The 54,952-nt window shown below is 70.2% G+C and carries 54 protein-coding genes and 1 CRISPR repeat array (2 of these 55 running past the window's edge); of the genes, 19 read left to right on the top strand and 35 right to left on the bottom strand.

What is annotated here, in order from left to right; all coding sequences use genetic code 11:
- Positions 1–4,667 carry the 5' portion of a HAMP domain-containing protein gene (locus tag D7X30_RS01745; protein ID WP_120561076.1) on the bottom strand. 2,764 nt of this gene lie to the left of the window's left edge, so the window shows 4,667 of its 7,431 coding nt (coding positions 1–4,667); the start codon lies at positions 4,665–4,667; its stop codon lies beyond the left edge, outside the window.
- 227 nt (positions 4,668–4,894) lie between these two features.
- Entirely contained in the window at positions 4,895–5,794 is a 900-nt protein-coding gene (locus tag D7X30_RS01740; protein ID WP_120561075.1) for a hypothetical protein, read from the bottom strand.
- Between the two features lie 273 nt (positions 5,795–6,067).
- On the opposite strand from D7X30_RS01740, the gene D7X30_RS01730 reads away from it, so the two are divergent.
- Positions 6,068–6,820: a hypothetical protein gene (locus tag D7X30_RS01730; RefSeq protein ID WP_158619180.1), complete on the top strand. Its 753-nt coding sequence runs from the start codon at positions 6,068–6,070 to the stop codon at positions 6,818–6,820.
- A 67-nt stretch (positions 6,821–6,887) separates the two neighbouring features.
- Here D7X30_RS01730 and D7X30_RS01725 read toward each other — a convergent pair whose 3' ends face one another.
- Positions 6,888–7,625 carry a MerR family transcriptional regulator gene (locus tag D7X30_RS01725; protein WP_120561072.1) on the bottom strand — a complete coding sequence of 246 codons (738 nt, stop codon included), beginning with the start codon at positions 7,623–7,625 and terminating at the stop codon, positions 6,888–6,890.
- Between the two features lie 357 nt (positions 7,626–7,982).
- On the opposite strand from D7X30_RS01725, the gene rsgA reads away from it, so the two are divergent.
- On the top strand, positions 7,983–9,080 hold the full coding sequence (rsgA, locus tag D7X30_RS01720; protein ID WP_120561071.1) for a ribosome small subunit-dependent GTPase A: 1,098 nt from the start codon (positions 7,983–7,985) through the stop codon (positions 9,078–9,080).
- Positions 9,081–9,135: 55 nt separating this feature from the next.
- Here the strand turns inward: rsgA and D7X30_RS01715 are convergent, their stop codons facing one another.
- On the bottom strand, positions 9,136–9,696 hold the full coding sequence (locus D7X30_RS01715; protein ID WP_147443066.1) for a hypothetical protein: 561 nt from the start codon (positions 9,694–9,696) through the stop codon (positions 9,136–9,138).
- 90 nt (positions 9,697–9,786) lie between these two features.
- Entirely contained in the window at positions 9,787–10,392 is a 606-nt protein-coding gene (locus D7X30_RS01710; RefSeq protein WP_233591313.1) for a TetR/AcrR family transcriptional regulator, read from the bottom strand.
- An 82-nt stretch (positions 10,393–10,474) separates the two neighbouring features.
- Between D7X30_RS01710 and D7X30_RS01705 the strand changes: the two genes are divergently transcribed.
- Positions 10,475–11,224 (top strand): SDR family NAD(P)-dependent oxidoreductase, encoded by a 750-nt coding sequence (locus D7X30_RS01705; protein ID WP_120561068.1) that lies wholly within the window; start codon positions 10,475–10,477, stop codon positions 11,222–11,224.
- A gap of 22 nt (positions 11,225–11,246) precedes the next feature.
- Here D7X30_RS01705 and D7X30_RS01700 read toward each other — a convergent pair whose 3' ends face one another.
- Positions 11,247–11,477 carry a hypothetical protein gene (locus D7X30_RS01700; RefSeq protein ID WP_120561067.1) on the bottom strand — a complete coding sequence of 77 codons (231 nt, stop codon included), beginning with the start codon at positions 11,475–11,477 and terminating at the stop codon, positions 11,247–11,249.
- Positions 11,478–11,506: 29 nt separating this feature from the next.
- Complete coding sequence (locus D7X30_RS01695) at positions 11,507–12,349, bottom strand: 2-oxo acid dehydrogenase subunit E2 (protein ID WP_120561066.1); 843 nt, start codon at positions 12,347–12,349, stop codon at positions 11,507–11,509.
- Positions 12,350–12,466: 117 nt separating this feature from the next.
- Between D7X30_RS01695 and D7X30_RS01690 the strand changes: the two genes are divergently transcribed.
- Complete coding sequence (locus tag D7X30_RS01690; protein WP_120561065.1) at positions 12,467–13,390, top strand: DUF1684 domain-containing protein; 924 nt, start codon at positions 12,467–12,469, stop codon at positions 13,388–13,390.
- A gap of 73 nt (positions 13,391–13,463) precedes the next feature.
- Here D7X30_RS01690 and D7X30_RS42555 read toward each other — a convergent pair whose 3' ends face one another.
- Positions 13,464–14,360: a hypothetical protein gene (locus D7X30_RS42555; protein ID WP_120561700.1), complete on the bottom strand. Its 897-nt coding sequence runs from the start codon at positions 14,358–14,360 to the stop codon at positions 13,464–13,466.
- 409 nt (positions 14,361–14,769) lie between these two features.
- Positions 14,770–15,348, bottom strand: a complete 579-nt coding sequence (locus D7X30_RS01680) for a type 1 glutamine amidotransferase domain-containing protein (RefSeq protein WP_120561064.1) — start codon at positions 15,346–15,348, stop codon at positions 14,770–14,772.
- Between the two features lie 166 nt (positions 15,349–15,514).
- Here D7X30_RS01680 and D7X30_RS01675 point away from each other — a divergent pair, with 166 nt between their 5' ends.
- Complete coding sequence (locus D7X30_RS01675; RefSeq protein ID WP_120561063.1) at positions 15,515–16,687, top strand: sorbosone dehydrogenase family protein; 1,173 nt, start codon at positions 15,515–15,517, stop codon at positions 16,685–16,687.
- On the opposite strand, the gene D7X30_RS01670 is transcribed toward D7X30_RS01675, so the two are convergent.
- Together D7X30_RS01670 and D7X30_RS01665 are read right to left on the bottom strand one after the other, a co-directional pair.
- Positions 16,684–17,487, bottom strand: coding sequence for an ABC transporter permease (locus D7X30_RS01670; protein ID WP_120561062.1), 804 nt, complete (start codon positions 17,485–17,487; stop codon positions 16,684–16,686). The two genes, D7X30_RS01675 and D7X30_RS01670, sit on opposite strands and share 4 nt — an antisense overlap.
- Positions 17,484–18,281 carry an ABC transporter ATP-binding protein gene (locus D7X30_RS01665; RefSeq protein WP_233591312.1) on the bottom strand — a complete coding sequence of 266 codons (798 nt, stop codon included), beginning with the start codon at positions 18,279–18,281 and terminating at the stop codon, positions 17,484–17,486. The genes D7X30_RS01670 and D7X30_RS01665 overlap by 4 nt, the downstream gene beginning before the upstream one ends.
- 176 nt (positions 18,282–18,457) lie before the next feature.
- Between D7X30_RS01665 and D7X30_RS01660 the strand changes: the two genes are divergently transcribed.
- Entirely contained in the window at positions 18,458–20,014 is a 1,557-nt protein-coding gene (locus D7X30_RS01660) for a cation:proton antiporter (RefSeq protein ID WP_233591311.1), read from the top strand.
- Complete coding sequence (locus D7X30_RS01655) at positions 20,011–21,147, top strand: cyclic nucleotide-binding domain-containing protein (RefSeq protein WP_120561061.1); 1,137 nt, start codon at positions 20,011–20,013, stop codon at positions 21,145–21,147. Before D7X30_RS01660 ends, D7X30_RS01655 begins: the two co-directional genes overlap by 4 nt.
- Before the next feature lie 52 nt (positions 21,148–21,199).
- On the opposite strand, the gene D7X30_RS01650 is transcribed toward D7X30_RS01655, so the two are convergent.
- The 9 genes from D7X30_RS01650 to D7X30_RS01610 form a co-directional block, all read right to left on the bottom strand.
- Positions 21,200–21,595 (bottom strand): hypothetical protein, encoded by a 396-nt coding sequence (locus tag D7X30_RS01650; RefSeq protein WP_120561060.1) that lies wholly within the window; start codon positions 21,593–21,595, stop codon positions 21,200–21,202.
- An 8-nt stretch (positions 21,596–21,603) separates the two neighbouring features.
- Positions 21,604–22,014: a hypothetical protein gene (locus D7X30_RS01645; RefSeq protein ID WP_147443065.1), complete on the bottom strand. Its 411-nt coding sequence runs from the start codon at positions 22,012–22,014 to the stop codon at positions 21,604–21,606.
- 52 nt (positions 22,015–22,066) lie between these two features.
- Positions 22,067–22,486, bottom strand: a complete 420-nt coding sequence (locus tag D7X30_RS01640; protein ID WP_120561058.1) for a hypothetical protein — start codon at positions 22,484–22,486, stop codon at positions 22,067–22,069.
- Positions 22,487–22,493: 7 nt separating this feature from the next.
- Positions 22,494–22,889, bottom strand: a complete 396-nt coding sequence (locus tag D7X30_RS01635; protein WP_120561057.1) for a hypothetical protein — start codon at positions 22,887–22,889, stop codon at positions 22,494–22,496.
- Between the two features lie 142 nt (positions 22,890–23,031).
- Positions 23,032–23,583: a hypothetical protein gene (locus D7X30_RS01630; protein ID WP_120561056.1), complete on the bottom strand. Its 552-nt coding sequence runs from the start codon at positions 23,581–23,583 to the stop codon at positions 23,032–23,034.
- A gap of 73 nt (positions 23,584–23,656) precedes the next feature.
- Entirely contained in the window at positions 23,657–24,832 is a 1,176-nt protein-coding gene (locus D7X30_RS01625) for a tetratricopeptide repeat protein (protein ID WP_120561055.1), read from the bottom strand.
- Positions 24,833–24,884: 52 nt separating this feature from the next.
- Entirely contained in the window at positions 24,885–26,600 is a 1,716-nt protein-coding gene (locus D7X30_RS01620; protein ID WP_120561054.1) for an aldehyde dehydrogenase, read from the bottom strand.
- An 86-nt stretch (positions 26,601–26,686) separates the two neighbouring features.
- Positions 26,687–28,957, bottom strand: a complete 2,271-nt coding sequence (locus D7X30_RS01615) for a M56 family metallopeptidase (protein WP_233591310.1) — start codon at positions 28,955–28,957, stop codon at positions 26,687–26,689.
- A gap of 8 nt (positions 28,958–28,965) precedes the next feature.
- Positions 28,966–29,346, bottom strand: coding sequence for a BlaI/MecI/CopY family transcriptional regulator (locus tag D7X30_RS01610; RefSeq protein WP_120561052.1), 381 nt, complete (start codon positions 29,344–29,346; stop codon positions 28,966–28,968).
- A gap of 243 nt (positions 29,347–29,589) precedes the next feature.
- Here D7X30_RS01610 and D7X30_RS01605 point away from each other — a divergent pair, with 243 nt between their 5' ends.
- From D7X30_RS01605 to D7X30_RS01595, 3 genes are all read left to right on the top strand, one after another.
- Entirely contained in the window at positions 29,590–30,558 is a 969-nt protein-coding gene (locus D7X30_RS01605) for a hypothetical protein (protein WP_120561051.1), read from the top strand.
- A 149-nt stretch (positions 30,559–30,707) separates the two neighbouring features.
- On the top strand, positions 30,708–31,298 hold the full coding sequence (locus D7X30_RS01600) for a hypothetical protein (protein WP_120561050.1): 591 nt from the start codon (positions 30,708–30,710) through the stop codon (positions 31,296–31,298).
- A 104-nt stretch (positions 31,299–31,402) separates the two neighbouring features.
- Complete coding sequence (locus D7X30_RS01595) at positions 31,403–32,773, top strand: hypothetical protein (RefSeq protein WP_120561049.1); 1,371 nt, start codon at positions 31,403–31,405, stop codon at positions 32,771–32,773.
- Here D7X30_RS01595 and D7X30_RS01590 read toward each other — a convergent pair.
- The 10 genes from D7X30_RS01590 to D7X30_RS01540 form a co-directional block, all read right to left on the bottom strand.
- Positions 32,770–34,383: a phospholipase D-like domain-containing protein gene (locus tag D7X30_RS01590; protein WP_233591309.1), complete on the bottom strand. Its 1,614-nt coding sequence runs from the start codon at positions 34,381–34,383 to the stop codon at positions 32,770–32,772. The genes D7X30_RS01595 and D7X30_RS01590 overlap by 4 nt on opposite strands.
- A 62-nt stretch (positions 34,384–34,445) precedes the next feature.
- Entirely contained in the window at positions 34,446–34,682 is a 237-nt protein-coding gene (locus D7X30_RS01585) for a chaperonin (protein WP_120561048.1), read from the bottom strand.
- A gap of 555 nt (positions 34,683–35,237) precedes the next feature.
- Positions 35,238–35,690, bottom strand: a complete 453-nt coding sequence (locus D7X30_RS01575; protein ID WP_120561047.1) for a hypothetical protein — start codon at positions 35,688–35,690, stop codon at positions 35,238–35,240.
- The gene (locus tag D7X30_RS01570; RefSeq protein WP_120561046.1) at positions 35,687–36,334 is read right to left on the bottom strand and encodes an anti-sigma factor; all 648 of its coding nucleotides are present in this window, start codon (positions 36,332–36,334) and stop codon (positions 35,687–35,689) included. The genes D7X30_RS01575 and D7X30_RS01570 overlap by 4 nt, the downstream gene beginning before the upstream one ends.
- An 84-nt stretch (positions 36,335–36,418) precedes the next feature.
- Complete coding sequence (locus tag D7X30_RS01565; protein WP_120561696.1) at positions 36,419–37,033, bottom strand: RNA polymerase sigma factor; 615 nt, start codon at positions 37,031–37,033, stop codon at positions 36,419–36,421.
- A 61-nt stretch (positions 37,034–37,094) separates the two neighbouring features.
- The gene (locus tag D7X30_RS41860; protein WP_158619179.1) at positions 37,095–38,249 is read right to left on the bottom strand and encodes an Immediate early protein ICP0; all 1,155 of its coding nucleotides are present in this window, start codon (positions 38,247–38,249) and stop codon (positions 37,095–37,097) included.
- Between the two features lie 174 nt (positions 38,250–38,423).
- A complete protein-coding gene (locus D7X30_RS01555) occupies positions 38,424–38,936 on the bottom strand; it encodes a hypothetical protein (RefSeq protein ID WP_120561695.1) in 513 nt (170 codons plus the stop codon).
- Complete coding sequence (gene hemF, locus D7X30_RS01550; RefSeq protein ID WP_120561045.1) at positions 38,936–39,835, bottom strand: oxygen-dependent coproporphyrinogen oxidase; 900 nt, start codon at positions 39,833–39,835, stop codon at positions 38,936–38,938. Before hemF ends, D7X30_RS01555 begins: the two co-directional genes overlap by 1 nt.
- Positions 39,836–39,878: 43 nt before the next feature.
- The gene (locus D7X30_RS01545; RefSeq protein ID WP_370039721.1) at positions 39,879–40,631 is read right to left on the bottom strand and encodes a hypothetical protein; all 753 of its coding nucleotides are present in this window, start codon (positions 40,629–40,631) and stop codon (positions 39,879–39,881) included.
- A 57-nt stretch (positions 40,632–40,688) separates the two neighbouring features.
- Positions 40,689–40,982 (bottom strand): DUF3467 domain-containing protein, encoded by a 294-nt coding sequence (locus D7X30_RS01540; protein WP_120561043.1) that lies wholly within the window; start codon positions 40,980–40,982, stop codon positions 40,689–40,691.
- Positions 40,983–41,052: 70 nt separating this feature from the next.
- Here D7X30_RS01540 and D7X30_RS01535 point away from each other — a divergent pair, with 70 nt between their 5' ends.
- Positions 41,053–41,877, top strand: a complete 825-nt coding sequence (locus D7X30_RS01535) for a carboxylesterase (RefSeq protein ID WP_233591393.1) — start codon at positions 41,053–41,055, stop codon at positions 41,875–41,877.
- Here the strand turns inward: D7X30_RS01535 and D7X30_RS01530 are convergent.
- A complete protein-coding gene (locus D7X30_RS01530) occupies positions 41,828–43,948 on the bottom strand; it encodes an ATP-binding protein (RefSeq protein WP_120561041.1) in 2,121 nt (706 codons plus the stop codon). The two genes, D7X30_RS01535 and D7X30_RS01530, sit on opposite strands and share 50 nt — an antisense overlap.
- A 223-nt stretch (positions 43,949–44,171) precedes the next feature.
- Here D7X30_RS01530 and D7X30_RS01525 point away from each other — a divergent pair, with 223 nt between their 5' ends.
- The 3 genes from D7X30_RS01525 to D7X30_RS01515 are packed head-to-tail and all read left to right on the top strand — an operon-like array spanning position 44,172 to position 48,640.
- On the top strand, positions 44,172–44,900 hold the full coding sequence (locus D7X30_RS01525) for an ABC transporter ATP-binding protein (protein ID WP_120561694.1): 729 nt from the start codon (positions 44,172–44,174) through the stop codon (positions 44,898–44,900).
- Complete coding sequence (locus tag D7X30_RS01520) at positions 44,897–47,437, top strand: FtsX-like permease family protein (protein ID WP_120561040.1); 2,541 nt, start codon at positions 44,897–44,899, stop codon at positions 47,435–47,437. Before D7X30_RS01525 ends, D7X30_RS01520 begins: the two co-directional genes overlap by 4 nt.
- A 3-nt stretch (positions 47,438–47,440) precedes the next feature.
- Positions 47,441–48,640 (top strand): lipocalin-like domain-containing protein, encoded by a 1,200-nt coding sequence (locus tag D7X30_RS01515; protein WP_120561039.1) that lies wholly within the window; start codon positions 47,441–47,443, stop codon positions 48,638–48,640.
- A gap of 1 nt (position 48,641) precedes the next feature.
- On the opposite strand, the gene D7X30_RS01510 is transcribed toward D7X30_RS01515, so the two are convergent.
- The 3 genes from D7X30_RS01510 to D7X30_RS01500 all read right to left on the bottom strand — a co-directional run bounded on the left by D7X30_RS01510 (position 48,642) and on the right by D7X30_RS01500 (position 50,146).
- Positions 48,642–49,055 carry a DUF6194 family protein gene (locus D7X30_RS01510; RefSeq protein ID WP_120561038.1) on the bottom strand — a complete coding sequence of 138 codons (414 nt, stop codon included), beginning with the start codon at positions 49,053–49,055 and terminating at the stop codon, positions 48,642–48,644.
- An 82-nt stretch (positions 49,056–49,137) separates the two neighbouring features.
- Positions 49,138–49,542, bottom strand: coding sequence for a hypothetical protein (locus D7X30_RS01505; protein ID WP_233591307.1), 405 nt, complete (start codon positions 49,540–49,542; stop codon positions 49,138–49,140).
- A 202-nt stretch (positions 49,543–49,744) separates the two neighbouring features.
- On the bottom strand, positions 49,745–50,146 hold the full coding sequence (locus D7X30_RS01500; RefSeq protein ID WP_120561036.1) for a Dabb family protein: 402 nt from the start codon (positions 50,144–50,146) through the stop codon (positions 49,745–49,747).
- A gap of 93 nt (positions 50,147–50,239) precedes the next feature.
- Here D7X30_RS01500 and D7X30_RS01495 point away from each other — a divergent pair, with 93 nt between their 5' ends.
- Positions 50,240–50,653 (top strand): helix-turn-helix domain-containing protein, encoded by a 414-nt coding sequence (locus D7X30_RS01495; RefSeq protein WP_233591392.1) that lies wholly within the window; start codon positions 50,240–50,242, stop codon positions 50,651–50,653.
- On the opposite strand, the gene D7X30_RS01490 is transcribed toward D7X30_RS01495, so the two are convergent.
- The gene (locus D7X30_RS01490) at positions 50,589–51,482 is read right to left on the bottom strand and encodes an NmrA/HSCARG family protein (protein WP_120561035.1); all 894 of its coding nucleotides are present in this window, start codon (positions 51,480–51,482) and stop codon (positions 50,589–50,591) included. The genes D7X30_RS01495 and D7X30_RS01490 overlap by 65 nt on opposite strands.
- Positions 51,483–51,559: 77 nt before the next feature.
- Between D7X30_RS01490 and D7X30_RS01485 the strand changes: the two genes are divergently transcribed.
- From D7X30_RS01485 to glpK, 4 genes are all read left to right on the top strand, one after another.
- Entirely contained in the window at positions 51,560–52,171 is a 612-nt protein-coding gene (locus D7X30_RS01485; protein WP_120561034.1) for a TetR/AcrR family transcriptional regulator, read from the top strand.
- 83 nt (positions 52,172–52,254) lie between these two features.
- A CRISPR array of direct repeats spans positions 52,255–52,627; the repeat unit is 26 nt; unit sequence AAACCTGTCCGACTGTCCGACAGGTT.
- 141 nt (positions 52,628–52,768) lie between these two features.
- Positions 52,769–53,752 (top strand): SDR family NAD(P)-dependent oxidoreductase, encoded by a 984-nt coding sequence (locus tag D7X30_RS01480; protein ID WP_120561033.1) that lies wholly within the window; start codon positions 52,769–52,771, stop codon positions 53,750–53,752.
- Between the two features lie 520 nt (positions 53,753–54,272).
- Positions 54,273–54,509 carry a hypothetical protein gene (locus tag D7X30_RS01475; RefSeq protein ID WP_120561032.1) on the top strand — a complete coding sequence of 79 codons (237 nt, stop codon included), beginning with the start codon at positions 54,273–54,275 and terminating at the stop codon, positions 54,507–54,509.
- A 212-nt stretch (positions 54,510–54,721) separates the two neighbouring features.
- Positions 54,722–54,952: the 5' portion of a glycerol kinase GlpK gene (glpK, locus tag D7X30_RS01470; RefSeq protein WP_120561031.1), read on the top strand. 1,254 nt of this gene lie beyond the right edge of the window; 231 of the gene's 1,485 nt are visible here — the first part of the coding sequence; its start codon is at positions 54,722–54,724; its stop codon lies beyond the right edge, outside the window.

The following is a 54,952-nucleotide window of genomic DNA, read 5'->3' as shown; positions in this document are numbered from 1 at the left end:
GTCAGCTCGCTCATGATGAGGCGGCTGACGGCGTCCAGGGACTTCTGGCCCTGCATCATGCCGCTGAACTTCGCCAGGTTCGTCTTGAGCCAGTCCTGCTCCTGGTTCTTCTGCGTCGTCTCACGCAGGTTGACGATCATCTGGTTGATGTTGTCCTTCAGCGCCGCGACCTCGCCTTCGGCGACGACCGTGATGCTGCGGGTCAGGTCGCCCTTGGTCACGGCGGTGGCCACGTCGGAGATGGCGCGCAGCTGGCTGGTGAGCGTTCCGGCCAGCTGGTTCACGTTGTCCGTCAGCTGCCGCCACGTGCCGCGCGCGCCGGGCACGCGGGCCTGGCCGCCCAGCTTTCCTTCGATACCCACCTCGCGGGCCACCGTGGAGACCTGCTCCGCGAAGGTGCCCAGCGTGTCGGTCATGTTGTTGATGGTGTCCGCGAGCGCCGCGACTTCACCCTTCGCGTCCACGATGAGCTTCTGGGTCAGGTCGCCGTTGGCCACCGCCGTCACCACGCGCACGATGCCGCGCACCTGGGTGGTGAGGTTGGACGCCATGAAGTTCACGTTGTCCGTGAGGTCCTTCCACGTGCCGGCCACACCGGGCACGCGGGCCTGACCGCCCAGCTTCCCTTCCACGCCCACCTCGCGGGCCACGGAGGACACCTGCTCCGCGAAGATGCCCAGCGTGTCGGTCATGTTGTTGATGGTCTCCGCGAGCGCGGCCACTTCGCCCTTCGCGTCCACCACCAGCTTCTGCTTGAGGTCACCATTCGCGACCGCGGTCACCACCTTCACGATGCCGCGCACCTGGGTGGTGAGGTTGCGGGCCATGAAGTTCACGTTGTCCGTGAGGTCCTTCCACGTGCCGGACACGCCCTTCACTTCCGCCTGACCGCCCAGCTTGCCTTCCGCGCCCACTTCACGCGCCACGCGGGTCACTTCGGAGGCGAAGCTGTTGAGCTGGTCCACCATCGTGTTGATGGTGTTCTTCAGCTCCAGGATTTCGCCCTTCGCATCGACGGTGATCTTCTTGGACAGGTCGCCGTTCGCGACGGCCGTCGTCACCAGCGCGATGTTTCGCACCTGGCTGGTGAGGTTGGACGCCATGCTGTTCACGTTGTCCGTGAGGTCCTTCCACGTGCCGGCGACGCCGGGCACCGCGGCCTGACCACCCAGCTTGCCGTCCGTACCCACTTCCTTCGCGACGCGGGTCACTTCCGAAGCGAAGGCGCGGAGCTGGTCCACCATCGTGTTGATGGTGCTCTTGAGCTCCAGGATTTCGCCCTTCGCCTCCACGGAGATCTTCTGTGACAGGTCACCGTAGGCCACCGCCGTGGTCACCTTGGCGATGTTGCGCACCTGGTCCGTGAGGTTCGCGGCGAGGACGTTCACGTTGTCCGTGAGGTCCTTCCACACGCCCGCGACGCCGGGCACCGCGGCCTGACCACCCAGCTTGCCCTCCGTACCCACTTCCTTGCCGACGCGCGTGACCTCCGAAGCGAACGCGCGGAGCTGGTCCACCATCGTGTTGATGGTGTTCTTCAGCTCCAGCACCTCGCCCTTCACGCTCACGGTGATCTTCTGGGACAGGTCGCCGTTGGCCACCGCCGTGGTCACCTTGGCGATGTTTCGCACCTGGTCCGTGAGGTTTCCGGCGAGGACGTTCACGTTGTCCGTGAGGTCCTTCCACACGCCGGACACGCCCTTCACGTCGGCCTGACCGCCCAGCTTGCCTTCCGTACCCACTTCCTTCGCGACGCGCGTCACTTCCGCGGCGAACGCGCGGAGCTGGTCCACCATCGTGTTGATGGTGCTCTTGAGTTCCAGCACCTCGCCCTTCGCGTCCACGGTGATCTTCTTGGACAGGTCGCCGTTCGCGACCGCCGTCGTGACCTCCGCGATGTTTCGCACCTGGGCCGTGAGGTTGTTGGCCAGCAGGTTCACGTTGTTCGTGAGATCCTTCCACGTACCGGCGACGCCCGGCACTTCGGCCTGGGCGCCCAGCTTGCCTTCCACGCCCACCGTGCGCGCGACGTCCGTCACCTGCTGCGCGAAGACGGAGAGCGTCTGGGTCATCGCGTTGATGGTGTCCGCGAGCGCGGCGATTTCGCCCTTGGCTTCCATCACCAGCTTCTGGGACAGGTCGCCGTCGGCCACCGCCGTCACCACCTTGACGATGCCGCGCACCTGGGTGGTGAGGTTGAAGGCCATGCTGTTCACGTTGTCCGTGAGGTCCTTCCACACGCCGGACACGCCCTTCACGTCGGCCTGACCGCCCAGCTTGCCGTCCGTGCCCACTTCCTTCGCGACGCGCGTCACTTCCGCGGCGAACGCGCGGAGCTGGTCCACCATCGTGTTGATGGTGCTCTTGAGCTCCAGAACTTCGCCCTTCGCGTCCACGGTGATCTTGCGGGAGAGGTCACCCTTCGCGACCGCCGTCGTCACCTCGGCGATGTTACGGACTTGATCGGTGAGGTTGTTCGCCAACAGGTTCACGTTGTTGGTGAGGTCCTTCCACGTGCCCGCGACGCCCGGCACCACGGCCTGGGCGCCCAGCTTGCCTTCCACGCCCACCGTGCGCGCGACGTCCGTCACCTGCTGCGCGAAGATGGAGAGCGTCTGGGTCATCGCGTTGATGGTGTCCGCGAGCTCCGCCACCTCGCCCTTGGCCTCCATCTTCAGGCGCTGGGTGAGGTCGCCGTTCGCGACCGCGGTCACCACCTTGGCGATGCCTCGCACCTGCGTGGTGAGGTTGGACGCCATGAAGTTCACGTTGTCCGTGAGGTCCTTCCACGTGCCGGACACGCCCTTCACTTCCGCCTGACCGCCCAGCTTGCCGTGCGTGCCCACCTCGCGGGCCACGCGGGTCACTTCCGAGGCGAAGCTGTTCAGCTGGTCCACCATCGTGTTGATGGTGTTCTTCAGCTCCAGGATTTCGCCGCGCGCGTCGACGGTGATCTTCTTGGACAGGTCACCGGTGGCCACCGCCGTCGTCACCAGGGCGATGTTGCGCACCTGCGTGGTGAGGTTGGAGGCCATGCTGTTCACGTTGTCCGTGAGGTCCTTCCACGTGCCGCCGACACCCGGCACCGCGGCCTGACCGCCCAGCTTGCCGTCCGTACCCACTTCCTTCGCGACGCGCGTCACTTCGGCGGCGAACGCGCGGAGCTGGTCCACCATCGTGTTGATGGTGCTCTTGAGCTCCAGCACCTCGCCCTTCACGTCCACCGTGATCTTGCGCGACAGGTCGCCATTGGCGACGGCGGTGGAGACCTCCGCGATGTTGCGCACCTGGCTGGTGAGGTTGGACGCCATCAGGTTCACGTTGTCCGTGAGGTCCTTCCACGTCCCCGCGGCGCCGGGCACCTGCGCCTGGGCGCCCAGCTTGCCCTCCACGCCCACCGTGCGCGCGACGCTGGTCACCTGCTGCGCGAACACGTTGAGCGTGTCCGTCATGTTGTTCAGCGTGGCGCCCAGCGCGGCGATCTCACCCTGCGACGGCACCATCAGCTTCTGGGTGAGGTCGCCGTTGGCGACCGCCGTCACCACCTTCACGATGCCGCGCACCTGCGTCGTGAGGTTGGACGCCATGAAGTTCACGTTGTCCGTGAGGTCCTTCCACGTGCCGGACACGCCGGACACCGCGGCCTGACCGCCCAGCTTTCCTTCCGTACCCACTTCGCGCGCGACGCGCGTCACTTCGGAGGCGAAGCTGTTGAGCTGATCCACCATCGTGTTGATGGTGCTCTTGAGCTCCAGAACTTCGCCCTTCACGTCCACGGTGATCTTGCGGGACAGGTCGCCGCGGGCCACCGCCGTCGTCACTTCCGCGATGTTTCGCACCTGCGCGGTGAGGTTGCCGGCGAGGACGTTCACGTTGTCCGTGAGGTCCTTCCACACGCCGGACACACCCTTCACGTCGGCCTGGCCACCCAGCTTGCCTTCGGTGCCCACCTCCTTCGCGACGCGCGTCACTTCGGCGGCGAAGCTGTTGAGCTGATCCACCATCGCGTTCACGGTGGTGCCGATGCGGAGGAACTCGCCCTTCACGGGCTGGCCGTCGATCTCCAGCGCCATCTTCTGGGTGAGGTCGCCTTCGGCCACCGCCACCAGCACGCGGGCGACTTCCGTGGTGGGCTGCACCAGGTCGCCGATGAGGGCGTTGATGGACTGGACGCTGGTGGCCCAGTCGCCGCGCACGTCGCCCAGGCCCACGCGCTCGCCCATGCGGCCCTCGCGGCCGACGACGCGCTCCACGCGGACGATCTCGTGGGTGAGCGTGGAGTTGAGCGTCACCACCGCGTTGAACGCGCGGGCGATCTCATCCATCACCACGTCCTGCGCGCCGGACGGCAGCCGCACGGAGAAGTCACCGCCCTGCACGGCCCGGAGCGCCGCCAACAGCTGCTGGAGCGGAGGAGGGCCGCCGGGGCGCAGGCCGTCATCAGCGGCCGGGCGGCTGTTGCCGTTGCGGCTTCGCGCGGGAGCGCGGCGAGCAGGCGCGGACTCAGCGCGCGTCGCCTCCACGTTGCTCAGCCGGTTGGCCGCGACGTTGCCCTGCGAGCGGGCGCCTGGAGGGCCAGCGTCCTGGCTCGCGGCGGTGGCGGCTGTCTTTCGGCCGTTGGCGCGCTTGCGGGGAGCGGAGGAGCTGGAAGCCTTGGTGTCGTCCACGAGTGAAACCCCTGATCGGCGGAAGCGTTGCGACCGGTACTGCGAAACCGGCCCGCGATCCCAGGAACGTCCAATGAGTTCGCGGGTTTGTCGAATGTAAAGCCGGGGTCGAAAGGACCTGTGTGTCAGGCACTGAACGCCGTGCCTGGACACGGGTCCCACGAACCCCGAAAGCCCCGGGTCAGCGTGGTGTCACTGGCCCGGAACGGAACCTCCCAATAACAGCTTCAGGGAGGCGAGGCGGTGCACGGGAAGCCATCGCACCCCTGCACATACAGCGCTCGCCCCGAGAGCCTTCGGGCAGGCGCGCGCGTGCGTGCGGGCACCGATTCACGTGCTCCGGTGCGGACGTCGAAGCGGAGTGAGCCCGGCCCTGGTGCATCCGGGGAGGCGGGGGCGCCACAGGCCAGCAGGACCTGATCCGCGGTGTCGAGCCACCACAAGAACTCCACGGGGCATGGGGCTTCCGCCCGCACCAACTCCAGGGTGCGGGCGTCGTAGACGATGACGCCGCCGCCCCACTCCACCGCCGCCAGCACGCCGCCAGGGCCAATGGACAGACGGCCTCCCGGACCCGGCACCTGCGCCTGCCCCAGCACCTTGCCGTCCGGCGCCACGGAGACGAGCTGCCCGGTGGCATCCAGCGCGACGACTCCATCCGCGTGACCGCTCAGCCATTCCGGTGGAGTGATGTCGCCCACCGGCAGGAGCGCGCCGTCCCGCTCCCGAAGCAGGTGGCCTCCGGCGGCGGCCCACAGGCGGCGCTCGCCATCGAAGGCGAGCGCGGTGGCGCCAGGGATCTCCAAGCGCGAGTGCGAGCCATCCTCGCCGCAGACCGCGACGACACGGGGCCCGAACACCGCCGCGCGCGACGCGTCCGGCGCCACGGCCCAGCCCAGCCGCGTGGCACCGTCGAGCTGCCGCGCCAGACAGTCATTGAGCGCGCCCAGGTGCGCGTCCCCGGCGGGTGAGGCGATGAGGTACGGCAGGCTGGTGGTGGAGACGTAGAGCAGCAGGCCCAGGCCCGCGGCGATGACGAGCGTGAGCGGCCATGCACGGGCGCTCACGCTTCGCGCGAGGCGCGCGCTCTTGCGACCCGCCGCCAGATGCCCTTCCCGTCCGCTCACGCACGCTCCTTCCTGGACCGGAGGACAGCACAGAAACGAGGCGAAGACTGCTCGCAGCGATACGGAATCGCGGGTGTTGGACACCCGGAGTGCTCCGTCCCCGCCTGTTTCACCGTGTCGGGCGCGCGTGCGTGCAAGCCCTGTCCCGCGTGCTTCGTCCCATGAGTGACCTGCGAGCTGGCGGCCTGCCATGTGCCGGCTGATCCTGAAGGGTTGCCCTGTCCGGTGAAGCACACACCTTTACGCCTCAAGCGAGGGGAAAGGATTCCTGACATGCGACGCTCCATTGGCACCGCGGCACTGGCTTTCAGTTTCTTGCTCTCCACCAGTGCGCTCGCCCAGCAGGTAGGCGACGGTTCGAGCCCCGGGACGACTCCTGGCTCCTCCGGCGCTTCGCCGGAGATGATCAACAGCGGGCAGACGGGCACCGCCGGCTCCTCGGGCACGGTCACGCCCGGCACCACCAACTCCACGGGCGTGGAGACGGGCAACACCGCCACCGGCACGGGCGGCTCTGGCACCCGCGTGAACCCGACCCCGGGCACCACCGGCACCGGCACCACGGGCGGCAGCACTTCTGGCACCGGCGGCACCGGGACCAGCGGCATCGGCACGGGCACCGGCACCACCGGCTCCAGCACGGACACCTACGGCACCGGGAGCACCGCGCCCTCCACGGGCACGGGCTCGTACAGGCCGCCCTCCACGAGCACCGGTACCTACGGCGGCGCGGGCACCAGCACCACCGGCGTCGGCAGCACCGGCAACACCGGCACCGTTGGCGGCTCCGGTAGCACCGGCACCATTGGCGGCACGGGCACCGGCACCACCGGCGCCACCGAACCCGGCACCGAGTCCAACGGCTCGACCGTCATCAACCCGGGCGGCACCGGTACGGGCGGCACCAGCGGCACGAATGGCACGGGCGGAGTCGGCGGCACCGGCACCAGCGGCTCCGGCGGCACCATGGGTGGCGTGGGCGGCACCGGCACCAGCGGCTCCAATGGCACCATCGGCGGCCAGTAAGTCTTGAGGCCTTGCGATGACGGCACGGCCGCCAGCCCTTCGCTGGCGGCCGTCGCCGTGTCTGGCTTTACTTCGTCGCGTCCAGACAGGCCATGGCCCGGCCCACGTACTCCATGAGCTTCGGGTCGCGGCCCTGACGCTGGGCCATCTGCGGCTCCTGCTGGTGCATCGTCTGGAGCGACTTCTCGATGCCGGGGTTGCCGCCCGTGAAGGCGCGGACGAGCTCGCGCCAGCGCGTGGCCAGGGCTCGCACCGGCTCGGACGCGGGGTCGGCGCCCTGCTCCATCTGCTCGCGCATGCTCGCGATGAGGCGGGGCCACTCGGCCTCCACCTGCTTGATGGCGTCGTCGCCCATCGCCTGGCGACGGGCCTCCAGCTCCTTCAACTGCTCCGGGGTGTAGTACTTCTCGAACATGGTCATGGCCTCGATGGTCTGTAGGAAGTCGTCGGCGGAGACGGGCTCCGCCGCGCGCAGCTGCCGTGCGAGGGAATCCAGGCGGTCGCAGAGCTGACGCTGTTCCGCCAGCTGCTCCCGGGCCCGCTGGAGCCGCAGCTCCACCACGCGCAGGGCGGAGAAGTCCGCCCGGCCCAGCGTCTCGGCAATCTCCTCCAGCGAGAACCCGAGCTGCTTGAGCGACAGGATGTGACTCAGGCGGGCGATGTCCGCCGCCGTATAGAGACGATGCCCCGACGCCGTGTGCGCCGAGGGCTTGAGCAAACCAATCTCGTCGTAGTGGTGCAGCGCGCGGATGGACAGCCCCGTGCGCCGGGCCAGCTCCCCTACCTTCAGCTCCGTGTGCTGCATGCCTCACCCCTTTCCAGCCACGGCCTTCGCGTGACTGGATGTCATGGGTACAACCTCACGTCGCGTGAGGTTCAAGAGGGAAAACGCAGGGGGTGGCCAGCGGACGACAGGAATTGCTAGGGTCCCCGCTCGGAACGGCGATGACCGCCGGTGGTTCCACGAACCCTTGAGGTGACCTGTCCTGATGACTCCGCCCCTTGTCGTCGTCGCGGCCCTGTCCGCCACGCGGGCGCTCATCCGCTGAGCCGGTCGCAGCACCGTCTTCCGTCGCAGCGCGAGCCCCCCGCTTCCTTCACGCCCGGCGCCCCGGAGTCCTCTCCTCGCGTCCGTGGCATCGCTCTGTCCGGAGTTCCTCAAGTGTCACTCGAAACCCTCGGCTGGGGTCCCGACCTCGACCTCGCGCTGTCCAACACCGTCTCGCAGTCGTCTTCCTCCACCTCCCTCGTTCCCGGGCGCGTCGTGCGCCAGCAGCGGGGACTGCTCACCGTGCAGACCGCCGGCGCGGCCTTCCTCGCGCGCGCCGCCGGACGCCTCCTCCATCAGGCCCAGGGCGTGGAGGCCCTGCCCACCGTGGGCGACTGGGTCCTCCTGCAACCACCCGCGTCCGGTGACGGCGAGGCGCTGATGCACGCCGTGCTGTCCCGCCGCAGCCTCCTGAAGCGGCGCGAGGCGGGCAGCGAACACGACGGCCAGCTCATCGCCGCCAACGTGGACGTGGTGTTCCTCGTCGTGGGGTTGGACGGCAACTTCAACGCCCGCCGCATCGAACGCTCCCTCACGGTCGCCTGGAACAGCGGCGCCACGCCCGTCGTGCTCCTCAGCAAGGCGGACCTCGCGGACGACGCGGCGGAGCGCGTCCTGGAGGTGGAGGCCCTGTCCCCCGGCGTGGACGTGCTCGCGGTGAGCGCGCGAACGGGCCTGGGCGTGGAGGACGTGCGCGCCCGGCTTCCTCCCGGCAGGACGGGCGTGCTGCTGGGCTCGTCCGGCGTGGGCAAGTCCACGCTCGCCAACCGGCTGCTGGACGCCGCGCGCCTCGTCACCCAGCCCGTGCGGCCGGAGGACGACAAGGGCCGGCACACCACCACGCACCGCGAGCTGTTCGTGCTGGAGCACGGCGGCCTCATCATCGACGGGCCCGGCATGCGCGAGCTGGGCCTGTGGGGCGACGACGAGGAGGGTCTGGCCAACGCCTTCGCGGACGTGCTCGCGCTGGCCACCGGCTGCCGCTTCAGCGACTGCGGCCACCAGGGCGAACCAGGCTGCGCGGTGAGGGCGGCGGTGGAGAACGGCACGCTCCCCGAGGAGCGGCGCGCGAGCTTCGAGAAGCTCCAGCGCGAGCAGGCCTTCCAGCACCGTCAGACGGACGCCACCGCGCAGCGCGAGCACAAGCGGGTGCAGCGCAACCAGTCCAACGAGGGCTGGGCCCGGACGCGCTCGAAGCGGCGCGGCGAATAGACAGACACCTTCGGGCGCGGCGCGGACACCTTCGCGCGCCGCGTCCGGACGTGTCTCAGAGCCCGGGGCTCGAATCCGGCACGGAGCCGGGCGGCGGCAGCGGCGGCGGAGTCGGGGCCTCGAGCACCGGGACCTCGCCTTCCTCCGGCGCGTTCGCGGCGTCCGGGGCACGGACCGGCGTCTCAAGGCCCGTGCCCAGGTCGTGCCGCGGATTGGCGTTCTGGTCCTCCGACGCGCAGGCGTAGGCCACGGTGCGCGAGCCGACCAGGAGCGTGGGCACCAGCAGGCCAATGGCGGCGCAGTTGGCCTGTTGCTCTTCGGTCCGGTCGCCGCCAGCGCACACCGCCGACCCGATGAACGCGCCCGCCACCGCCAGGCCCGCCTGGATGAGGAAATCGCTGGGGGTCGCGCGGCTCTGCGCCCACGCGATGCCGTTCTTGCACTCGCTGCCAGGGGGACTGGACACGGGCAGCAGGCCCACCGCCGTGAACCACTGCCGGTCCTGGTGGACCTTGGGCTCCGGCCGCAGGTTCGTGACGATGCTCGTCCGATAGCAGCCCGTCTGCCCCAACATCAGCGCCACCATCGACGCCGCCACCGCATGTGCCTTCCGCATCAATGCCCCAATCCCGGTGAGTGACCGCTCGCACCCGCGTTCAGGCCCTGTGCCTAGCCTGAACGCGGGGGTCACCGGAAGAGGGCGGCGCTAACGGCGGCGCTTCGCCGCGACGGGCAGTCCTTCGAACGCCGTCTCCACCATGCCGCGCAGGCTGGCCTCGTCCATGCCCGCCTTGCCCACGGCCTCCAGTCCCCGGAAGACCGCGAGCAGCATGGCGCCCAGCTTCCGGGGGTCCGCGTGGGCCGCGAGGTCCCCGTGCTCCCGGGCCTGTTCCAGGCAGCGCACGAACGCGGCCTCCAGCCCCCGGAAGGTCTCCAGCGCCCGGTCCGCTACCTGCGCGTCCTGCGCCGCCAGCTCCGACGTGCCGCGTGCCAGCAGGCACCCGCGCCGGTTCGCGGGCGCAGCCGACGCGGTGGCCACCCCCAGCATGTACTGGCGCAGCCGCTCCAGCGCCCCGGCGTCCGGCCCCTCCAGCGTCTTCTTCACCGACTCCAGGGAGCTCACGCAGTACGTGTCGAACACCTTCAGGAAGAGCTGATGCTTGTCGCCGAAGGCCCCGTAGAGGCTGCCCTTGCCCAGCCCCGTGGCCTGCATCAGGTCGTCCATGGACGTCGCCGCGTAGCCCTTGTTCCAGAACTGGTCGCGCACCGCCCGCAGCACCTGCGCTTCATCGAATGTCCGAGGCCGAGCCATGCCCGGAAAATAAAAGTTATTGACCGCTCGGTCCACCATTCTTAGATATGGACCACAAAGTCCATAACCAAGGAGCGGGACGATGGGCAGGCTCGACGGGAAGGTGGCAGTCGTCACGGGTGGAACCACGGGCATCGGCTTCGCGTCCGCGAAGCGCTTCGCGCAGGAGGGGGCGAAGGTGTTCCTCACCGGCCGCCGGCAGGCGGAGGTGGACCGGGCGGTGCAGGAGATTGGCCACGGCGCGGTGGGCGTGCGCGGAGACGTGTCCGTGATGGCGGACCTGGACCGGCTCTACGCGCGGGTGAAGGAGGAGGCGGGCCATATCGACGTCGTGTTCGCCAACGCGGGCGGCGGCGAGTTCGCGGCGCTGGGCTCCATCACGGAGGCGCACTTCGACCAGACGTTCAACGTCAACGTGAAGGGCACGCTGTTCACGGTGCAGAAGGCGCTGCCGCTCCTGAAGGACGCCGGCTCCGTCATCCTGACGGGCTCCACCGCGGGCTCGGACGGCTCGGCGGCGTTCAGCGTCTACGCGGCGACGAAGGCGGCGGTCCGCTCGTTCGCGCGCACCTGGGCGACGGACCTGAAGGGGCGGCGCATCCGGGTGAACACGCTCAGCCCGGGCCCCATCGACACGCCGGGACTCAACGGGCTGGTGCCCGACGCGGCGGGGGCGAAGCAGATCAAGGAGTACCTCACCAGCCTCATCCCGCTGGGCCGCATGGGGCAGCCAGACGAGGTGGCGAAGGCGGCGCTGTTCCTCGCGTCGGACGACAGCAGCTTCGTCAACGGCGCGGAGCTCTTCGTGGACGGCGGCGCCGGGCAGGTCTGAAGCCTGGCCCAGAAGGACAGCGTCAGTCCTCCTTGCCGTCCGGGTTCGACGCGCCCAGCTTGCGCAGCCGGGCGGCGAAGGGGCTCTCGCCGTTCACCGGCAGCGGGCCGCCGGCCATGCGCTGGCGGCGGTCCATGGCGAGGGGTCCTTCGGGAGGGCCTTCCAGGGCTTCCTTCTCGAAGCGGTCCTGGCCGCCCAGCACCCGTCCCACGGGACGGGACGAACCGACGCGACGAAAGGGATCCACGGACATGGTGCCGACCTCCGGATGACACCCCTGTTCTACCGCGCTTCGGTCCCCGGTGCATCCCACCCCCGGGGATCCTCCAGCGCGCCTCCGATGTGCCGGAGCACCCGCGCGACCAGGTCCACGTCGATGAGGCGCGCATCCCAGGTGCAGGTGAGCGTCATCGCCTTGCCGGGCACCAGGGCTCCGTCCTCCACCACGGGCACGTCCCGCACGAGCCCGGGCGCCAGCAGGAGCGGCACGCGGGTGTAGGGCACCATCGCGACGAAGCCCCGCTCCAGCCCCAGCGAGCCCAGGTTCGTCACCGCCACGGAGCCGAACGGGTCGAACGGCATTCCCACGCGGCGCAGGTTCACGTTCAGGCCGTACCAGACAAAGGACAACAGCCGCAGCGCGGGGGCCATCAGCCAGCCGGGCAACAGCGACGAGCGGCGCTTGCCCCGCTCAATCTCCACGTCCTCGCGCGCGCGGACCCGCGACACCCGCGCCTCCATGGCGTCCGCCAGCGCCTCCAGCGACTTCTGGTCCGCGCGGTGCACGGTGGCGGTGGTCAGGTCCACGCGCGACGCGCCGCTCGCGGGCTGCACCACCAGCACGCAGACACCCACGTCTTCGCGCAGCCACGGGCGCTGGCCCCGGAGCACGACGTTGGCCTCCGGGTAGCGGCGCAGCGCGTCCGCCGCGGCCTTCGCCACCAGGTGCGTCACCGTCAGCCGGCGGCCGGTGCGCGTGCGGTGCGTGGCCATGAACTCGAGCGCCGGCTCCATGCGGACCTCCAGCGCCGCGTAGGCCGTGGGGTCTCGGGGCGCGCGCCACGTCCCCAGCGCGAGCTTGCGCAGGGCACTGGCCGGGGGCGAGGGATTGAGGTCCAGGTTCATGGAAGGTTTCTCAAGCCTTTGCACGGCGGGAGGACCGCGCGCAACCGGGACGGGCACCTGTTAGACATTGGCCCCAGCGCCCCTGCCCTTCCCTCCCGCGCTCCGAGGCCCATCCGCATGAGCACCCTCGCCCTGGTCCTGTCCCTGGCGTTACAGGCCTCGCCGCCCGCGAAGCCGCTTCCGAAGCCCGCCGCGCAGGCGGAGAAGAAGGCCCCCGCGGAGGATGTCGCCGCCGCCACCCAGGCGTGGCAGGCCGAACGGCTGCGACAGCTGCAATCGCCGGACGGCTGGCTGACGCTGGTGGGGCTCACCTGGTTGAAGGAGGGCGAGCAGACGGCCGGCTCCGCGCCCGACAGCGCCGTGCCGCTGCCCTCACCGGTGCCGGCCAGGGCGGGGACCTTCGTGCGCAAGGGCAACAGCGTGAGCTTCCAGCCCGCGCCGGGTGTGGCCTTCACGCTGGAGGGCAAACCCTTCACGGGCGGCGCGCTGAAGACAGACGAGAAGGGCGCGCCGGACGTGGTGCGGCTGGGCACCGTGAGCTTTCAAATCATCCTCCGGAAGGACAGGCTGGGCGTGCGGGTGAAGGATTCGGAGGCGGCGGCGCGCAAGCAGTTCCACGGCATCCCGCTGTATCCGGCCAGCGCGGACTGGAAGGTGGAGGCGCGGCTGGTGCCGGACGAAAAGCCGCGCATGATCAGCGTGCCCACGGTGCTGGGGTACTCGGAGGAGATGCAGTCCGCCGGCACGCTCGTCTTCACGGTGGCGGGCAAGGAGCACCGCCTGACGCCCGTGGGGGAGGAGGGAGACGGAGAGCTGTTCATCGTCTTCGGCGACGAGACGAACCGCGACACGACCTACGGCGCCGGCCGCTTCCTCGAAGCGCCGCTGCCGGACAAGGACGGGCGCGTCTTGCTGGACTTCAACCGCGCCTACAATCCGCCGTGCGCCTTCTCGCGCTTCGCCACCTGCCCGCTGCCTCCGCGTAGCAACCGCCTGCACCTGCGCGTGGAAGCCGGTGAGAAGCGCGCGGGAGAACACTGACCCCTCAAAACGCCTCCGCCCGCTTCCCTCCAGGAGGGAAACGGGCGGCGTGGGGGCGTCACCAGGAAAAGCCTCAGAGCTGGATGGTCTTCTCCACTTCCGCCATGCGGAAGCGCGCCATCGCCAGGTTCGCGTTCGCGCGGTGCAGCGCGATGTAGAGGAACAACCCCTCGCGGGCCGCGAGCGGACGGATGATGTGGTACTGCTCGCCCAGGGTGATGAGCATGTCCTCGATGCGGTCCTTGATGCCCAGGGCCTTCATCGTCTTCAGCTTGGCGCGCATCACCTCCGTGTTGCCCGCCGCCGCCGCCTCGACGTTGAAGCCCGCGGATCCGACACTTCCCAATGTCATCCCGCTGTTGGCATCCGCGAGACAGACCGCGAACGCCCCTTCAATCTTCATCGCCTCTTCCAGCGCCTGCTTCACGTTCGCCATGACTTCACTTTCCAGTAGGACGGGGGACCCGGATGCGGACTGCGACTGCGGAACGGCAGGCTGCGTCTGTGTGGTGTCGGCCGTGAGCTCCGTCAGCTCGAACGTCAGCTGGCTGGAGTAGGAGCGCGGCTGCGGCACGAAGAGCGCCTGCGCCTCCGTCAGCCCGAAGAGCGTCTCCAGCTGCGCGGCCACGTGGTGGCACAGCAGGTCGCGCAGCGTGTCGCGCGGCACCAGGCCCCACGCCACCAGCGTCTCGCAGAAGTTGCCGCCGCTCTTGCGGCACTCCGCCATCACCTGCTCGACGTCCTCGCGGCTCACCAGCTTCGCGTCGATGAGCGCCGTGGAGAAGCTGCGCGCGCCCGGGCCCGTGAGCACCGTCCACGCTACCTTGCGCTCCACCACGAAGATGCGGCCGGAGACCGTGGTGGACTTCACCACCACCTCACCGCCCAGCTTGCTCTCCAGCGCTTCGTTCAACACCGCCCGGACGACCTGACGGGGCTGGGACACCTCGTTTCGGGGGGCCGGGTTCATGCGGAAGTCCACAGTGACCGTCAGTGATGTCGCGGTCCGTCAAGGGGGCGGGGTCGGCGAAATACTAAGCAACGACGCTGCATAATGGCAACCCAGCTGTAAAATTCGGGGATTCGATGACTCCCCTGGGGTTGTCGGAACCCCGTACAAACGTCTGAGTGTCTTGTACCGAAGAACCAAAGACAACGGAACAATTCCAGAGCAGCAAAAACCCGACGCATGCGTCCGACAGCGCAATGCGTCGAGAGGTCGAGGGGTTGTCCCCCCAACATTTCCCTCTGGAAACGGGGCAGGCAGGCGGATCCGCAGGGGAAATCCGTTCCTTCGCGCGGCACGTAAAACCCCCAGAGCGCATGAAGCACCCTGGGGGCCTGGGTCCTGTTGGACCATGTTTCACCCTGTTGGCGGCTCAGTGCACTGGGGGTGCGCGGTCCGCGGTGGCTTCCGGGGCCAGGGGCGACTCCAGACGTGGGGCGATGCCGTCCTTCAGCTGGCGCAGCACGGCGGCGCAGAAGGCCTCCAGGTCATCCGGCTTGCGGGAGGTGATGAGGTTGCCGTCCTCCACGACCTGGCGGTCCACCCAGCGCGCTCCAGCGTTGATGAGGTCCGTCTTGATGGAGGGGAACGAGGTGACGGTGCGCTCGTCCGCGATGTCCGCCTCCACCAGCATCCACGGCGCGTGGCACACGGCGGCGATGGGCTTGTCCGCCTTGAAGAAGTCGCGCACGAAGCCGACCATGCCAATGTCCATGCGCAGGTGGTCCGGCGAGTAGCCGCCGGGAATCACCAGCGCGGCGAAGTCCGCGGCCTTCACCTCCTTCACCGCCTTCTCCGTGCGGATCTCCGCGCCCTTCTTCCCCTTGAGCGTCTTGCCGGCCTCCACGCCGATGACGACGGGCTCGTGGCCCGCCTGCTTGAGCTTGTCGTAGGGGACCTGGAACTCGGAGTCCTCGAAGTCGTTCGCCACGATGAATGCGATGCGCGCCATGGAACTGCCTCCCGCTGGGCAAAGGTTGCCGTTGAACCCGCCCGAGCAAGGTGCCCACGACAGGGACCGCGACAACGCCACCCGGCACCGTCTTCCAGTCCCGAATGCGCTCGGCTGCCCCCCTTCCAGGTCGGTAGGCCGCGTTCACCAACGCTAGATTGTCGCCATGCGCTCCCGACGCCTGCTCCTGTCCGCCCTCGTGGTGCTCACCGCCTCCGCCTCCGCCTGCCGCAAGAGCCAGGCGCAGGGGACGGCCTCCGCCGCGGACTGCATCCTGATGGAGGACGGCTGGGGCCAGGACGGCAGCGTGCCCGTCACCGTGGACGTGGTGGCGGAAGGGCTGGAGGTCCCCTGGGGAGTGGCCTTCCTGCCGGGCCAGGACGGCGACGCGCTCATCACGGAGCGGCCGGGCCGCGTGCGGCTCTTGCGCGGAGGCCAGCTGCAGCCCGGAGCCGTGGCCACGCTGCCCCTGACGGCGAACGGCGAGGGCGGCCTGCTGGGCATCGCCGCGCACCCTGACTTCGCGACGAACCGGCGGTTCTACCTGTACGTCACCACCCAGGCGGGCGGGAAGGCGCAGAACCGGGTGGAGCGCTGGACGCTGTCACCGGACAACACGAGCGCGACCTTCGAGCGCGTCATCTTCGGCGGCATCCCGTCCGCGAAGTATCACGACGGCGGGCGGCTGCGCTTCGGGCCGGACGGCATGCTGTACGTGGGCACGGGCGACTCGCGCGACCCGGACCTGTCCCAGGACGTGGCCAGCCCCGCGGGCAAGCTGCTGCGCCTGACGCCGGACGGGGCGGTGCCCCAGGACAATCCCTTTCCGAATTCGCCCGCGTTCCTCCTGGGTGTGCGCAACACGCAAGGCTTTGACTGGAAGGACGCCACCACGCTGTACCTCACCGACCACGGCCCCAGCGGAGAGACGATGCGCTTCGGCCACGACGAGGTGAACGTGGTGAAGGCGGGCGACAACCTGGGCTGGCCCGGCATCTATTCATGCGAGACGCAGAGCGGGCGCATCACCCCGTCGCTCACCTTCGATGACGCCGCGCCCCCGGGAGGCGCCGCCGTCTACACGGGCAGCGCGATTCCGGAGTGGAAGGGGTCGCTGCTCGTGGGCACGCTCAAGTCCAAGCACCTGCACCGGGTGGAGTTCGATTCACAGGAGCCCCGGCGCGTGGCCAGGCACGAGGTGTACCTGCGCAACACCTGGGGCCGCCTGCGCGACGTGCTGATGGGCCCCGACGGCCACCTGTACGTCACCACCAGCAACTGCGACGGCCGGGGCGAGTGCGGCCCGAAGAAGGACCTGCTCCTGCGCGTCCGGCGTTAGCTCACGCTCTCCGCGCTGTAGCGGGCCAGGAGGCCCGTGCGCACCGCGTAGCGGTAGACGCGCTGGAACACCCAGCCCGCCAGCACGATGTCCAATAGCGCCAGCGCGAAGCCCCAGCCGAGCGTGGCGCCGGAGAACTCGCCGCCGGCCACCAGCGTGCGCACACCCTCGAAGACGTAGGACGGGGGCAGCAGCTTCGCCACCCACTGCATCCACTCCGGCAGCGTGGACAGCGGGTAGAAGACGCCCACGAACGGGGACAGCAGGCTGGGGATGGGCCAGACGAACCACTCGGACGCGGGGCCCAGCCTCAGCACCATCGCGCTGCTGAGGATGCCCAGCGCGATGCCGAAGAGGAACAGCACCATCACGAAGGGGATGAACATCGCCCCGTAGGCGGCGAAGGACAGGCCGAACACCGCGGTGGACAACAGCAGCATGACAACGAGGCCAATGGCGCTGGTCACGATGCTCGTCACCACCAGGCCGCCCACGTACTCCGGCAGCGTGAGCGGCGTGGCGAAGACGTTGAGGAAGTTGCGCGACCAGACGTCCTCGAAGAAGCCCGTCGTCAAACCCTGCATCACGCGCGCGAAGAAGTCCCAGAGCAGCACCGCGCCCAGGAGCGCCGGCACGAAGTCGTAGCCCGAGGACGTCACTTCGTTGAGGTACCGGGTCATGAAGCCCCACAGCACCATGTCCACGGCCACCCAGGCGAACAGCGGCACCACGCGCGCGAAGTTGCCCTTGTAGAGATAGAACTGGCGCAGCGCGATGCCCGCGACGTGATTCAGGTTCATGGCGCTTCGCTCCTCTCCAGCGCCAGCGGCTCGTTGGCCACGGCGATGAACAGCTCCTCCAGCGTGGCCTTTCCGTGCTCGCGCGGCAGCGTCTTCGGGTCGCCCTCCAGCAGCACCCGGCCGCGCGCCAGGAAGAGGACGCGGTCACAGACGGACTCCACCTCGTACATGTTGTGGGACGTCCACAGCACGCTGCTGTTGCCCTTCGCGGCGAAGTCGCGGATGCGGGTGCGGATGTCCAGCGCCGTGGCCGGATCCAGCGACGCGGTGGGTTCGTCCAACAGCAGCAGGCGGGGCTCGTTGAGCATGGCCTTGGCCAATGACACGCGCGTCTGCTCGCCGGAGGACAGCACGCCGCACTTGGTGTCGCGGAAGCGCTTCAGGTCGTACTCCTCCAGCAGCGTCTCGATGCGGGCGGACAGCCCCTTCACGCCGTAGATGAGGCCGAAGACGCGCAGGTTCTGGGCCACGGTGAGGTTGCCGGGAAGGGGCGCGTAGACGGCGGCGAAGTTGGTGCGGGACAGCGCCTTCACCCGCTGGGTCTCCAGGTCGGTGCCTTCGATGGTGATGGTGCCGGAGGTGGGCTGGAGCACGCCCAGGAGCATGTTGATGGTGGTGCTCTTGCCCGCGCCGTTGGGGCCCAAAAGTCCCACGATTTCGCGGCGGCGCACGTGGAAGGAGATGCCGTCCACGGCCGTGTGGGCGCCGTAGGTCTTGCGCAGGGCCGTGACGGAGAGGACCCAGGTGTCCAGCGAGCCGGATTTCATCTGGGTGTTGCTGTACCACGCGGACATCCCGCCGCCAGGGCGCACTTCCGGAGGGAGGAAGGCAGGCGGGCGGGGCCTCGGGCGTGGCGACGAAAAGCGGGCGGTGCCCGTGCACGGTCCGCGCGAATCTGGAAAGCTTCGCGCCCTTCCCTGGTCCCAGTGGGGTCGCCGTGCTGCTGGAAGTACCTATTCTGATCGGCCTGATGGTGGCGGCTATCGCGCTTGCCATCGCCGCCAAGCGGGCCAGCGTGCCGTACAACGTCGCGCTGGTGCTTGGTGGCCTTCTCATCTCCGTCGCACACCTGCTGCCGGGCGTGCCCCCGCTCAACCCGCAGGTGGTCTTCCTCATATGCCTACCGCTGCTGCTCTTCGAGGGCGGCATCATGGCGGACCTCAATGGCATCCGCGCGAACGCGGTCTCCATTGGCCTGCTGTCCACGCTGGGGATGGTCCTCGCCATTGGCGCCACCGGCGCCGCGCTGCACTGGATGCTGCACCTGGCGTGGGGGCCCGCGCTGCTCTTGGGCTCCATCCTCGCGGTGACGGACACGGTGTCCATTCTCTACGCCTTCCGCCGTGCGCCGGTGCCCGGGCGGCTGGCGGGCATCATCCAGGGCGAGAGCCTCTTCAATGACGGCACCGCGCTGGTGGCGTACACGGCCATCGCGGCGGTGGTGGCGGGCGGCGTGGCGCCCTCGCTGGGGTCCTTGAGCGGCCACGTGCTGCTCGCGTCGGTGGGTGGCGCGGTGGTGGGCCTGGCGCTGGGCCTGCTGGGCGGCTTCATCATCCGGCGCGCGGAGGATCCGCTCGCGGAGATCATGGTGACGACGGCGGTGGCGCTGGCGTCCTACGTGATGGCGGAAGAGGTGCACCTGTCGGGCGCCATCTCCGCGGTGGTGGCGGGGTTGGCGGTGGGCGTGACGCTGCGGCGGGAGGTGCCGCCGCAGAGCCAGGTGGCCATCCACTCCTTCTGGGAGTACGCCACCTTCGGCGTCAACACGTTCCTCTTCCTCTCCGTGGGTCTGGACACGCGGCCAGAGGCGCTCCAGGGGCACCTGCCGGGCGTGGGCATCGCGGTGGTGGCGGTGGTGCTGGGGCGCGCGGTGGCCATCTACCTGCCCTTCCTGCTGCTGCGGCTGTTCAAGCCCGCGGAGACCATCCCGCTGCGCTGGCAGCACGTGTTCCTGGTGGGCAACATCAAGGGCGCGCTGTCCATCGGTCTGGCGTTGGGTCTTCCGGAGACCACGCCCGCGAGAGAGCAGATTGTCTCCATCGCGTTCGGCGTCACGCTGGTGTCCATGGTGGGCCAGGGGTTGATGCTCACGGGCGCGCTCAAGGCGCTGGGATTGTTCCAGCAGGACGCGGTGGCGGTGGAGATGGCGGAGCAGCGCGGGAAGCTCATCGCCAGCCGCGCGGCGCACGTGGAGCTGGACGCGTTGCATTCGCAGGGCCTGTTGCCGCGCGCGGCCTATGAGCACCTGCGCAGCGAGTACCAGGTGAACATCGCCCGGGCGGAGCGGGAGCTGCGGCGCATCAGCGAGCAGCACCTGGCGGAAGGGGCGAAGGACCTCTTGAGCACGCGGCGGCGGCTCATCGACGCGGAGCGCACGGCGTTGCAGGGGGCCCGGCGCAACGGGCTGATTCCGGAGGCGACAGCGGAGGAGATGCTGGCGCACCTGGACGGGCGGATGTTGGACCTGGAGAAGGTGCTGCACGGCGGGCACGCGAACTCGGAAGGCAAGGAGCACAAGGCGTCATGAGGATCGTCATCGCGGGGGGAGGACGGGTGGGCGGCGCGCTGGCGGCGCGGCTCGTGTCGGAGCAGCACACGGTGACGGTCATCGAACGCGACGCGAGCATCTGCGCGCGCCTCTTTGAAGAGGTGGGCGTGGTGACGGTGTGCGGGGACGCCACCAACCCGCGCGTGCTGGAGGCGGCGGGCATCGGGACGGCGGACGTGGCGGCGGCGGTGCTGGCGCACGACCCGGCGAACCTGGCGTTCGCCATGCTGGTGCGCGCCACATCCAGCGCGCGCCTGATGGTGCGGATGCTGGACACGAACTACCGCGACGCGTACCGGCTGGCGGGCGTGAAGGAGCTGGTGGCGGAAGCGGACGTGGTGGTGGCGAAGATGACCACCGCCATCGACTTCCCGCAGGTGTCCGGGTCGCTGCCGCTCAGCAGCGGTGACGCGCTCCTCTTCGAGCTGGCCATTCCCGCCCGCGCCCGGGTGGCGGGGCAGACGGTGGCGCAGGTGCGCGGCATGGAGGGATTTCCTCGCGAGTGCATCTTCATCGCGCTGGTGGATCCGCAGGGCCACACCGCGCTGCCAGAGGGCAACACGCAGCTGAAGGCCGGGCACAACGTCATCCTCGTGGCGCGGCGCACGCAGGTGGCGAAGGCGGTGGAGTTCCTCACGTCGGAGCCGCCGCTGGGCGCGGGCCTGGCGTCGTCGCTGGCGACGACGTTGCGCAAGCTGGACTTCCTGGCGCCCCTGAGTGACGGCGAGCTGGAGACGGTGGCGCGCGGCGCGGAGCTGCTCCAGACGCCCGCGGGCACGGAGCTGTTCCGCCAGGGCGACGCGGGCGAGACGTTCTACGTCGTCATCTCCGGCGAGGTGGCGATGAAGGACGGCTCACGGCAGACGGTGGCCACGGTGAAGCAAGGTGGCTTCTTCGGAGAGCTGGCTCTGCTCACGGGCGAGCCACGCAACGCCACCGCCGTCACCGCCACGCCGTGCGAGCTGGCCGCCGTGGGCCGCGAGGACTTCCGCGGCGTGATGATGGCCAACCCCGCCGTCGCGCTGGAGATGAGCCGCATCCTGGGCCAGCGGCTGTCACGCCTGGGCGGACAGGCGCAGCAGACGAAGCGGCGCGGGCTGTTTGGGCGCTGAAAAGACAGACACCCTTCAGGCGGAGAAGCTCATCCCCGCCTGAAGAGGCCCGTCACGGGCTGTCGATGACCACCCTCGGCGTGTCGCCGAGCCTGATGGTGAGGCCAGACTCGCGCGGCACGGGGGCTGACGAACGGATGACCACCGTCGCGCCCTCGACCCGCTGCGGGATGACGCACTGGACGCCCGACGTGATGATCCGGGGGGAATTGCGACCGTACGAGTCGGTCCAGGTGGCCACCACGCAGTGCTCCTTGCCGTCCGCGTCGCAGTCCACTCCCGCCGGGGAACCGTCCCACGGCACGCACGTGAGGACGGCCGTCACCGTGACGCGGTCGTCCGCGTCGCGGACAGCGGTGGCGGTCCGGACGCCCACCAGGTCCGGGCCGAAGCCACACGCGGCCAGCAGGCTACAGCACGTCAACATCCAGGGGATTCGCAGGGACATGGGGAGGCTCAGGGGCTGGCGATGATGATGCGGGTGCTGCGCGGGTCCACCTGGACCAGGATGCGCCAGTCGTGTTCGGCAGGGACGACGCCCGGCGAGACGACGGTCAGCTTCCTGCGGATGACGGTGGTGCCGACCGGCTCGCACGTCCGCTGCATGAACAGGGGCGTGCTGAAGGAGGCGTCCGTCACCAGGTACCAGCCCGCCTCGACGCAGAGGGGCTCGTCTTCCGGCAATCCGCAGTCTTCTTCCGCCGGCTGCTGCCCCTTGAGCGCGAAGCACGTGACGTAGACATCCAGAGACACCCGGCCATCCTCCAGCCGCGTGGCCCGGACACTGGACACGTCGGGTGCTTGCAGGTCCTCGCCGCAGCCCATGGCGGCCAACGCCAACAACATCCCACTCACGGTACGCCGCATCACGGCTCCCCCAGACAAGAAGACCCGCCCTTCATAGCAAGACATGCGCATGTCAGGGGCTCTCCAAGAAGACGCGCGGGCCCTCTCCACCGATGAGGGTCCTTCCCAGCTCCAGGGTCCAGGGCACGTCGCGCGGCACGGGCTCCGGTGAGCGCAACACCACGGTCGCCCCCTCCCAGCGCTGGGGTTTCAAACACTCGGAGACGCGCCAGACTCCCAAGGAGGAGCGCTCCTCCCCCAGGACGTCCGGGGTCGGGTACCCAATGAGCCCGATGCACAGGGACTCCCCATCCTTGTCACAGCCGTCGGGCTCCGAGCCGTTCGCGGGCACGCAGGTCAAGACGGCGGTCACGGTGACGTGGTCGTCCGCGTCACGGGTGGCGGAGGCGGCGCGAACGCCCACGGCGTCCCAACGAGGCCCGCAGGCCGCCAGCAGGCCCGCGAGGGCCACGATGATGAAGGTCGGATGCATGGGGGGCTCAGGGGTTGGGGATGATGACGTTCGTCACGCGGGGATCCGCGCTGACCAGGATGCGCAGCCCGGGGTCACGGTCCACGGCCTCCGGCGTGGTGACCGTCACCTGGGTGCCGATGATGTCGGGGACCGTCTGGCACGACTCCGCCCGGTGCAGCGGATGGGCGAAGGCCGTGTCGTCGGCCGCGTACCACGTCGCGGAGACGCAGACGCGCTCGCCATCCGCGTCACAGCCTTGCGACCGCGCGAAGCCGTAGACGAGGCCGCAGGTCAGCGTGACTTCGACGGAGACACGGTCGTCCTCGAGCCGTGCCGCCGTGGCATCCCACACGCCGGCCGCCTCCAGCCCAGACTCACAGCCAGCAAGGATGGGGAGCAGCAGCACCAGCCAGCGACGCACGCGGGACCTCCGGGAGCAGGGGACCCCGCGCCCCAGAGCAACACCCGTGCCCACTGGCCGACAGACGGCCGCACTCCGAGTAGCCCCTCGCAATCCCTGACAGACATGTCAGGGCATGACGCCCGTGCCCTGCCGCCCGGGCTCAGGAGGACTGCTTGAGGCGCCCGCACACCGCGGACGCCGCCAGGAAGCCCACGCTGAAGGCGCTGCGGAAGCGGTCGTAGAGCGCGCCCACGCCGGGCACGTTGGCGATCATGTCGCCGAAGCTCCACATCTCCTCGTGCGCGTGGATGAGCGGCAGCACCTCACCGCCGCCCTCGCCGCGCTGGAGCGTGAAGTCGTACACGAGCAGCGTGCGCAGCGGGTACGTGTAGAGCCACGCGAACTGCTTGAGGTTCATCACCCCGTCCACGATGGCCCGCCCGCTCTTCCCGTCCGGCTCCAGTTGGACGTTGAGCTGGAAGATGTCGAAGTCGAAGCGGAACATGCAGTGGAAGCCCGCCGCGCCCTTGCGGTACGTCTCCTTGCCGCCCCCCTTCTGCCAGGGGTCGGTGAAGGTGACGTCCTCCGCGATCATCGGCATCAGCTCCGCGTCCAGCACCGACGCGGGGATGGACGTCGTGTAGAGCAGCCGCGTCACCTCCCGGAAGCGCGCTTCCAGCTGCTCAATCAGTGCCTGCTCCGCCTTGCGCATACGTCCCCCCTGCCCGCTCTTGGACCGCGCCTGAAGGTAGGCACGGGCCTGGGACAGGGGAAGACGGGGTGCGTCAGCCGCTCAGCTCCGTGAGGAGCTGCGCCGCCTGGTCCTTCACGATGTCGTCCGCGGCGCCCAGCGACTGCGCCTGCTTCGCGTGCCGGGTGGCTTCCGCCCGATCGAACGGCTGGGTGGCGCGCGCCAGGTTCAGGTGCGTGAGCGCGTCCTGGGGGTTCGCCTCCAGCACCCGCTCCAGCAGCACGCGGGCCCGCGCGTGGTCCTGGTCGCCCATCAGCAGGCGCACCAGGTCGTTGGTGGGGCCGGGCTCGTGGGGCGCCGCCGCCACGGTCTCCTCCAGGAGCTTGCGGGCCTCGGCGCGCTCGCCCAGCGCCTCGTGCGCCTGCGCCAGCGAGTGGCGGATGTCCCACTGATTCGGAGCGCGCTGGAGGGCCTCCTCGAAGAGGGCCTTCGCATCCGCCAGCTCCCCGGCCAGCATGCAGGCCATGCCGTGCAGGTGGACGTAGCGGACCTGCGCGGGGTCCAGTTCGCGCAGCTCCAGGATGGTGCGGCGGGCCGCGTCCTGGCCGTTGGCCTGGAGGTAGAGGCGGAAGAGGTCCTGCAACACCGCCACGCGCATGCGGCCCTGCGCGTGCTCCAGGGCCCGCGTGGCCGCCGCGATGGCGGCCCCGATGGCGCCGCTCTCCGCGTGCGCGCGCGACAACATCAGGTGCGGCAGGGCCTCCTGGGGCGCCAGCGAGGCGGCCTGCTGGAAGTGGGTCACCGCCGCCGCCGTGTCCTTGCGCTGCACCGCGATGCGCCCCAGCTCGAAGTGCGGATAGACGCTGTGGGGCGCCACCACCTGCGCGGCCTCGAAGGCGGCCTTCGCACCCTCCAGGTCGCCGCGATCCGCCAGGAGCGTGCCCAGGTTGAAGCGCTCGAAGTAACCGGCGGTGGGCGCGGCGGCCAGCGCCTTGAGCGTCACCAGCGCCACGGGGTCTCCGGCCTGCGCCTTGAGCATGGCCAGGTGCGCCTGCGCCTCCGTGTTGTCCGGCTGCACCTGCAACAGGCGCGTCACGGCCCCTTCCGCCTCCTTCGCGGCGCCGGTGCTCAGGTGGGCGCGCACCAGGCCCATCAGACAGTCCACGTCCTTCGGGTCGATGGAGAGGCCCTTCTGGAAGCTCTTCACCGCCTCCGCGGGCTGACCCTGCTGGAGCGACTGCCCACCCTCTTGCGCGTACCTGGATGCCATGGTCCCCCCTAACTACCACGAGCCTCCAGATTCCCCGCCTCCCCGCCTGCCCCTACCGGCGCAGCGCGGCCAGGGCGACACCCGGGACCTTCCACCAGGACGGGGACTGCTCGAATTCCACCAACCGGCGGCCCAGCGCCGCCACGCCCTTGTGGCCCGGCACCCACGGCGGCGAGAGCAGGGACGTGAGCGGAGCGCGCAACACCGCCTTCTCGATGGACTCCAGCATGAACGTGTTGTGCACCCAGCCCTGCCCGCTCTGGATGTCCCGGGGCGACGCGGACGGATGGCCACCCCAGGGCATGCTGCCCAGCGCGTACGCCGCCGCGGGCCAGGTGTTGAGGGCCACCGTGCCGTAGCGCAAATCCCGCACCGCCTTCTCCACCGCCGCGCGCACCCTCGGGTCCCGCATCGTCTTCGGATGGACGATGAGCGTCGCGTTCAGCGTGCCCCACACCTTCTCGTTGAGGAACGCCACCGCGGCCTCCAGGAAGGCCACCGGTTCGTCGGAGCCCGGCAGCCCCGTCTCCGACAGCACCGTGCACCAGGGTTCGTTGTGGAAGACGCGGTCGTCCGTCTTCGATGGATCCACGTCCGGAATCAGCGCGTAGGCCAGGTCGCCCTCGCCGGGGTTGCCCACCAGCCGCAGGTTCGGGCGCGCGTCCGTGAACTGGTGCCAGCGCTCCTGGGCGCCCGGGTAGTACGCGCGGCGCACGGGCGCGTGGCCCAGGCTCGCCTGGATGCGGTCCATCAGCGCGCCGCGTTGGATCCAATTCTTCGGCTGCACCAGCAGCTTCGCCGCGTTGCAGTTGAAGGACGCGTTGTTGGCGACCATGCCGGCGATGTCGTTCGCCTGGAAGCGCAGCTCGCCGTCCGAGTACGGCCCCGGCACCACCACCACGGGGGAGATGTTGCCCAGCTCGCTGGAGACGTGCTTCGCGAGCAGCGGTTCATTCTTCCGGCGGCGCTCGTCGGACTCCGGGCCGGGCGGGCCCCACACGAGCGCGTCGTGGGTCTTGTCGCTGCCGGTGATGTGCACCTCGTCCACGGAGTCGTGGTGGACCAACTGCGCGCCCTCCTCCGCACCGCCGTACACGATGGCCAGCGCGTCGCGCGCGATGAGCGGCGCGAAGGCCTGTTCCAGGAACGTGCCCAGGTACGCGTTGACGGGGTTCATCTTGAGCACGCAGGCGGTGCCCTCGACGAAGAGCTTGTAGAGGCAGTCCATGGGCGGGATGGAGTTGACGTTGCCGCCGCCCAGCACCGCGCAGACCCGGCCCTTGTGGGGCTTGCGGTAGAAGGACGCCTGGTGTTCGCGCAGGTTGGCCGCGGTGACTCCGGGCTGGAAGTAGACCTCGCCCGTGGTGCCGAGGAGCAGCAGCCCCTCCAGCCTGTGCCGGGGGAACAGCCGCGCGGCGAGCCGCCCGTCCTCCAGCGTGCGCAGGTGCTTCGCGGGGATGACGGGCGCGCCGTGCTTCTGGATGTCCTTCAGCGCGTCCGAGAGCAGCCGCAGGTTGCGCACCACCACCATGGGCCCGGCGAGCCACTCCTCACCCGCGAGTGGACCGCCGGGGTTGATGCCCTTCGCCTCGCAGGCCGCGCGCACGCTGGGCTCCGCGATGGCGGCGTACGCGTGGCACAGGTCCTCCAGGAGCCGGATGCGCTCCGTCAGGGCGAGCTTCGCCCACGCGCTCGAGCCCTCACGGACCCGGCGCACCAGGATGTCGATGGTGGTGCGTGACGTGTGCTGCGGGACGGCGGCGGACATGGCGACCTCCGAGACAGGCTTCACACCGGGTCCCGGTATAGGGAACCCCCGCGTGCGCCATCACCGAGGGGCCGCGCCCTCCGTCCTCAGGAGGGCAGAGGCTCGGCCAGGCCCTTGCGGATGGCCTCGTCGATGACGGCCATCACCTTCTTCATGTTCTCGCGGCTGCGCGCCGCCTGCTGCTCGCCCAGCTTCCCCTGCTGCTCGCCCAGCTTCGCCTGCTGCTCACCCAGCTTCGCCTGCTCCTCACCGAGCGCCTCCATCTTCTTGCTGAGCTCCTCCTGCTGCTTGTCCAGGCCCTCCAGTTCCTGGTCGAAGGAGTCGTCGCGCTTGTCGAGCTCCGCCTCCTTGCGGTCGCGGTCGGGGCCGTCCGCGAGCGAGTGGAGGCGGGCGCGCTCCATGGCGATCTCCGCGCGCTTCGCGGCGATGGCGGCGTGCTTCGCGGCGATCTGCGACATCGGGTAGCCAAGCTCCGCCTGCTTCTGGCCCAGCGCGGCCTGCTGCGCGCCCAGGGCCGCCTGCTTCTCACCGAGCGCGCCCTGCGCGTCGCCCAGCTTGCGGTCGTCCTCCATCAGGTTGCGCACCTGCTCCAGCGTCTTCGCGTCGCGGATCAGCATGGGCTTGTTGTCGCGGCGCACGAAGAGCAGGTCCTTGCCCTGCTGCTTGAAGGTGCGCGCCAGGTACAGGTCGTCCGTGCTGCCGGCCATCATCGTGCGGCCGTCGGAGAGGTACGCGAAGGTGTCGCCGTCCTCGACGCCCATGTCCGGAGGCGCGGGCGGCGCGGGAGGACGCGGCGCGGCCGCGAGCATGGGGGCCCTGGGCGCCACCGGGGACACCGCGCTCCGGACCGGAGGCACGGGCGGCACCGGCGGGGTGAGCCTGCCACTGACCGGCGGCGCGGGCGGCGCGGGCGGCACCGGAGCCCGCTTGTCATTGTCCGGGATGGGCGCGGGCGCGGACGGCGGGACGTGCGTGGTGAGCTGCGTGGCCCGCGTCGCTCCCGGCGTGGGAGGAGGCAGCGGGGGCAGCGCGGGCAGCGGCGGCGCGTCCGCGGGTGTGCCGGGCGCCTTCGCGGTGTGCTCCGTCACGGTGGGCTTCGACGCGGGGGCCGGCTTCGCGTTGGGGGCCGGCGCGGCGTCCTCGGGCAGGTACCGGACGGTGCCCACCCGGACGGGGGCGAGGGCCGCGTCCTTCGCGGCGGGAGCGGTGCTCTCCGCGGGCGCCTTGGCGACGACCTGGAAGGGCATCAGGACCACTGCGCCGAGGGCGAACAGCGCACCCTTCAGCCACCGGCGGGGTTGCGTGGGGACGACGTCGACATGTTCCAGCATGCGGAGCCTCCTGTGCAGCGCGTGAAGGTGGGCCGACGCCCCGAGCGCCGCTGCGCTGCCCGGGGGCCGGGTGATGCCAAAGGCGATGAGCAACTCGCCGTAGTCCGCGGGCTCCGCGCCGGTGAGGCGCAGCGCCTCCGCGTCGCATGCCTCTTCCCGGGCGAGCGCGTACTCACGGGCCGCCTGGCGCGCGAGCGGGTGGAAGAAGAGGACTGTCTCCGCCAGCGCCGGCACCCAGCCCAGCCACAGGTCCCCGCGCCGCAGGTGCGCCACTTCATGCGCCAGCGCCATGCGCAGCGAGTCCTCCGGCAAATCGCGCAGCGCCTTCGCGGGCAGCACGATGACCGGCGACACCAGCCCCGCGGCCAGCGGGCTCACCACCTCGTCCGACACGAGCAGCGTGGGCGGACGGCGCAGGCCCGCTTCATTCGCGAGGAACTCCGCCTCCTCCTCCAGCACCGGGTGACACAAGGGCCGCGCGCGCTCCCGCATGCCCCGCACCTGGCGCCACGCCAGCACGTGCCCCCGCACCTTCCACGCCACGCCCGCGCCCCACAGGACGAGCAGCGCCCACACCCCGCCCACCGTCCACGGATGCGCGCGGAGCGACACCACCGCGCTCTTGAAGAACGAAGTGACCCGCACCCCGGTCGAGAGCTCCTCCGCGTGAGCCGGTGTCTGCCCTTGCGGCGACACCCGCATGCTCACGGTCGCATCGGGCGCAGTGAGCACCATGACCGTCCGTCCCGGCGTCTGGGATTGAGCGCCTTCCACGCGGACCGTCTGGGATTGCGCGGCGGTGTCCTCCACGGGCAGCAGCGCCAGCGGCATGGGCTTGGGCCAGCCCAGCGTGAGCACGAACTTGAGCGCCACCAGCCACCAGAGGCCGGCGCGCAGGGCCGCGGGCAGGCGCGGCACCGTCCGGGCCAGCAACCAGACGGCCAGCGCGCACAGCGCCCCCTGCCACGAGGCGCGCCACACCGACTCCGACCACGACGACCACCACGGCGAGGTCATGAGAGTCATCACGGGGCTCACTCCTTCCGCTTCTGGCGCAGGCGCGCCACGACGTCCTGGAGCTGCTTCAGCTCTTCGTCGGACACGTCCTCCGTCTCCGACAGGTAGGTCACGAACGGAGACAGTGACCCGCTCAGCGTGCGCTGCACGAAGTTCCCTACGACGTCGCGCAGCAGCTCTTGCGTCGCCACCGGCGAGGCGTACTGGAACACCCCGTTCACCTTGCTCCGGGTCAGGTGCCCCTTCAGCCGCAGCCGCTCCATCACCGTCAGGATGGTGGAGCGCGCCAGGCCCTGCGCCTCACCGAAGCGCTCGGCCACCTCGCCCACCGTCGCCGGCCCGTGCTCGGCCACGTACCGCAGCACCGCCAGCTCCTGCTCTCCCACCGGCTTCTTCATGCGCCCTGCCCTCCGTGACGACAGCTGTAGTCAGAAAGCAAGGTACGCCTGACTACAGGCGTAGTCAAGCGGGTGTCTCCAGGGGGGCGGACGCTTTTCCTGCTCAGGCTTCGAGAGAAGGCACCGATAGGCATCAGGGGTCTCCCTCAACGACAGCCGCGCCCTGCGTCCATAATCTGGCCACCCCCATGACGTGCCCTCCGCACCCTCCGGACCGGGCACGTCGACGAAAGGCAGGCGAAGATGCGAGGCATTGGTGGCCCCAAGCTGAACCAGACGAAATTCAAGGTCGGCAACAACACCACGAAGGTGGGCGAGCAGGTGAAGTACGGCCCCACCGCGGACCTGAACGCTAAGCAGCAGCAGAAGCTCACCGACCACTACGGCGAGCACGGCACGGCGAAGACTCCGCAGAACTCCCTGAACCGCCTGACCCAGTACAGCGATTCACACACCACGTACACGAAGGCGGCGACGGCCTCCGGGCGTCCGCTGACGGAGCAGGAGGCGCTGGTCGCGGGGAGCGCGAAGAACAAGGCGCCCGCCTCCAGCATCAACCACGTCATCGCCTCCGGCACCGGCCAGAACGTCCTCAACCACGAGACGCTCCAGTTCAAGGAGGGCGTGAAGAACACGAACACCGGCAACCAGAAGCTGGGCACGGCCGCCACGCCCAAGGAGAAGGCCGCGGCCCAGAAGCAGGTGCAGCAGGGCCTGGCGCAGCAGGCCGCGGGCGTGGGCCGCATGCAGGGCTACTCACGCGCCACGCTCGCCGAACGTCAGGGCGAGCTGACTCCGGCGCAGGTGCAGGCGAAGCGCAACGGCGCGCTCCAGAACACCCTCACCGCGATGCAGGGCCCTGATCAGGGCACGCGCTTCGGCGCCTACAAGGACGTGCTGAAGGACACCTTCGACTCGCCGGGCAACCTGCGCCTGGGCAACCGGACGCAGAACACGAAGATCAGCACCGGCTTCGACACGCCGCTGGACGCGAAGGGCAAGCCCACGGAGCGCGCCGAGCGCCTCTTCCACGCGCACCAGACCTTCGGCCCGGACCGGCTGCTCACCAAGGAGCGCCTCTTCACCCTGGATGACAAGGGGGAGGCCATGTCCAGCAGCAAGGAGACGGCGAAGGTGGGCGACAAGCGCAAGGCGGACGCCGCGGACACCGATGCCGCGCCGTCCTCGTCGAAGCGGCGCAAGAAGCTCTAGCGCCTACAGCCCGGCACCTGAGCGCCCGCTCGCCCGGCCGCTCAGGTAAGGGTCGGGGAGCAGCGGACCGTGTGTGTCCTTGTCTCTGTCGGAAGGGCAACCAGATTTCTGGCAGCCGACTTCAAACCCGACACACACGGAGATTTCCCATGAAGCTCCCTCTGTTCGCGGCGATCGCCGCCCTGTCGCTGTACGGTTGCGCCAGCCACAACGCCAACACCCGCGAGGCCTCGTCACCGGAAGCCGGTGCCATCGGAGGCTCGGGCAGCGCGGGCGAGTCCCTGGACACCAGCGGGAGCATCGACTCCTCGTCCTCGGACTCCTCCAACCAGGAGCTGCCCGGTGAGACCGGCAACGTCAGCGACCTGGAGAAGCGCGACCGCATGAACGCGCCCACCGTCTACGAGGGCGAGGCGACCGGCGGCTCCGGCGCTCCCGACGAGGCCGTGAAGACCGGCGACGGCGAGAAGTGGGACGTCCAGCAGAACACGCCCACCGAGTTGGGCGACACCCAGTCCCCCTCCGGCGCGGTGAACCAGAACCGCGACCCCCAGGAGAAGGGCAACCTGGGCACCGAGGGCAACCTCGGCGGCACTGGCGGCTCCGGCGCCACCAGCACCGAGGGCAAGAGCGAAGTGAGCGACGAGACCGGGTCCGGCGCCCTCAACAGCGACGTGGACGCGCCCAGCACGGACACCTCCAAGGTGGAGCCGGACGCCACGCCGGATCCCACGAACTAGTCATCGCACCCCACGCGAGGGCGGATACCCGGGAAAGCCCGCTCACGGGCCGTCCCGGGTATTCGTCTGTCCAGCCCGCGCCGCGCCAACTAGAGTGAGCACCAATGACTGGTGCTCCCTTCGTGGCCCTCATCGCGCTGCTTCACTCCCAGTCCTCCAGCATCGAGGAGGTCCCCAATGATCCGCAGCAGGAGACGTACTCCGCGCCGGAGTCGTCGGGGAGCTCGGGGGATTCCTCGGAGGGCATCGGGTTCCGGGCGCTCCTGGAGGTGGGGCCGCTGAGCTTCCCGTCCGGGACGCGGGGTGGGAAGCAGGACCTGTTCGGCTACGCGTACCCGTCCCTGGGCGTGGATGGCGGCGAGGACTTCGCCTTCATGCTGGGCGCGCCGCTGCGCTTCCGGCTCTGGGACAGCGAGCCGAAGCAGAAGGACGACGACTACGGCGCGTGGCTGCGGCGCGAGGACTGGGACGAGCGCAGCGACTACGGCCAGGTGGTGCGCCTGCTGCGCATCGGCGACGAGTCCGGCCGCTTCGGCCTGCGTGTGCAGCCGTTCCTGGAGGAGTCGCTGGGGCGCGGCTACCTGGTGAACCGCTACGACAACCAGCTCAACCCGAACTACCACCCGGCGGGCGGCACGCTGTCGTTCACCGCGGGGCCCGCGCGCGTGCAGCTGCTGGCCAGCGACGTGCTCGCCGCGCGCGTGTTCTCCGGCGAGCTGCTGCTGGACATCGGCCGCATCGCCAGCGACAGCGAGGGCAACTTCGACCGCTACCTGGTGCGCGCCTCGGCGGCGCACGACTTCGGCGAGGCCGGCGGGGTGACGCCGGAGGCCACGGTGGCGTCGGTGGGCGGCGAGTTCGCCATGTACAAGGGTGAGCGGCTGCGCTCGTGGGCCCTGCTCGCCGGCGGCGCGCGGCTCAACGATGGCGCGCAGGACGTGGGCGGCATGCTGGGCGTCGCGTTCGAGGGCAACTTCAAGGGCACGCAGCTCAGCGTCACCGTGCAGGGGCGCCGCCAGGGCGGCGGCTTCCGCTTCGGCTACTTCGGCGCGGGCTACGAGCTGTCGCGCTTCTCCGCCGTGGGCCTCTCCGAGGAGCCCCAGTCCGACCAGCGCGTGCCCAAGGACTTCTCCGGCTACCTGGAGCTGTCCGTGGCGCGAGGCGACGGACCGGACTCCCCGGAGGTGGTGGCCAGCGGCGCCGTGGAGTACTCCGCCTTCGGCCGCGCGGACGGAGACCTGTCCCTGAGCTTCAGCACCCCGGGCGGCGAGTCGCGAGGCATCGCGCGCGTGATCGTGGTGGGCCTGGGCGACAAGCCCCGCTACTCGGTGGCGGCGGAGTTCCGCCAGCGAGTGCTGCCCGCCATGTACATCTGGGGCGCCGGCGCCACGGTGACCTTCCCGCAGCCGGACGGCACGCTGGTGCAAGGCGTGAGCGCGGGCGCGGGCGTGGGCGTGGACTTCGCCCGCCGCTAGTGCCCCGCTGTCCCGCCCTCTTCCTGGGCGGGAGCGCAGGGCAGGATGGCGCTGTGCCGCCGGGCCGTCTCGCACGACTTGCCCACGAGCCAGCGCGACAAGAGGCGCACGCCGGAGGCGAAGAGGCCATCGTCGCCCTTGTGCAGGGCCTCGAAGAGGGACTCGTCCAGCACCGACTCCTCCGGGTCGATGAGGAACTCCTCCGGCTCCAGCGGCTTGAAGAGGGGGTTCTGGTCGAACACCGTCTCCAGCGGGTGCGGACGCAGCCGGTGCTGTCCCGCATGGGCCAGCCCGTCCAACGTCTCCACCAACTGGTTCGCGTCCACCAGCGGTCGCAGCGCGGCCACGCCGGCCAGGCCCACGTGCTCCGCCATCAGCGACACACGCACACGGCGGATGGCGCGCGACACGGCGTCCCCGGGCGCTTCCGCCTCCCAGCTCAGGTTGAGCTCCGAATCCAATCCCAGGCTGCGGTTGGTCGTGTTCGCGGAGCCGATGGTCATGAAGGTGTCATCCACGATGAGCACCTTCGAGTGGATGTACGTGAAGACGTCCGAGCCGTCCTCGTCCTTCGCCGCCGAGCCGTACACCGCGAAGCCGTGGCCCGTCTCGGAGGCCACCTCGCGCAGCGCGCGCAGCAGGCGCACCTGGGCCAGGCCCATGGCGATCTGCTCGCGCAGCGCTTCCGGCTGACGGGGCAGCACCAGCATCACCTGGAGCCGGGGCCGTCCGGCCGCGCGCATGCGCTTGACGAGCGCGTCGTAGATGGCGCGTGAGGAGAAGTACTGGTTCTCGATGTAGATGAAGCGCTCGGCCGCGTCGATGGCGTCCACGTACAGCGCGCGGATCTCCTGCACCTCCGCTTGCGGAGGCAGCAGCGTCTTGCCGAAGGTGCGGCTGATGGCCACCGGGCCTGGAGGCGCGGGCATCGTCGCTTCGAAAGTCAGGTCGTCGCGGTTCACGGGCTCCAGGTGGAGCTCGCCTCCGCCCGAGTGCGCCCAGCGCGCCTCGAACAGCTCCGCGAGTGGCTTCACCGCGGGGCCGGTCAGCACCGTCTGCACGTCGTGGTAGGGCCCGTGTGGGTCGCGGCCGGAGTCGCAGCGCAGCTTCGAGCGTGCGGGGTGGTCCCGGTCGTCCCAGCGGCAGTCACACACGTCCATGCCGCCGGTGAACGCCATCACGCCGTCGACGACGACGAGCTTCTGGTGATGGGCGCCGTAGAGCGGACTGGAGGAATCGAAGCGGAAGCGCAGCCGCTCGTTCGTCGTCCAGTTGAAGAGCAGGTTCTGCATCCACTCGCGCTCCATGGCGAGCAGCATGCTGAAGTCCCACGCGAGGATGTAGACGTGCAGCTCCGGGTTCTCCCGGCACATCTGATCCAACAGCGGCAGCAGCCGGACTTCGCCTCCCTTGGCCTCCTCCAGGTCCTCACCGCGCAGCAACGTCACGTCGCTGTCGAACTGCCAACCGGTGATGACGATGGAGCGGCGGGCCTTCCGGATGGCCCTGTACAGCTCCCGGTAGTAGTCCCGGGCGTCCACCAGCACGCCCGCGTCATGCGTTTCCGAACGCGTCCAGCAGTTGCGTCCGGGGCTGAGAATGCGTTTCACGTCGGTCACCTGGCCCTGGAGTGGAATCCCCGATGTCGTCCGCGCCCGGCCGGCGGAAAGCATCACCCCACGAAGACAATGTGCTTTCCGGTCGCCAGCGTCATGTCGGTGGAGGAGACCACCCTGGCCACCTTGCGAGCCTCGCCACCCACGGTGTCGAAGGCCGCGGCGATCAGGTCACCGAGCGTCACCTGCACGCGCTTCGCCTGCTTGCCGGCGCTGGACACGGCCTTCACCGTCTTCGCCTTCATCTGACGGGCCTTGCGCTGGATGGTCTGCTTCTGGGTCTTGGTCGCCATGGTCTTCGTTCTCCGAGGATGAAGTGTCTGCCCGTCTGCGTGATGTGCCGTACCGCCCCGTACCGCCCGTCCTGCCGTGCTGCCCCTGCCCCGTCCCGCCCGTACCGCCCCGACCCGCCCTGCCCCGTACTGCCCCGTCCCGCCCCGCCGCCCTGCCCGCCCACCGTCCCGCCCGTCCTGCCCTCAGACCCAAGAGCAACTGCCGTGCCGTCGCTCAACCCGGTGTTTTCCGAGGGAAGAAAGCCCGAACCACCCCTGCCTTGCCGGGCAGGACTGTCTTTCTTTCAGCCCGGCTCCAGGTAGTTCCGCCCTCTTTCCTGCCCCCCGGTGCCATGCGCACCCCGGCGCACGTCAGGCGTGGGACGGAGCTGTCCGACGCTGGGACAGCACACCGTCCACGCAGGGGTGGATGTGCGAGGACCTGGGAAGATTCAGGAAAGGTGGGCCCTGACGCGGGGCCGCCCGGGGAGAAGGGGGCCATCCAGGCGTCAGGGTGGGGATTCCGCGGACGGCGCCTGCCTCAGGGGCGGCGCGCATCCGTCACGACTCACACGGCTACTTCGACGGCGGCACCAGGACGAGGATGAGCTCGCCACCCACGTGCTTGCCGGCCTTCTGGTACACGGCGCCCTGGCGGCCCAGCTCCACCTCCACGGAGGACTGGTTCGGGATGATGACGCGCAGCGTGGCGCTGCCGTCCTTCATGCCCAAGAGCTGGAGCGACGCGTTCGTCCCGTTGGGGAGCTTCACTTCCGTGGGCTTCTGGGCGCCCACCTCCACGGCGTCCAGCGACATGCGCTTGAAGGAGGTGAAGCTGAAGTTCTGCTTCTGGAACGCCTCCTTCATCTTGGAGAGCTCCGGAGGCTCCACCGCGGTGCCCTTGTTGGAGGCCAGCACCACCTCCACCTGCACCTTCACCTTCTGCTCCTGGGCGGAGGCGACCGCCGGCCCCATCACCAGGCCCACGGCGAACAGCAGGGCCAGCACCGCCCACGTCGGCTTCGTCATAGCGCTCCTCCGGTGGGCCGGGGCGGGACGGACGGAGCCGGAGCCGGCTGTCCTCCCTGGCCATCCTGCTCCACGCTCGAATCCTGGGACTCCACCGCGCCCGGCTTCTTCTCCTTCACGGGCTCCGGGGCCTGCTCCTGCTCGTCCACCATCCAGATGATGGAGCCGCCGCCCTCCGTCTCCATCACCACCGGGGCCACGCGGGCGCCCTGGTAGGACTGGATGGACTTCACCGTCATGCGCTCGGCGGCGTAGCCCTCCGGCGCGTTGTCGCGCAGCACCAGCGGCAGCGCCACCAGCATCACCACCGCGGCGGTGGCCAGCGACGAAATCATCGCCGTGCGCTGGTAGAGGAACATCTCCGACAGGGCCAGCCGCATCCGTTCGATGAGGGGCGGCTTCTCCGGCGTCACCCGGGCCATGACCTTCTGGGCGAAGTCCTTGAAGTCGACGTCGTCCACCGCCATGTCCAGGCCGACCCGGAGCAACCCGGACTCAGCGCGCAGGTCCGCCGCGCGGCCCGTGCAATCCCGGCAGGCGGCCAGGTGCCGCTCCACGTTGACGCGCTCCCCGGGAGCGACTTCACCGTCGATGTAGGGAGACAGGAGCGGTACGAAACGCTCACACGCGGGATTTCCGGCCATACTCTTCACCCTGCGGGCTGGTGGGAATTCGTCGGTGGGACGCGACGGGCCCCACGGATATTCGAGGAGGCCTTTCTGGCATCCTCATTCGTTGCCCACTCCGCTCTTGGCTTCGTCCAGCTCCAGATAATCCCCCAGGATTTTCTGCACCTTGGCGCGCGCGTGGAAGAGCCGGCTCATCACCGTGCCCTTGGGGATGTCCAGCGTGCGGGCCAGGTCCTCGTAGGACATTCCCTCGATTTCGCGCAGCAGGAGGATGGCGCGGTGCTTCTCCGGCACCGTGGCCAGGGCCTCTTGAATCTTCTCCGCCAGCTCCTTGCGCAGGGCGCTCTTCTGGGGATTGGTCCCCAGGCGGCTGCCGAGCGCGCCGATGCGGGCCTCGGAGAGGTCCACTTCCTGCGTCTCGTCGAACTCCACGGGCTCGCCGCCGCCGCGGCGCTTGCGCAGCACGTCGATGCAGATGTTGGACGTGATGCGGTAGAGCCACGTGTAGAAGGACGCGTCGCCCTTGAAGTGGTCCAGGTACTTGTAGACCTTGACGAACGCCTCCTGGGAGACGTCCATCGCCTCCTCCTTGTCCTTCAGCATTCCGAGCGCGACGGCATACACCTTGCGCTGGTAACGCTCGACGAGGAGCTTGAAGGCGCGCTGGTCCCCGCTGCGGACGCGCTTGACGAGTGTGAGGTCGTCGGTGGCCAAGTGCGCGGCACCGTAGCACAAGCCGCGCCAACCCCAAGGCTTTCGACGCGCCCCGTCGCTCCTAGAGGGAGCTGACGAGCGCGACGGCCGCCAGGGCCAGGCCCACCATGGCCAGCACCGCTCCAAAAACCATGCGGTCCCACTGGGCCTGGGTGACGGAGGAGTCCTCCGTGTCCTCTCCGGCCCGGAAGGCGTGGAGCACGTTCCAGAACATGCGGCCGCCCAGCCGGCGGTCGGAGCCGTGGCGGTCCCGGGGGTCGTCGTTCTGGAGGGGGCGCCCCTGGGCGTCCCGGCGCACGAAGGGGCCGGGCAGGGGCTGGTAGAGGCCGGGGGTGAGCGGGGCGGCCTGCTCGGAGTGGCGCACGTCGGGAGGGGGCTCCAGCCGGACGGCGTCCGCGCGCTCGCGGGCCTCTTGCGGCGTGGGCGCGTCCATCACCCACTTCCCGGCCTCCATGCCGTTCTGCCCGGTGTGGGCGTCCTGGAGGCCGGCGAAGCCCTGGTCCTTGAGGGCCTGCTCGAAGGCGGCCTTGCCCTCCTCGGCGGGCGGGTGCTGCGCGGCGGCCTCCGCGTAGGCGGCGAAGAAGGCCCACAGGCGGGCCACCCGGTCCGACGAGGGCAGCGACGAGGGCCGCACCTGCGCGGCCAGGAGCGCCCCGTCCGACGCGAAGCGCTTGCCCACCGCGAGGTGGCTCTCCAGGTCGTTCAGGTCCGAGGGGATGAGCGACTCCACGTCCAGCACCGGCCCGCGCGCCTCGCCCGCGCCCAGGTAGGGGCTGGCGGTGGTGGGGACGGAGCCGGGCGTCCGGAAGCCGTCGGCGCCCTTGCGCCGGGGCCCCTGGGTGGCCGTGCCGGAGGACTCGAAGCCCGTGCCGGCGTCCGCGCGGGGCGCGCGTGTCGTCCCGCCGCCCTTGTCGGTGCGAGGGGGCAGCGGGCCCCGGTTGGGAACGCCCACGCGGGCCGAGCGCGCGCCCGCATCCCGCGGCGTGCCGTCCGCGTCGCCGCCTTCCGGGGAGGCGTCGGTCTCCAGGCCTTCGCCGCCGGGGAGGCCGGGCTCGCCGCCGGTCTCCATCCCCTCGCCGCCGGGGAGCCCTTCTGCTCCGGGTTCCCCTCCAGGCTCCAGACGCGCGCCGCCGTCGGCTTCCGGCGGAAGTCCCACGGGTGGGGACCCGATGCGGGTGCGGTCGCCGGGTGACGTGGTGGGGGTGGAGGTCTCCATCCCGTCATCGCGGAACGGAGACGCCGGCGACGGGCTCGCGGGCCCCGAGCGCCCACCGCCGGAGCGGGGGCCACCAGAGCCGGGAGGACCTCCTGCGCGGGGGCCGCGGATGTCGCCGACGTTTCCCATCACGAAGGATTCTCTCACAACGAGAACCCCGAGTTGCATGGGGGGCTACTCTCCCTCGCGCTCCGCCTCCACGGGGGTCGTCATCCCGTTGGCATCCAGACGGACGCGGTACACGGCGTTGAGGCCGTCCCCGTCCGTGTCCGCGCGGGCGAGGCAGGACACCTCCGGTTCACCCACGGGGCTCTCCTCCACCCGCACCTCGTACTGGAGGTGAACGGCGGGGCCGGGGTCGAAGCCGATGCGGCGGAAGTCCTCGTGGTCCTTGGGGAAGGGCACGGCCTCGCCCCGCTGGGGCACGGGGACGGGATAGGGCGCGATGGGCACGTAGTCGCCGTGCTCGTCGCGGAAGCCCTGCACGGCGTCGCACAGGGCCAGCACCTGGACGCGGGCCTCGGTGGCCACCTGCTCCGGTGACACGGCTCCGGAGCCCTTCATCGCCGGCAATCTGGCGATGAACAGGCCGGTGGCGGCCACCGCCGCGAAGACGGTGACGGCGATGCCCATGCGCACCGCCGTGTTGCGCGGGCGCGCGGGGCCGGGCTCCGGAGGCGAAGACATCAGGCCCACTCCCGGGGATTGCGCAGCACCTCCACCAGCCGGGCTTCGGGCGTGCCGGGCTCCGGGTGGTAGTCGTAGCGCCAGCGCACGCGCGGCGGCAGCGACATGAGGATGGACTCCGTGCGCCCCTGCGTCTCCAGGCCGAAGATGGTGCCCCGGTCGTAGACGAGGTTGAACTCCACGTAGCGGCCCCGGCGCACCTCCTGCCAGAAGCGCTGCGCCTCCGTCACCGGCGTGTCCTTGTGCTTCTTCGCGATGGGCAGGTACGCGGGGATGAAGCTGTTGCCGCAGGCCTGCACGAAGGCGAACTCGCGCTCCAGGTCACCGCCCATGTTCTCGAAGAAGACGCCGCCCACGCCGCGCGCCTCTCCCCGGTGGCGCAGGTGGAAGTACGAATCGCACGCGGCCTTGAAGCGCGGGTAGTACGCGGGGTCGTGCGCGTCGCACGCGGCCTTGTGCACGCGGTGGAAGTGGGCCGCGTCCTCGTCGTCCAGGTAGTACGGCGTCAGGTCCGCGCCGCCGCCGAACCACGCCCTCCCGCCCTGGTGGATGAAGCGGTAGTTGGCGTGCACGGTGGGCACGTGCGGGCTGCGCGGGTGCAGCACCAGCGACAGGCCCCCGGCCCAGAAGGTGCGTCCCTCGCCCTGGAGCTTCTTCGCGAAGACCTCTTCCAGCTCGCCGTGGACGATGGAGATGTTGACGCCCGCCTTCTCCAGGACGGCGCCCTCCTCCAGCACGCGGCTGCGGCCTCCACCGCCTCCGGGCCTGCTCCACGCGTCCTCGCGGAAGCGGCCCTGGCCGTCCAGGTCCTCCAGCGCTCCGCAGATGTCGTCCTGGAGCTTCTGGATGAAGGCGGTCATGCGCCCCTTCAAACCCTCCACATCCACCGTCGCCGTCATGCCCGTTGTCTCCCTGTCGCGGGTTGAACGGGAGGACACACTACTAAGGGCCCTGGGCGGACGGGGCCTCGAAGTCCACGGGGGGCGTCGACGGCGCCAGGTTGCCCGCTGCATCGAAGGCCTCGATGCGCGCGCGGTAGCTGCGCCCGTCCTCTAGAGAGAACGCCCCACCGCAGGCCTCATGGCCCAGATAAGCCGTATTGCCTTGCACGGGCAGCAGGTACTGCTGGGGAGAGATGCCCAGCCGGCGCGGCGACAGCTTCACCACCAGGAAAGCAGGGCTCTCCTCGCGCAGCGCCAGGTTGAGCTTCACGAAGCGCGCGATGCCCTGGGGCGAGCGGCGCACGAAGCCCTCCGACACGGCGGGACGCTTCACCCACTTGGGGGCCTTGGCGTCCGGCCCCTTGCCGCTCAGCCACGACGGCTGCGCGCCCACCTGACCATTGAGGAGGGCGATGTTGGGGAGCACCTCCTGCAGGTTCAGGAAGTAGCGCTTGTCCGGCTGCATCGGCTCCGCCAGCTTGAGGATGATGGTGGCGCGGCCCAGGGAGCTCTCCCAGCCCTTGGTGACCTTGAGCTTCACCTCGTGGTCGGTGGAGACCAGCTTCAGCGGCTTGCCCACCAGTCCCAGCACCGGTGACTTCGCGGTGCCCACGCCCTCCAGCAGGATGCGCATGTTGGTGGGGACGATGCCGCCGGGCGCGGGATACAGCTGCACTCCATCCCCGGTGCACTGGGCGGAGGCGTTGGCGGCGGACAGCAGGGCAGCGGCGAACACGAGGGCTCGGAACACGATGCCGCGCAGTGTGCGCCGGGAATGGCCGGGAGGGAAAGTCCCGGCGGACCCGGCCCTTCAGTGCTTGGGGCCTTCGTCCTCCTCCAGGGGGATGGTGCCGAAGCGCGCCTCGTAGCGCTGCACGTTTTCCTGGAGCGCCTTCAGGAGCCGCTTGGCGTGGCGCGGGCTGGTGATGATGCGCGAGCGCACGCGGGCCAGGGGCTGCTGCGGTTGAACGTAGAGGAAGTCCAACACGAACTCCGAGTCCGTGTGATTCACCAGGACCAGGTTGCTGTACTGGCCATTGGACACCTCTTCGGTCATCTGCACCTGGAGCTGCACTTCAGGGGGCTTCGTTGGAGTGTCGGCCATGAGTCAGGCGGCATAGCGCCTGGGGCCCGCCGTGGCCAGTGTCCTCCCTGTGAGCACGCGCTGGCGGGACATCGACGGGGAGTCCACCGCGCCCTTCGTGCTGGGGCGGGGGCCTGACGCCTGTCTGCTCCTGCACGGCTTCACCGGCAGTCCCTGGGAGGTGCGTCCCCTGGGCGAGGCCCTGGCGGCGAGGGGGATGCGCGTGGTGGCGCCAAGGCTTCCGGGCCACGGCACCACGCCGGAGGCGATGCTGGACGTGGACTTCCGCGACTGGCAGGCCTGCGCGGACGAGGCGCTGGCGTCGCTCTCCGGACACCGCCGCGTGTTCGTCGCCGGACTGTCCATGGGCGCGCTCCTGGCGCTGAGGCTGGCGGCGCATCAACCGGAAGCGGTGCACGCGCTCGTGCTGGTGGCGCCCGCGGTGCGCTTCCGGGGCGCGCGCATGGCGCTGGTGCGCCAGCTGTGCCGCACGCCGCTGCTCGAATGGACCACGCCGTGGGTGGACAAGGGCGGCACGGACATCTCCGACCCTGCCGCGCTGGCGCAGGCGCCGGTGCTGTCCGCGTTCCCGGTGGCCCGGCTGCGCGACCTGTGCAGGCTGCAGGACCTGGCGTTGGCGGACGCGCCCCGGGTGCGCTGCCCGGTGATGGTGGCCACCGCGGAGCAGGACCACGTGGTGGATCCGGAGGGCGGACGCTGGCTCGCGCGGCGGATGAAGGCGTGTCCCTCGGTGCGGCACGTGGCCTATCCGGAGGGCTTCCACATCATCCCGCGCGACGTGTGCGGGGCGCGGCTCGCCCGGGAGGTGGGGGACTTCCTCCAGCCGTGGCGCGCGGAGGAGGCCTTCAGGAGCTTGCCGGATTGGGTGGAGGGGCAAGGCGCGCCACCGCCGTGAGCAGCTCCACCGCGTCGAGCGGCTTGGTGACAAAGGCGCTGAAGCCCGCGCGCAGGGCGCGGTCGCGGTCCTCGCGGCGCGCGGCGGCGGTGACGGCGAGCGCGGGCACGCCGCCTCCGGACTCCCAGGGCAGCGCGCGCAGCCGGTACAGGAGCGAGTAGCCGTCCTCGCCGGCCAGCGCCACGTCCGTCACCACCACCGTGGGCGGAGAGCGGCGCACTTCATCCATGGCGTCGGTGACGTTGGTGGCGGTGAGCACGTGCGCGCCCACGCGGGTGAGCAGCACGGACATCCACTCGCGCGCGTCCGGCTGGCCATCCACCACCAGCACGCGCTGGCCCTCCAGCTCCGGGAAGCGCGGCAGCGTCAGGCCCTCCACGGGACGCGGCACGCGCGAGGCGCCCGGGGCCGCGCCCACGCGCGAGCGGGGCAGCACGACGGTGAACGTGGCGCCCCTCCCCGGCCCGTCGCTGACGGCCGTCACGGTGCCGCCGTGCAGCTCCACCAGGTGCCGCACGATGGACAGGCCCAGGCCCAGACCGCCGTGCTGGCGGCTCACGCCGGTGTCCGCCTGCTGGAAGCGCTGGAAGAGGAAGGGCAGGAAGTCCGCGGGGATGCCCTCGCCGTCGTCGCGCACCACCAGCTCCGCGCCCTCGCCGCGCGTGCGCGCGGACACCGTCACGTGGCCGCCGGGCGGCGTGAACTTGATGGCGTTGGAGAGCAGGTTCCACACCACCTGCTGCAAGCGGTCCGGGTCGCCGAACAGCGGCACGCCATCCTCGTCCACGGAGACATCGAGCGTCAGCTCGCGCGCGAGCGCCGTGGGCCTGACGGCATCCAGCGCCGCCTCCACCACGTGGCCCAGCTCCAGCGGCACCGGCTCCAGGCGCAAGCGGCCGTTGGCGATGCGGCTGATGTCGAGCAGGTCCTCGATGAGCTGTCTTTGCGCGCGGGCGTTGCGCTCGATGGCCTCCACCGCGCGCTGGCGCTTGTCCTCGCCCAGCAGGCCCTGCCGCAGCATCTGCGACCAGCCGAGGATGGACGTGAGCGGCGTGCGCAGCTCATGGGACACCGTGGCGAGGAACGCGTCCTTGGCGCGGCTGGCCGCCTCCGCGACGCTCCGGGCCGCGCGCTCTTCGTCATACAGGCGTGCGCGGTCCAACGCCTGCGCGCACAGGCGGCCCACCGTCAGCAGGAAGGCACGTTCTGGCGCGTCGAAGTCGCGCGCGTCACCAAAGCCCAGGCCCAGCGCGCCGAACACGCGCCCACCGCTCACCAGCGGCACCGAGGCCCATGCCAATAGGGGACGCTCGCGGGCCAACTGCGCGAGCCTCGGGTAGCGCGCCATGCACTCCGTCCACGAGCCCAGCGCGCAGGGCTCGCGGGTGCGCGTCACATCCGTGAGGGGACAGGTCGCGGAGACCTCGAAGCGCTGCCAGCCCTCCAGCTCACCGGGAGAGAAGCCGTGCGCGGCGGCGCGCTCGAAGACGTCCAGGGCCGCTCCCGCGGGCACCACCACCAGGCCGGTGATGGCCCCCATGGCGAGGGCGCCTTCGCGCGCGGCCACCTCCACCACCTGCGCGGGGGTGAGCGCTTCGGAGAGCGCGGCGGTCATCGCCTGGAGGCGTTCGGTGCGCCAGGCCGCGGTGGTCCACGCAGCACGGCGGGTGCGTACGAGCTCCGTCACATCCACCGCGAAGGCGAGCACGCCCTCCACCTTCCCCTGGGCGTCGCGTCGCGGCAGCAGGGACAGGTTGAAGAAGAGCTCCTCGTCGGCGGTGCGCGCGTGGGCGGACGCCTCGCGCAGGTGCAGGGCTTCTCCGGTGGCGAAGACGCGGTCCCAGGCCTCGTGCCAGCCGGGACCTCCCAGTTGGGGGCAGGCCTCGCGCAGCGGAATGCCCACCTGGCCATGCGTGTCGAGCAGCGTCAGTCGCGTGGAGGTGCTGAACTCGATGTGGTGGACGGGGCCGCGGTAGAGGCCGAAGAAGGCAGGGAGCTGCTGAAGCAGCTCATGCAGCGGCGGGGGCACACTGCCGGACGCCGCGACCCATCCGGCCTGGGCTTCATTCATGTGTGGCCCCCCCTACCCCGCGGAAGGCAAGGCTTCCGGCGAGAAGAGGCGGCCATCAAACACCGGGACGTGTCGGCACGCACGAAAAGCAACCCGGACAACCTGCCAGGTGTCATGGGCTGAGCGCTCCCTGGTGCTGCTGGCGTCCAGTAGCGGGCATCCCTCCTGGTTGGGCGGGGAAACACTCCCGGACGCCGGGCATCGGCTATGTCGGATGCCCGGCATGCCTTCCACTCCTCCCGATTCGCGGCCCCTCGTCGAACTGCGCGCCGTCACCAAGTCCTACGCGGAAGGCGATTCCGTGCGCGAGGTGCTCTCCGGCACGTCGCTCTCCCTGCACCGGGGCGAGTTCGTGGTGCTGCTGGGCCGCAGCGGCTCCGGCAAGTCCACGCTGCTCAACCTCATCAGCGGCATCGACCAGGCGACGCACGGTGAAATCCTGGTGGAGGGCCGCGACCTGGGGCGCATGCCGGAGCGGGACCGCACGCTGCTGCGCCGCGAGCGCATCGGCTTCATCTTCCAGGCGTTCAACCTGCTGCCCACGCTGACGGTGGAGGAGAACGTGCGGCTGCCGCTGGAGCTGCTCGGACGCTCGAGCGCCGAGGCCAGCGCGCGGGCTCGGGAGCTGCTGGAACGGGTGGGATTGGGGACGCGCGCGAACAGCTTCCCGGACCGGCTCTCCGGCGGAGAACAGCAGCGCGTGGCGGTGGCTCGGGCCCTGGCCCACGCCCCGCCGCTGCTGCTGGCGGACGAGCCCACGGGCAACCTGGACGAGGAGACGGGCGGCCAGGTGTTGGACCTGCTGGAAGGGCTCACGCGGCAGGGCCATGCGTGCGCGCTCATCGTCACGCACGAGCCCGCGATGGCGGAGCGCGCGGACCGGGTGCTGACGATGGAGAACGGACGCCTGGTGGAGCGCCCCGGCGGCGCGCGCGGGCGGGGGACGCCATGAAGGCGCTGCTCGCACGCTCCAGCCTGCGGCACCTGGGCGGGCACCCGTGGCTCACTGCGCTGTCGCTGCTGGGCATCGCGATGGGCGTGGCGGTGGTGGTGTCCATCGACCTGGCGAGCGGCAGCGCGCTGCGCGCCTTCGAGCAATCCACGGACGTCGTCGCGGGCCGCGCCACGCATCAGCTCACCGGAGGCACGTCTGGCCTGCCGGAGGGTGTCTACACGGCGCTGAAGCTTCGGCCGGACTCGCCTGACGCGGCGCCCGTGGTGCAGGGCTTCGTGCAGGTGGAGGGAGGCAACCACCGCACGCTCACGCTGCTGGGATTGGATCCGTTCGCGGAGGCCCCCTTCCGGGACTTCTCCACCGGAGGCGCGGTGGGAGACATCGGCGCGCTGCTCACGCGGCCCGGCACGGTGGTGATGGGCGCGAAGACGGCGCGGAGCCTGGGCGTGAAGGCCGGGGACACGCTGCCGGTGACGGTGACGGGGCTTCGGCGGGAGCTGCGCGTGTCGGCCCTGCTGACGCCTTCGCAGGAGACGACGGAGCGCGCGCTGGAGTCGCTGCTCATCGCGGACATCTCCACCGCGCAGGAGGTGCTGGGCCTGGAGGGCCGGCTGACGCGCGTGGACCTGCGCTTGAAAGGCGGAGAGGCGCAGGCCGCGGCGCTCAAGGCCACGCTGCCGCCGGGCGCGGAGCTGGTCCAGACGTCGGGGCGCGCGGGCACGGTGGAGCAGATGACGCGGGCGTTCCGCACCAACCTCACCGCGCTGTCGCTGCTGGCGCTCGTGGTGGGGATGTTCCTCATCTACAACACGATGACGTTCTCCGTGGTGCAGCGGCGCGGGATGCTGGGCCGGCTGCGCGCGGTGGGCGTGACGCGAGGAGAGCTGTTCGCGCTGGTGCTGGGCGAAGCCCTGCTCCTGGGCATGGTGGGCACCGCGGCGGGGCTGCTGCTGGGCATCCTGATGGCCAGCGGCCTGGTGGGCCTCATCACCCGCACCATCAACGACCTGTACTTCGTGGTGAACGTGCGGCGTCTGTCCCTGGAGCCGTTCACGTTGTTCAAGGGCCTGAGCCTGGGCCTGGGCGCGACGGTGCTGGCGGCGCTGGTGCCCGCGTGGGAGGCGGCGCGGGCGGCACCGGTGACGGCGCTGCGGCGCTCGACGGTGGAGGACGTGTCACGCAACCGGGCGCCGAAGCTGGCGGTGCTGGGGCTGATCATCCTGGCCCTCTCGGCGGCGGTGCTCGCGTGGCCCACGCAGGCGCTGATGCCGGCGTATGCAGGGCTCTTTGGCGTGCTGCTGGGCAGCGCGCTGCTGGTGCCCTGGGTGACGGAGAAGCTGACGGTGGCGGCGGCGCGGCCGCTGGGCGCGATGTTCGGTCCACTGGGGCGCATGGCGGCGCGCGGCGTGACGGCGAGCCTGTCGCGCACGGCGGTGGCGCTGGCGGCGCTGATGGTCGCAGTGGCGACGACGGTGGGCGTGGGCCTGATGGTGTCCAGCTTCCGGGGCACGGTGGCTGCGTGGCTGGAGTCCGCGTTGCAGGCGGACGTGTTCGTGTCTCCGCCGTCCCTGGTGGCGCGGCGCGGGGATTCGTCGCTGGTGCCGGGGCTCGCGGAGAAGCTGCGGTCCACGCCGGGGGTCGAAGCGAGCGGCTCCATCCGGGTCATCCACGTGCGCATCAACGACGTGGACACGGACCTGCTGGCGGTGGACTTCGCGAAGGGCCACGAGCGGACGTACCGCTTCAAGGAAGGGCGCGCGGAGGACGTGTGGCGGCAGCTGGACGCGTCAACGGACGCGCTCATCGTGTCGGAGCCCTTCGCGTTCCACCGGGGCGTGCACGCGGGAGACACGCTGCGAGTGGCCACCGACAAGGGGCCGCACGACTTCCGCGTGGCGGGCGTGTACTTCGACTATGGCTCGGACGTGGGCACGGTGCTGATGCCGCGCGCCACGTATGAGCACTGGTACGAGGACCGGGGCGTGTCCGGCCTGTCCCTCTTCGCCGCGCCCGGGCAGGACGTGGACGAACTGGTGGCCCGCGTGCGCGACCGCGCGGGCGGTGAGCAGGCATTGAACGTGCGCGCGAACCGGGCGCTGCGGCAGGCGTCGATGGAGGTGTTCGACCGGACCTTCACCATCACGCAGGTGCTGCGACTGCTGGCCATTGGTGTCGCGTTCGTGGGCGTGCTGAGCGCGCTGATGTCATTGCAGTTGGAGCGGGCGCGCGAGTTCGCGGTGCTGCGCGCGACGGGGCTCACGCCGGGACAACTGTGGGGCATGGTGTCGTTGCAGACGGGCCTGCTGGGCTTGCTCGCGGGGTTGTTCTCCATCCCGCTGGGTCTGGCATTGGCCTACGTGCTGGTGCACGTCATCAATCAGCGCTCGTTCGGGTGGACGTTGCAGCTGGTGGTGGCGCCGGGAGTGGTGGGTCAGGCGGTGGTGCTGGCACTGGTGGCGGCAGCGCTCGCGGGGCTGTACCCGGCGTGGCGCATGGCGCGCGCGAACCCGGCCATGGCGCTGCGGGAGGAGTGAGGCATGGGGCGGGGACTCGTCATCGGGGTGGTGTTGGTGCTCGCCGCGCTGGGCGTGGCGGTGGGCGTGGTGCTGCGGGACACGGAGGACACCGGGCCCGCGAACACAGGCGGCATGACGGTCGCGTCCGCGATGGGCGGAGACGGCGGCACGGAGGGCTACGCGCGCGCGATGGAGCCCCGGCCCTTCCACTTCCCGGAGGACCACGGCCCCCACCCCGACTTCCGCACCGAGTGGTGGTACTGGACGGGAAATCTTGAGACGCAGGACGGGCGCGCCTTCGGCTACCAGTTCACGCTGTTCCGCAGCGCGCTGTCGCCGGAGCAGCCCCTGCGCGAGTCCGGCTGGGGCACGCGGCAGGTGTTCATGGGGCACTTCACGCTGACGGACGTGAGCGCCGGGAAGTTCCACGTCACCGAGCGCTTCAGCCGCGCGGCGCAGGGACTGGCGGGCGCGAACGGGGCACCCTTCCATGTCTGGCTTCAGGACTGGGACGTGCGCAGCGAAGGCACGGGCGGCACGTGGCCCATGCACCTGCGCGCGCAGGGCGACGGGGTGACACTGGAGCTGACGCTCGACGAGGGCAAGCCGCCGGTGCTCCAGGGCGACAAGGGCTTGAGCCAGAAGGGCGCGGAGCGGGGCAACGCGTCCTACTACTACTCGATGCCGCGCATGCCTTCGCGGGGCACGGTGTCGGTGGATGGGCAGACGGTGCAGGTGAAGGGCGAGAGCTGGATGGACCGCGAGTGGAGCACCAGCGCGCTGAGCGGCGACCAGGTGGGCTGGGACTGGTTCGCGCTCCAGCTCTCCGATGGCAGCGAGCTGATGCTCTACCAGCTGCGCAAGAAGGACGGTTCGAAGGACTCCTTCAGCGCGGGCGTGTACGTGCCCACGACAGGTGAGGCCGTGCACCTGACCGCCGACGACATGCAGCTGGAGCCGAGGGGCACATGGAAGAGCCCGCGTGGCGGCGAGTACCCGGCGGGCTGGCGCGTCCAGGTTCCCAAGGTGTCGCTGGAGCTGACCGTGACGCCGAAGCTGCCGGACCAGGAGCTGCCGGTGCTGGTGCGCTACTGGGAGGGCGCGGTGACCGTGGACGGCACGCGCGAGGGCCGGCCCGTGCAGGGGCGCGGCTACCTGGAGATGACGGGCTACGCGGACGAGCCACGGAGCGAGGAGACGGTCCGCGGCCGCACGCCGTGACTCAGCCCCGGGCGGCCCGATTCACCTGGATGGCGTGGGCCTCCTTCAGGTACGGGCGCAGCAGCCGGAGCGTTTCGTGGCTGGGGTTGAGCACGCTCAGCCAGAACATCCGCGCGTAGGCCGGGTGCGGCAGGAGCACGTCCAGGTCCGCGTAGTCCACGTTCGGGTCGAGCTCCGGGAACAGCTTCTGGAAGCTCTCCTTGCTCACGCCCAGGTTCAGCCGGAACACGCCGTCGCGGTCCAGCTCCGAGTGATGGTCGAACTCGGTGTCCCGCGTGACGATGGTCGCGAAGGGGAACTTCCGCTCGTCCCCCGCGAAGAAGAAGAGGTCTGGCGTGGAGGTGTCCACGTGCACGTCCTTGAAAGCGTCCTGGATGTACTCCGCCAGCGCTTCCAGGCTGATGGCTCCTGTCATGACGTCCTCCCCCGAGGTCGAACCGTGCGTGACTTACCACGCACGGCGACAGTGGGGGGACGGACGCCTGCCGCCATCCGGGCTAGCGGACCCAGTTGGCCGAGAAGCTCCCCGCCACCTCCGTGAAGGAGTTGGGCCCCGTCATCGTGATGGTCACGGCCCGGGGAGCAGGGTGTCCTGGGCAGGTGCCTGAGCCGTACATGATGCGCGTTCCAATGTAGGTCCCGGGAGTAGAGCCCGGGGTCAGCCCCGTGAATTTCGTGTCGCCCACCAGCCAGCAGCCGTCGCCACCGCTCGACAGGACGCCGGTGCTGCCACCGAAGGTGGCGCATCCCGGCCAGCTCGTCTGACACCACGTCCCAATCAGCGGGTCGCCCGGAGGAAGGACGGAGAACTCCTGGGAGGACAACGCGGAGGACTCCTCCATCGCCCCACCACAGGCGGTGGCGAAGAGGGAAAGAACGACCGCGAGCGCTTGTCTTTTCATGGGGCGTGACCTCTCAAAGGGAATCATTGCAAGACACGAAGCCCTGCCATCCTCTCCTTCCAACCACCCCATGACAATCATTACCAGGGAAGCACTAAAATTCCTCTCACAGCGCAGTCAGCTCAAGTGACCCGGGTTCGAACAAACCCTCTCGCGGCAGCTCATCCAGCGGTGCTCCTCCGGTGAGTCTGGAAACCGCCTGTCAGCGCTGAAGCTGGAGGTCGGGGATGGCGGCGAGCAGCGCGGCCCATTCGGGGTCGCCCGCCATCTTCTCCGCGTGCATCGCGTGGATCTTCTCGCCCAGCGCGGGGTCGGCGTCGTCGGACAGGGCCATGCGCCAGAGTCGCCCCACGAGCGGCAGGAAGAGCAGGTCCCCCGCACGGTGCAGGGGATCATCGAAGTAACGGCGCAGGGCGGACATGTCCGCGATGCCCACGCAGTACGCATGGGTGAAGCCGTCGGCCGGGTTTCCCAGGTCCCTCCCCACGACAGAGAACGCGACCGCCTCCGACTTCGCCGTGCGGGAGATGGCTTCGAGGGCCCGGGCCTTCTCCTCCTCCGGCACACCGTCCCGGAAACGGAAACGCAGCAGGTTGATGAACATGCACGGGCGATAGGGACGCGCCCGCGCCAGGGCAGGCGGTAACCTTGGGTAACCCCCACGATGTGGTTTCCATCTGGTTACCACTCCAGGGTGATGCCCATACTCCGCCGCCGCAAGAACAAGACGCCGCCGTTGCCGCCGCTCTGCCCTCTCACGGAGTGCATGCGACTGCTCGGCGGCGCGTGGACCGCGAACATCGTCTGGCGTCTCAGCGGAGACCCTCGCCGCTTCAGTGAGCTGCGCTCCGACATCCCTCGCATCTCCGCGAAGGTGCTCAGCGCGAAGCTGCGCACGCTGGAGGAGAACGGCGTGCTCACGCGCCACGCCGTCGCCAGCTCACCGCCGTCGGTCGAATACGCGCTGACCCCGCTGGGCCGGGAGCTCCTCCCGGTCATCGACACCATCGTCCAGGCGGGGATGAAGCTTCAGCGCATGCAGGCCGCTATGCCGCGAAGCGCTCCCGGATCGCCGCGGCGCCCCCGCGCTCCAGCCACGCGTCGAATGTGAGCAGTCCCGGCGCCAGCCGCCGCAGCGCCGGGATGTCCGCGCTCTCGAACACAAAACCATCCTCGAACAGCTTCACGAGCTTGCGCAGCATCGGGCTCGCCGCAAGCATCTCTGGCGGAAACCGTGAGTAGGAGATGGACGTCCCGGTGGCCCGGCCGATCTTCTCCGCGAGTGCATTGCCGGTGAGCGAGTCTCCCGCCATCTCCAGCGTGCTCCCCACGTACGTGCGCGGATCCGCGAACACGCGCGCGGTCAGTACGCCGATGTCCTCACCCGCGATGAACTGCATGGGCTGCTCCGGCTGGATGAAGAACTGGAGCGCCCCCCGTGTCAGGCCGAAGTCCGGCACCAGCAGCAGCTCCATGAAGGTCCCCGGCCGCACGATGGTCGCGCGAAGGCCACTGGCCCGGACGTGCTCCTCGATGCGCCACTTGGTCTCGAAGTGGTCCACACCCGTGCCGGGACGCAGCCCCAGCACCGACGTGTAGACGAAGTGCTCTACGCCCGCCGCCTTCGCCGCGTCCGCGATGGATGTGCCGAAGCGGACCTCGTCGTCGTCCGTGACGCCGTAGCTCGCCTGTGCCGAGCTGGGCTGGATGCTGAAGACGCCGTACGCCCCCGCGACCGCATGGTCGAGCGACGCACGGTCCCCCATGTCTCCACGCACCAACTCCACGCCCGCCGCTTCAAGCTCCCGGGCCTTCGCGCTCGCCGGGTCCCGCACAAGCGCACGGACCCGCCATCCGTCCTTGAGCAAGGCCCGCGCCGTCGCGCCTCCCTGCTGCCCTGTCGCTCCAAGCACCAATACGGTTTCGCGCTTCGTCACCATCAGGTCCTGCCTTTCCCTTGCTAAGCGGAGGATTGCTCCGGTTGAATGCGGAGCTATCCTCCGTTTTTCAAGTGGCAATGACGAAGCAGCCGAAGAAGCCTCAGGAGGACGCGACGGGCGGAGCCTTGCGCGCGGATGCGCGGCGCAACCGGGAGCGGCTGCTCGCGGCGGCGCATGCCGTGTTCTCCGAGCGCGGCGCGGACGCGTCGCTCAACGACGTGGCGAAGCGGGCGGAGGTCGGCATCGGCACGCTCTACCGTCACTTCGAATCGCGGGAGGCACTGCTCGCCGCGACATGCGACGAGCGGCTCCTGCTGCTCGCGAAGCAGAGCCGCGAACGCGCGGAGTCCCTGCCCGCGCTTGAAGCGCTGCGCGTCTTCCTGGAGGAGCTCGTGCACTCGGCGGGCATGTACAAGGGGCTCGCGGCGTCGCTGGGCATCGTCCTCAAGAGCCACACCCAGGGCTGTGACGCGACGACGGCCGAGGGCGAGCGCCTGCTGGAGGCCGCCCAGCGCAAGGGCGAGGTGCGAAGCGACGTCCTCTTGGATGACGTGGTGTGCATGGCGATGGCCATCTCCCTCGCCGCCGCGGAGGACGCCTCGGGCCCCAAGCGCGTCCACCGCCTCACCGGGATGTTCTTCGACGGGCTGCGCTCCCGCCCCGAGCCCCGCGGCGCACGGCACCGCTGACGCGAGCGGCCATCACGGCCACGAGTTCCAGGCTCCAGATGCCTGGGACCACCGCAGCAAGGGGACCACTCCCCCCCAGGCCGCAGGAAAACCTGTCCGACTGTCCGACAGCTCGGGCTCACAGCAAGGGGACCACTCCCCCCAGGCCGCAGGAAAACCTGTCCGACTGTCCGACAGGTTCGGGATCACCGCTTGGGGTCCCGCTCCATCCAAGCCGCGAAAACCTGTCCGACTGTCCGACAGGTTGGGTCCACTGCACTCGGGGGGGCACCGCCCCATCCGGGCCGCAGCGAAACCTGTCCGACTGTCCGACAGGTTCAGATCGCACGCTTCGGGACGGTGGCGCCACCGAGCCTCGGAAACCTGTCCGACTGTCCGACAGGTTGGGGCCACTGCGCTCGGAAGTACTCGCTCCATCTGGGCCACCTGGGAAACCTGTCCGACTGTCCGACTGTCCGACAGGTTTTGGAGGACCGCGGCCGGGGAGCGGCCACCCCATTCGAGCCGCGGGGACCTGTTCAACAGGCAGAGCGGTTGGAGCCGTGTCGGACCCACGGTGTACAGCTTGGAGGCCAGGGGGCTTAGATTGCCGGCCCCATGAACGTCCTCGTCACCGGGGCCACCGGCCTCATCGGCAATGCCATCGCGCAGCGGCTCGTGAAGCAGGGCGCCTCCGTCCGCGCGCTCGTGCGGGACCTGGCCCGCGCCTCGAAGCTGCTCCCCTCCACCGTGCAGCTCATCCAGGGGGACGTCACGTCGCCGGGCACCCTGCCCGCCGCGTTGCATGACGTGGAGCTCGTCTTCCACGCCGCGGGCATGCCGGAGCAGTGGCATCGGGACGACTCCATCTTCGACCGCGTGAACCGCCAGGGCAGCGTGAACGTCCTGTCCGCCGCGCACGCCGCGAAGGTGCGCCGCGTGGTCTACACGTCCACCATGGATGTCTTCGCCGCGCCCCGGGGCGGCGAGCTGACCGAAGCGAACATCGACCCGCACCCCAAGCCCACCGTCTACGAACGCTCCAAGCAGGACGCCGAGCGCGCCGTGGAGGCCATCCGCCAGCAGGGCCTGGACGTCGTCTTCGTCAACCCGGCCGCCGTCTATGGCCCCAGCCCCGTGCACGTGGGGCTCAACTCCTTCTTCATCCAGTTGCTCAACAAGAAGGCTCCGCTGCTCCCGCCGGGCGGCATGTCCGTGGTCCACGTGGACGGCTGCACCGACGTGCACCTCGCCGCCGCCGAACGTGGCGTCAACGGCGAGCGCTATCTCGCCTCCGACCAGTACGTCAGCACCGCGGACCTCGCGCTCGCCATCAGCCAGGCCGCTGGGGCTGGCAAGCCTCCCGCCGTCGCGCCCGTCTTCCTGATGGAGGCCCTGGCCCGCGTGTCCGCGCCGCTCGCGCGCGTGTTCCCGTTCACGCCGCTCGTCGCGCCCGGCCAGCTGTCCTTCATGCGCTGGGAAGCACGCGTGAACGCGGCCAAGGCCCAGCGCGAGCTGGCCTTCCGCCCCACCCCGCTCGCGGACGGCGTGGCCCACACCGTGGCCTTCCTTCGCGAACAGGGACTCATCCCGCGCGCCTGAAAAGAACATGGGGGTCCGTCCCACAGGGATGACGGACCCCCACGCGGTTTTGCCACCTGCCTGCCGCCGGACTACTCCTTCACCGGCTCCGACATCCCGAGGGTCTTCCTCGGTCCGAGCATCTCGTGTGTCCTGCGCATCCAACGCGTTGACTGTGATTGAGGCCGGGGCGCGGGAGGTTCGCCCACCTGGACCGCAATCTGGAGACTCCCCCCAGGGCAGGGAACCGGGTGGGCCGTACCTCACCTGGCCAGGGCTTCCGGTCGATGGGCAGGCGGCCATCACTCGAATTCTCCAACCCCATGCATCCGGGTCCGCGCCGTTCCCGTAGCCACAGTGGCCTTGCATCCAGCCCGCCCGCCTGCCCTCCGGCCCGGGACACGGGCTTTCGCGGGCCCTGCTCGACACGGGGTGTCGTCACACGGCGTGAGGCCCACCTTTCAACGCACGCGCATCCTTCACGGGTCCGACCCCCGCCGAGGACGCATGGGCCCCGTACCTCTCACCACGGAGTGACACCATGGCATTGCTATCCAACCTGCTGGGCGCGCTGGGCGCGTCGCAACGGACTGTCTTCAAGGGCAGTGGCTGGAACCGCGGACGCAGCGCCTACGGCCGCCGTCCCATCGGCTATGGATACCGGGGGCGCAGGTCCTCCGGCGCGGGCGGCTCGCTGGGCCGGATGATTCTCGCGGGCCTGGGCGCCTACGGCCTGCGCCGCTACTTCAACAACCGCTCGCGGGTCACGGGTTACTGAAAGCGGGGCGCCGTGCGCGGCAGCGCCGGGAAGTACCGTGGACTTCCCCCGGCAAGGCGCGCCGCCATGGCCCCCCCACGCAGGCACGGGAGCGTTCCACGGACATCTCCCGGTGCCTGACATCCCGCACGCTCCGTCGGTGCGGCGCCTTCTCTTGGAGTAGGGTCCCCTTCCGTGTCCGGCCACTGGCCGACGAAAGAGGCTCCGCACGCATGGCGAAGGCGAAATACGTCCTGGCGCTGGACCAGGGCACCACGGGGACCCACGTCTCCATCCTCGATACCCGGTTGCAGGTGGTGGGCCGCTCCTACAAGGAGCTGCCCCAGCACTTCCCCAAGCCGTCGTGGGTGGAGCACGACCTGATCGACATCTGGAACACCAGCGAGTGGTGCATCGCCCGCGCCCTCAAGGGCGCCGGCCTCACCGGCCGCGACATCGCCGTG

It is taken from the genome of Corallococcus sp. AB011P, from assembly GCF_003611605.1.
GTDB lineage: Bacteria > Myxococcota > Myxococcia > Myxococcales > Myxococcaceae > Corallococcus > Corallococcus coralloides.
Note: the sequence above shows the minus strand (reverse complement) of the source record. Positions and strands in the feature narration are given on the sequence as shown.

What these genes read in the sequence shown, in the direction of transcription:
- D7X30_RS01730 (WP_158619180.1), top strand. Translation starts at nt 6,068, where the DNA reads ATGCGACGCTCCATTGGCACCGCGGCACTGGCTTTCAGTTTCTTGCTC.
- D7X30_RS01725 (WP_120561072.1), bottom strand. Translation starts at nt 7,625, where the DNA reads ATGCAGCACACGGAGCTGAAGGTAGGGGAGCTGGCCCGGCGCACGGGG.
- D7X30_RS01715 (WP_147443066.1), bottom strand. Translation starts at nt 9,696, where the DNA reads ATGCGGAAGGCACATGCGGTGGCGGCGTCGATGGTGGCGCTGATGTTG.
- D7X30_RS01710 (WP_233591313.1), bottom strand. Translation starts at nt 10,392, where the DNA reads ATGGCTCGGCCTCGGACATTCGATGAAGCGCAGGTGCTGCGGGCGGTG.
- D7X30_RS01705 (WP_120561068.1), top strand. Translation starts at nt 10,475, where the DNA reads ATGGGCAGGCTCGACGGGAAGGTGGCAGTCGTCACGGGTGGAACCACG.
- D7X30_RS01700 (WP_120561067.1), bottom strand. Translation starts at nt 11,477, where the DNA reads ATGTCCGTGGATCCCTTTCGTCGCGTCGGTTCGTCCCGTCCCGTGGGA.
- D7X30_RS01695 (WP_120561066.1), bottom strand. Translation starts at nt 12,349, where the DNA reads ATGAACCTGGACCTCAATCCCTCGCCCCCGGCCAGTGCCCTGCGCAAG.
- D7X30_RS01690 (WP_120561065.1), top strand. Translation starts at nt 12,467, where the DNA reads ATGAGCACCCTCGCCCTGGTCCTGTCCCTGGCGTTACAGGCCTCGCCG.
- D7X30_RS42555 (WP_120561700.1), bottom strand. Translation starts at nt 14,360, where the DNA reads ATGAACCCGGCCCCCCGAAACGAGGTGTCCCAGCCCCGTCAGGTCGTC.
- D7X30_RS01680 (WP_120561064.1), bottom strand. Translation starts at nt 15,348, where the DNA reads ATGGCGCGCATCGCATTCATCGTGGCGAACGACTTCGAGGACTCCGAG.
- D7X30_RS01675 (WP_120561063.1), top strand. Translation starts at nt 15,515, where the DNA reads ATGCGCTCCCGACGCCTGCTCCTGTCCGCCCTCGTGGTGCTCACCGCC.
- D7X30_RS01670 (WP_120561062.1), bottom strand. Translation starts at nt 17,487, where the DNA reads ATGAACCTGAATCACGTCGCGGGCATCGCGCTGCGCCAGTTCTATCTC.
- D7X30_RS01665 (WP_233591312.1), bottom strand. Translation starts at nt 18,281, where the DNA reads ATGTCCGCGTGGTACAGCAACACCCAGATGAAATCCGGCTCGCTGGAC.
- D7X30_RS01660 (WP_233591311.1), top strand. Translation starts at nt 18,458, where the DNA reads ATGGTGGCGGCTATCGCGCTTGCCATCGCCGCCAAGCGGGCCAGCGTG.
- D7X30_RS01655 (WP_120561061.1), top strand. Translation starts at nt 20,011, where the DNA reads ATGAGGATCGTCATCGCGGGGGGAGGACGGGTGGGCGGCGCGCTGGCG.
- D7X30_RS01650 (WP_120561060.1), bottom strand. Translation starts at nt 21,595, where the DNA reads ATGTCCCTGCGAATCCCCTGGATGTTGACGTGCTGTAGCCTGCTGGCC.
- D7X30_RS01645 (WP_147443065.1), bottom strand. Translation starts at nt 22,014, where the DNA reads ATGCGGCGTACCGTGAGTGGGATGTTGTTGGCGTTGGCCGCCATGGGC.
- D7X30_RS01640 (WP_120561058.1), bottom strand. Translation starts at nt 22,486, where the DNA reads ATGCATCCGACCTTCATCATCGTGGCCCTCGCGGGCCTGCTGGCGGCC.
- D7X30_RS01630 (WP_120561056.1), bottom strand. Translation starts at nt 23,583, where the DNA reads ATGCGCAAGGCGGAGCAGGCACTGATTGAGCAGCTGGAAGCGCGCTTC.
- D7X30_RS01625 (WP_120561055.1), bottom strand. Translation starts at nt 24,832, where the DNA reads ATGGCATCCAGGTACGCGCAAGAGGGTGGGCAGTCGCTCCAGCAGGGT.
- D7X30_RS01620 (WP_120561054.1), bottom strand. Translation starts at nt 26,600, where the DNA reads ATGTCCGCCGCCGTCCCGCAGCACACGTCACGCACCACCATCGACATC.
- D7X30_RS01615 (WP_233591310.1), bottom strand. Translation starts at nt 28,957, where the DNA reads ATGACTCTCATGACCTCGCCGTGGTGGTCGTCGTGGTCGGAGTCGGTG.
- D7X30_RS01610 (WP_120561052.1), bottom strand. Translation starts at nt 29,346, where the DNA reads ATGAAGAAGCCGGTGGGAGAGCAGGAGCTGGCGGTGCTGCGGTACGTG.
- D7X30_RS01605 (WP_120561051.1), top strand. Translation starts at nt 29,590, where the DNA reads ATGCGAGGCATTGGTGGCCCCAAGCTGAACCAGACGAAATTCAAGGTC.
- D7X30_RS01600 (WP_120561050.1), top strand. Translation starts at nt 30,708, where the DNA reads ATGAAGCTCCCTCTGTTCGCGGCGATCGCCGCCCTGTCGCTGTACGGT.
- D7X30_RS01595 (WP_120561049.1), top strand. Translation starts at nt 31,403, where the DNA reads ATGACTGGTGCTCCCTTCGTGGCCCTCATCGCGCTGCTTCACTCCCAG.
- D7X30_RS01585 (WP_120561048.1), bottom strand. Translation starts at nt 34,682, where the DNA reads ATGGCGACCAAGACCCAGAAGCAGACCATCCAGCGCAAGGCCCGTCAG.
- D7X30_RS01575 (WP_120561047.1), bottom strand. Translation starts at nt 35,690, where the DNA reads ATGACGAAGCCGACGTGGGCGGTGCTGGCCCTGCTGTTCGCCGTGGGC.
- D7X30_RS01570 (WP_120561046.1), bottom strand. Translation starts at nt 36,334, where the DNA reads ATGGCCGGAAATCCCGCGTGTGAGCGTTTCGTACCGCTCCTGTCTCCC.
- D7X30_RS41860 (WP_158619179.1), bottom strand. Translation starts at nt 38,249, where the DNA reads ATGGAGACCTCCACCCCCACCACGTCACCCGGCGACCGCACCCGCATC.
- D7X30_RS01555 (WP_120561695.1), bottom strand. Translation starts at nt 38,936, where the DNA reads ATGTCTTCGCCTCCGGAGCCCGGCCCCGCGCGCCCGCGCAACACGGCG.
- hemF (WP_120561045.1), bottom strand. Translation starts at nt 39,835, where the DNA reads ATGACGGCGACGGTGGATGTGGAGGGTTTGAAGGGGCGCATGACCGCC.
- D7X30_RS01540 (WP_120561043.1), bottom strand. Translation starts at nt 40,982, where the DNA reads ATGGCCGACACTCCAACGAAGCCCCCTGAAGTGCAGCTCCAGGTGCAG.
- D7X30_RS01530 (WP_120561041.1), bottom strand. Translation starts at nt 43,948, where the DNA reads ATGAATGAAGCCCAGGCCGGATGGGTCGCGGCGTCCGGCAGTGTGCCC.
- D7X30_RS01525 (WP_120561694.1), top strand. Translation starts at nt 44,172, where the DNA reads ATGCCTTCCACTCCTCCCGATTCGCGGCCCCTCGTCGAACTGCGCGCC.
- D7X30_RS01520 (WP_120561040.1), top strand. Translation starts at nt 44,897, where the DNA reads ATGAAGGCGCTGCTCGCACGCTCCAGCCTGCGGCACCTGGGCGGGCAC.
- D7X30_RS01515 (WP_120561039.1), top strand. Translation starts at nt 47,441, where the DNA reads ATGGGGCGGGGACTCGTCATCGGGGTGGTGTTGGTGCTCGCCGCGCTG.
- D7X30_RS01510 (WP_120561038.1), bottom strand. Translation starts at nt 49,055, where the DNA reads ATGACAGGAGCCATCAGCCTGGAAGCGCTGGCGGAGTACATCCAGGAC.
- D7X30_RS01505 (WP_233591307.1), bottom strand. Translation starts at nt 49,542, where the DNA reads ATGAAAAGACAAGCGCTCGCGGTCGTTCTTTCCCTCTTCGCCACCGCC.
- D7X30_RS01500 (WP_120561036.1), bottom strand. Translation starts at nt 50,146, where the DNA reads ATGTTCATCAACCTGCTGCGTTTCCGTTTCCGGGACGGTGTGCCGGAG.
- D7X30_RS01495 (WP_233591392.1), top strand. Translation starts at nt 50,240, where the DNA reads ATGCCCATACTCCGCCGCCGCAAGAACAAGACGCCGCCGTTGCCGCCG.
- D7X30_RS01490 (WP_120561035.1), bottom strand. Translation starts at nt 51,482, where the DNA reads ATGGTGACGAAGCGCGAAACCGTATTGGTGCTTGGAGCGACAGGGCAG.
- D7X30_RS01485 (WP_120561034.1), top strand. Translation starts at nt 51,560, where the DNA reads ATGACGAAGCAGCCGAAGAAGCCTCAGGAGGACGCGACGGGCGGAGCC.
- D7X30_RS01480 (WP_120561033.1), top strand. Translation starts at nt 52,769, where the DNA reads ATGAACGTCCTCGTCACCGGGGCCACCGGCCTCATCGGCAATGCCATC.
- D7X30_RS01475 (WP_120561032.1), top strand. Translation starts at nt 54,273, where the DNA reads ATGGCATTGCTATCCAACCTGCTGGGCGCGCTGGGCGCGTCGCAACGG.